The organism is Butyrivibrio sp. M55 (genome assembly GCF_900116865.1).
Lineage (GTDB): Bacteria > Bacillota > Clostridia > Lachnospirales > Lachnospiraceae > Butyrivibrio.
In genome coordinates this window covers 57,672-98,181 of record NZ_FPCD01000012.1, presented here as the reverse complement: position 1 = coordinate 98,181, position 40,510 = coordinate 57,672, and the positions used below count along the sequence as shown (strand labels likewise).

Sequence of the window (40,510 nt, the reverse complement as noted above, 5' to 3'; positions counted from 1 at the left end):
GACATGGCCTGGGCTCTCTCAATAGAGTACTTGGCACCGCAGGAGGGACAGAAACGAGAATGACATCGAAAAGGAACAAACTTAAAATTCCCGCATTTGGGGCAGCCATACATGGCACCTCCAAATGCAGGGTCACCACAGTTGATCATCTTGTCTATGTTTTCCGTGACAGATGACCGTGGATGAAGAGTATATTGAATTTCTTCGTAATGGTCGATGAACAATTCTTGTAATGTATTCCGTTTCATAAAACCATTATGGAAGATTTAAGGCAAAAAACAACCCCAACCCCTCATGAGTGAGGGGCAGGGGAGTTGAAGTGCCACAGGCACTTTTTTATCGTTTTTTCATCGCAAAACAAGCCCGGTCTGTAATATAATATTGATACAAAAACTAATCTAATGTTATTGAAATGAATGACCGATAAGAAGTAATAAGTAATAAATGGAAGCCGTTAAAGGTTATATCAGGAGGATTGCCTATTGACATCTAGAGATATAAGCCTTATTGCAAAGAGAGGGTTGCGGAATGCATCTTTCGATATCAGACGACTTTTGAAAATGAGCTGGAGACACATACTTCGTTTGCTGATCTCCGTGCTTGTTGTTTACATGTGCTTTTTGATTGTAGAAACAGGAAGCGTAACTTCATTTAGAGGTGCGATTCCGGTTTCGTTTTTTAGTGGTGTTTTATTTCTTAATTTTTCTATTTTTGCATTTTTATTGTCTATATTGTATCTATTTGTCGGAAATGACGTCATATGTAGTGTTGTTTCCGTTACAATTTCCTCTATCGTTGCGATTATAAATCATTATGTTATCTTGCTGCACGGAATGCCTCTTACATTCCAGGAGCTTCAGAACTTTGGAACTGCACTCAATGTTATAAGAGGAGCTACGCTTGCACCGGATGAGACTTTCTTTAAGATAATAGGATTATTCTTTTTTGGAATATTTTTGGCACTTGCTTTGTATCTTATTGATGGGAAAAAGAAAGAGGCCTGGGGCGAAGGGCTGTGGAAGAGACTTATCTATGCAATAGTCACTTTTGCGATATTTGATATGGTTGTTCTTTCACCTGTTTCCAAAAAGCCTGAGAGTATTCTGGCATGGTCGTGGCGGGAAGTTTATCCCACATACGGATATGCACTTTGCAACCTTGAGTCATTCCAAAACCTCAGAAACGTTGTAAGCAGGCCTGATAACTATGATGTGGCTGATATTCCCACATTTAATGTCTCGACATGGTATTCGCAGGAGCGGCCTGATATTATCCTTATACTTAATGAGACATTTTATGATTTCGGTGTTGTGACCGATCTTGAGACCGATACGGAGTACATGCCCTATATTTCAGGTATGGATGATGTGAAAAAAGGGTATGTAGTTGTTCCGAACTACGGAGGCGGCACAAATGCCACTGAATATGAGCTTCTCACAGGAAATTCGAATAAGCTCATAAATAACATGGCTCCGTTTAATGTACTTGATATGAATAACAGCCTCAGCATTGTATCAATCCTGAACGAGCTTGAATATGAGACAACGGCAATGCATTCGGAATCGGGTTCCAATTATTCGAGATACAGAGGCTATGAGGAGCTTGGTTTTAACAATGTATATTTTGGGGAAGATTTTCATGACCTTGAATATTACGCAAACAGAGCTTATGCAACGGATAAATCATTGTATGACAATATGATAAAAAAATATGAATCCAACGTTGCAAAACAGGCAGGAGGCGAGAATGTTCCGCAGTTCATGTATCTTTTGACCATTCAGAATCACGGTGGCTGGGATCAGAATCCCGGAAGCGAGGACGTGATTCATTCGCTTAAGGACTATGGAGCATCGACGGATACATTAAATGAATTTTTATCCTGTATTCAGGCTTCGGACAAGGCTTTTTACGATCTTATAAATTATTACAAAAAAGTGGACAGACCGGTGGTTGTCTACATGCTTGGCGATCATTGCCCGTCATTTGCATATGATGTGATGGACAAAGAGATGTCACCGGATATAAAGGAATATAACTTAAGACGTACACCTTTTCTTATGTGGTCTAACGTAGAGATGCAGGAATCATGGACGGACAGCATAGGAACTGTAAGCACAAATTATGTTATTCCGATGCTGTTAAAAGAACTTGATATGCCAAGACCTGCTTATTATCAATATATGACTCAGATAGCAGATAAGTACCCTGTGCTCGGATCGGGCATGAGGTACATGGATGATAAGGGAACCGTACACTTGTATGATGAAGCGCCGATTGATGTTAACGGATATTTCTTTATGGAATATAACAATATCGGCGACAGACAGGGAAATATCCCGGATCTGTTTAGGGTACAGCGATGATTAGAAAAATGACGACAGATGAATATAATAATGTTTCCAAAGTGAATGTCTCTGAAGAAGAGAAGGTTATTCACAAGGGAGAAATGCGCTTTTTTAAGACTGTAGGCATTTGTTTGTATATTCTTTCATTTATTCTGAACATATGGCTGCATGTTATCGTTCTTAAATATGCGCTTGTAAGAGTGGAGGCAATGAGCAGCGTGCTGTTCTGGCTGTTCTATATATGGTCATTTATTGCGTTTACTCATGCGACAGTGTTTGCCGTAGATTTTATCTTTTCGGTTCTTCCGCCGGTTGTTTCGATACTTAACGGAAAGAAAAAGATAAATAACGATGCTTACATGAATACTCTGTGGCTTGATTATGATAAGGACAGCCTTCCCGATGTTACGATTTCAATTCCTGTGTACATGGAGGAGAACGGCGTTATATTCGAGACTGTATACAGAAGTAAGCTTGCGGCAGAAGATTACGAAAAGCAGACGGGAAAAGAGTGTAATGTAATAGTTTCCGATGACGGAATAGGAGTTCTTCTTAAAAATGTTGGTACTATCGAGTCTTTGGAAGAAAAAATCGAAGAATATTCAAGATGCGGAAGCGTTGCGGGATTAGAGGTTGGATCTGACGCATACAGAGTTATAGAAAGAGTGTATTTCTATAGAAAGACAGGTGTGAGTTTTGTTGTCAGACCTCCTTTCAACAGACCCGGAATATTTAAAAAATCATCAAATCTGAATTACACGTTAAGGATAGGTCGCAAAGTTGATGAAGGCAATAAGATAAGTGGTCTTGTCGGTGAAGGTGCAGAGTTTGAAGGCGGACATGCAGAGGGCAATATCCATACGAACTCCATAATACTTCTTATCGACAAGGATTCGGGTCTTCATCCCGAGATAATAAGCGCGATAGTACCTGAATTCACAAGAGATGACAAACTTGCATATGTTCAGTGCGCAACTAAAGCGTCTAACATGGAGGAAAACTATTTTGCAAGGCTCTCGGGAAGACAGGTTAACAATAATAACCATAATGTATTTCCGTGCATGGCACTGAAGGGCATATTTGTCCCGCTTGTAGGACACAATGTGTTTATAAGAAGATCTGCACTTGCAAATCTTGGATATTGGCATGAACACAGAGTTTCGGAAGATTTTGATCTTGCTATAAGACTTTATGCACGTGGCTGGCATGGCAAGTATGCTCAGGTTCAGGGACTTGAATTTACCGAGTATGCTTCCAGAACATATTCAGAAGATGCCATGAAGGAATACAGATATACATACGGCCTTATCGAGATGTTCTTAAGCGGTACCATGGAGTGGGGCAAGACCAGATGGTATGACACTTTTTACATGATCATCTATTTCATAGCAAGGATAAATAATGCTTTGCTTTTGCCGTATATAGTTATCATCACACTGACCGGCATGCTTGATCTCATGTTTTTGGGATATGCCCTTTGCTGCGTGGTATTTATCATTTTGCCGTCGCTTAGAACCATATTGCTGGCAAGAAAGATAAAAAAAGAGTATCTCTTTAGGATATCTGAGAGTTTTATGATGTTCTTTACGTTTTCCGGATGTACATTCCCTGCGGGAGCCGGTGCTGTAAAGTATTTCCTTAACGTAATAACCAAGAAGGAACATGCTTTTCCCGCTACTTCGGTAAGTACGCTGGTTTACTCGTTTAAAGAAGGTCTCAGATTCATTTACAAGTACTTCCTCAAGAATAAAGGCGTTCTTGTTGTATTTGCTTTCTGCGTTGAAAGAATACACCATATACTTCTTTATTCTTCACGTGTCGGAGCGGCAGAGGCTGCCTGCATATCAGAGCTTTTTTTGATAGCATTTGCTCCGTTTTTCATGACACCGCAGTTGTTCCAGCGAAAGAAAGGTGGAATTTTGATTCGAAGGGAGTCCGATAATATGCTTAAATGTTTTAATGCTTCTATTTTCTTCAGAGAGGCAAGAAAATTTGTAGATGAAAATGTTGATAAGCATCTTTTCCTCTATGCTGTCGAGATAGATAATTTCCACGTGCTGAACCTGTGGTACGGACATGACGTGGGAGAAGAATACGCAGACAGGATAGGTGATAAGCTGGCATATATAATCGATAAATACGGTGGCGTTCCCGGACATATTTCCGGCGGAAACTTTATCTGTGTTGTACCGAACGGAGATGCTCTTTTAAATCAGATCCAGACCGAGATGTCGGATTATGTTAAGACAGACCCTAAGTTTATGGGATTTTTCCCGCTTATAAGTGTTTATGAGATAAATGACACAACTCTTGCCATAGAAAAGATGTATGACAGGGCTCTTCTTGCACTTGACGGACTCAGAGGAAAGTTAAAAGAACGCTCGGTTCACTATAATGCGGATATGGACAAGAAGCTTGATGCAGAAGTTAAGATGCTTAGAGATGTTCACAGAGGTATAGACAGCGACGAGTTTACATTCTTTGTTCAGCCCAGATGCGACATAGACACAGGAAAAATCGTTGGTGGCGAGGCACTTGTTCGTTGGAAACACAGAGAGCGCGGATTTGTCAGCCCGGGTGAGTTTATTCCTGTTCTTGAGAAGTCGGGACTTACGCTTATCGTCGACCAGATTATTTGGGAGAAGGTTATTGCATGGCAGGGCAAAAGAATCAAAGACGGAAATGAATGTATTCCGGTATCGATCAATATAACCCGTGCGGATCTTTTTTCCATAGATGTAAAGAAGACACTCGAGGATCTATGCGAAAAGTACAAAGTGCCGTATAAACTTGTAATGATAGAAATTTCGGACAAGACATATAACGACGTTGATAAAGAAATCCTGGCCATGATAGATGAGCTTTCAAAAGCCGGATTCCCGCTTGTAATAGACGGTTTTGGAAGCGGATATTCATCAATGATCATGCTTAAGTCTGTAAAGCCGGATATCATCACTTTTAACCTCAGAGTCTTAAACGATCAGGAGGGACATATATCAAAAGCAGCAGTGATACTTCAAACTGTTGCGAACTGTGTGGATGTTTTGGATGTTCCGCTTGTTGTAAAGACGGTCGAGACGAATGAACATGATGAATGCCTTAAGAAATACGGATGTAAGTATGGTCAGGGATTCTTTTACCATAAACCGATGGAAGTCAGTGAACTTGAGAAACTGATGCGTGTAAGTGAGAATGTGGATTATGGCGGAATAAAGAGTAAGATGGCTGAAACGGTCGATGTTGCACGTGAGTTGGAAATTATAAGTTCGGATAAGAGCTCAAGAGTTACGGGCGTGTTCTTAAAGAAGGATGACGCTATTTCCGTCGAGAAACTGGATGACAGGCTTGGACGGGTTGTTGGTGATTGCAGTGAAGTGTCATGTGAGAACTTTGTCGGAGTTGAAGAAATTTTTGAAGATGCTGAACTTGAACCTGAAAATTATGCGATGGGCATGATCAAGGTAAAAAGTACCGCGGGTAATATGATCCCGTTCCTTATGCGTGCGATCTATATTGCCGAAAATGGCGGAACCAACAAGTATTTCTGTGATTTTACCGATATGAGACGTTATAAGAGGAGAAATGTCGGAGTAGAGTGATAGACAAGCTAAAAAAAGCGCCGATTCGGATCATAGTGTTTATGACTGCCAGTTTATTGCTGGCAGTTATTTGCATTGTCTATTCGGTAAATTATCAGAGCTCATTAGATTTAAGCGAGAAGTACGGTGATGAAAAAGAGCTTGCGATATCGGCTTTAAGATCGGGACTTTCGGATGTGTCAAAAGACCCGGCGGATGGGAAGAAACATTTTTTGCTTGCCTCTTATGATACGGATGATCGCAGTCAAAAAGATATAGCTTACTCGTATGACAATGCTTTATGCGCACTTGCGTTTATGGCGGATGGAGATAAGGAGTCTGCAGCCGCTATTCTTGATGCGTTTGTTTATGCCGCGGTGAATGACAGGGGAGATGTGTGCAGGGTCAGAAATGCTTATGCGGCGGGTGAGATAGTGGGAGATATATGTGGAAGTGTAAGGCTCCCCGGATATTATGACAGCGAGCGCGATATGTGGATCGAGGATCCGTCTCTTGTCGGCAGCAGTAGCGGCAATCTTGCGTGGGTGTCGCTTGCGCTTCTTTGGTATGACAAGTTATACGGTGAAGAAGAGGACACATATTTTTATGTAAAGACTGCGACTGCCCTGATGGATTGGATTCTTGATAATTGCTCCGATGAAAATGCAGGTTTTATCGCGGGTATAAATGGCTGGCCTGAAAATGATATGTCAAAGGCACAGGTGCTCAGTTATAAGTCTCTTGAACATAATGTTGACTGTATGGCGGTTTTTGACGCGCTCTATGAGATAACGGGAGATGAGAGATATAGCGAAGCCGCCCGGAGTTCTGAGGAGTTTATACAGAGTATGTATGATGCGAAAAAAGGATATTATTATACGGGAACATCATCTGACGGTGTGACACCGAGTGTTGAGCCTGTTGTGCTTGATGCGCAGGTTTGGACAGCCCTTGCGCTTGATGATGCCGGAAAGAACAGTAGGCTTCGAAAGAACATCGGTAAGATGAAAACTTCCGATAAAGGATATGCTTTTTGCCTTGAGGAGGCAGCAGGTGGATTTTGGGCAGAAGGAACGGCATTTACGGCGCTTTATTATCTTGAACGTGGCAAGAAAAAAGAGGTTTATGATGCGCTTTCCGCACTTTCCGTGATCCAACGCGATGACGGGAGGATTCCGGCGTGCTCGGGAGATAGTATCAGTACGGGAATGGATCTTTTTAACGGAACGGAGTGGGTTTATGACAACAGTCCGCATATTGCACCTGCAGCCTGGCTTATAATGGCGGTTGACGGCTTTAATCCGTTTGATATTGATCTGACTGATGCGGATAAAGACAGATATGAGAGAGAAAAACTTTCGCATGAGGGTGTGGATGTACTGCGCATGCGGGAGGAACTTTGCAAAGAGCAGTTTATAATTCACGCGGCGGGGCGGTATGTGACAGATGACGGGGAGGAGCTATTTTACACAAACAGTCTTGAAGCGCTTGAGAGGGCATATGATTCGGGGAGTCGGATGATCGAGATTGATTTTCTTTTTACTTCCGATGGATATCCTGTATGTGCGCACAATGCGGATGGCGCGTGGGCGCTTGGATTTTCTTTTGACAAGGCACCGACGCATGAGGAGTTTATGAATGAGAAGGTGCACGGATGCCTTACGCCTCTTGATATATACAGGCTTGCGGATTTTATGCGGAAGCACAGGGATATGTATGTTGTCACGGATATAAAGGGACTTTCGGGCGGAGAGAGCGCAGGTACGAAGCTTACGAAGTGCGAGGCTGTCAGAAAATGCGCGCCCGATCTTATGAACCGATTTATAATCCAGATCTACCATGATGAAGAATATGATGCCGTCAAGAAGTCGGGATTTCCGTATATCATTTATACGTTGTATGCGGCGGATGAGGATGAAAGGAATCCTGAAGCTATAGTTGAAGCTTGTGACAAAATGGATATCGTCGGGCTTACAATGCCGGCTGAATGGGTTAATGATGCGGAATTTGCCGGAAAGATAAGTAAAATAAAAGTGCCGCTTTTTGTTCATACGATCAATGACGAGAAAGAAATGGAGATGTTCAAAAGCCTTGGTGTAAGCGGCTTCTACACTGATGTTGTCAGGTAGTGATGCGCGGAAATCGGATGGATTCGACATTCTTTCAAAAATTTTTTCAAAAAAATAAAAAATGGGTGTTGACGAAAGCCGCATACTTTGCTATTATAAACAAGTCGCCGCGAGAGAAACGACGACGGAATGCGGAAGTGTCGGAATTGGCAGACGAGCAAGACTAAGGATCTTGTGACTGTTTATGTCGTGTGGGTTCAAGTCCCATCTTCCGCACGATAATCAAGGTTGTTTGTGAGTGTTCACAGACAACCTTTTTTCTTTGCATTCACGCGGGTTCTGCTTTATTCACTTTATTAGCGGCTGTATCTTAAAATGCGATGAAATTGTCTTTATTTCATTCCAAAAGTAGTCTGTTTAGTAGTCGGAAAAGAAGGCTAAACAGCTCAAGGACTATCTTGCATGCTTATAGATATAAGATTGTGGTAAGAAATGTGGGTGAATAAATAGCGGTGCATGTAATATTTGTTTTTTATTGATAATTGTGCTACATTTTTGTGGTGATAAATATGCTCTATTTTTTGCGAGTGGCACGCATGTGTTTTACGATAAAGTATGCGCGCCGACGTGTTATACAAAGAGGAGCTTTGCGACTCTTAGTTCTTGTTTTTTCATTTGGCATTCGCCAAAATGATTCAATGATTTTTAGGGATTTATTTTTGATTGAATTGGGCCGGTCATAATGATGTTTTGTTGGGGGCACTGTACAGAAAGTTTGCGTAGAATGTGTACGGTGCTAAAGTGCGAATAGGCACCGCACAGGAAAGTTGAGGAGGATGTGTACGGTGCGAAAATGCGAATAGGCACCGCACAGAAAAGTTGAGGAGGATGTGTACGGTGCTAAAGCGCGAATAGGCACCGCACAGAAAAGTTGAGGAGGATGTGTACGGTGCTAAAGCGCGAATAGGCACCGCACAGAAAAGTTGTGGAGGATGTGTACGGTGCGAAAATGCGAATAGGCACCGCACGGGAAGTTTGAGGAGGATGTGTACGGTGCTAAAGCGAATAGGCACCGCACAGGAAAGTTGTGGAGGAGATATGTACGGTGCTAAAGCCAAAAAAGACAAATAATAAGCTTTACACAGAGATTTGAAAGGAACAAATGTAGCAATGATAGATTACAGAAATGAGTTGATTGGACAATTTAATGAAATTCGAGGGATGATCAACACTCTTGAGAAAAGGAAAACAAGATATAAAGGATTAGATGACGGCAAAATCCTAGTTACATCATGCCGCGGCGTCCCACAATACTATTTTCGCAAGAACGGTGACAAGAAAAGAGAATACATCAAATCTGCGAGGAAAGATATGATACGTCTCCTGATTCAGAGAGATTATGACGAGAAACTTTTGCGTGAATTAAAACCGCTTATGAAGAGGATGGAGGCTTTTATAAAAGGATATGACATTGGAATGATTGACAGAGTTTATAGCGGTCTGTGTCGTGGGAGAAAAGAGATGATTAGTCCTATACGGTCTACGGAAGAAATGAGAATAGAAGAATGGTACAACAGTTTTAATGGTGGAAAGAACTCTGTGGAAGTGGCTGTTGCTCATAAGACAATTAAAGGCGAGACAGTAAGATCCAAATCGGAGAAGATTATTGCGGATTATTTATATAGTATGAAGATACCGTATGTATATGAACCGGAATTTTTGTTGAAAGATAGAAGACATATCTTTCCGGACTTTGCAATATATAGCGTAAGGAAAGATAAAACAATTTACTGGGAACATTTGGGGCTTGTTAATGATCCCGAATATGCGGCCAGGAATCTAAAAAAGCTGATATCATACGAGAAAAGCGGACTTGTACTTGGTGATACATTGCTTATATCTTTAGAAAGCGCAGAAAGTCCACTTGATTTTGAAGCTGTAAAAAAGAAACTTGAATCAGCATTATGAATGAGAATAATTGCATATAGAAAGCATGTAGAGTATCGGGGCGCAGGAAAAGTAATTAGGGATTTGTCTTGCTTATTTTTTGAATGTGAATATTTGGCGAACTTTCCTGCTGAATTGGTTAAAAGATGTTAAGAACATGTTATACTTCTTAGTGGGGTATTAGTGCCCTTGGATTTTTTTAGACATAAGGAGAATTACATGAAAAGACTAAGAATTTTACCCAAGATGCTGATTTTTGCTCTTGTTTTGGCGGCAGTGGCACCTCTTGATGTTCATGCGGGTTCAATTGAAGACAATAAAGCGGCGCTCGCAAAAAGAAGTGACCTTGATGAGACCGGAAAAATGCTTAAGACGAGCAAAACAATTGATGGTATAAAGTATTCGCTTACCATTGATCTTACAAAGTGGGACGGATATACAGATGTTGAACAGTTCGATCATATTGAGAATCTTTTTTATGAGGTATATCCTCAGATGTACAGGAGATTTGGTGATTATAAGAAGGCAACAACAGATGTTACAATAGCAATCGAAGATGAAGGCTATGAAATTGCTTCGGCCAATTCAAAGAAGAACAGGATTCATCTTCATGATAAGTACCTGGACAAGCACTACGATCATTTCGATGTTCTTACTCATGAGCTTGCGCACATTGTACATGGCGGTTTTGTGAGAGATAACCTTGAGTTCCCTAAATATTCGGAAGTATTTGCAGATTATTGCAGATATATCTATGCATACAAAGACGGAAGATACAATGATAAAAACTGGGTTCTTCCCGATGCCAACACACAGAAGACACGTGAAACTTCCGTTAGATTCCTGGTGTGGCTTGATAAGGAAACATCTTCATCCAATCGCGATATAATCCGTGACTTCTTTGAAGTATGCTGCATGTCTGACTTCAAGAAAGAGAAGTGGGGAGAGATGTGGAAGAGCCTCTTCAAGGGTACTAAGTTTGAAGGCAAGACAATAGATGAAGTATGGGAGATATACAAGAAATCTGAGTTTGCATACCTTCCTGCAAAAGCACCCGATAAGGATACAAAATCAGAACTCCTTAAGAAAACTGATGTAAGAAACTTTATCAGAAAGAACAGCTATACATTTAAATAAAAAGAGTATTCCAAGTTACTACCTGAGTTTTCAGGTAGTATTTTTTTTGCTTCGCCGGGGATAAAAAATGTTCCTGGCAGTTAAAAAAATTCCCTAATGCTTAATAAGCATTCAATAGAAAAATGCCGGCAAATCCTTTATCATAGCATTAGAAACATTGATACGGCGCGCCATATGACTTTTATTTGACCGGAGGTAAAAAATGACTATAGGAAAAGTGATACGAAAATACCGCAAAGAATTGGGACTTACACAGGAAGAAATGGCTAAAAGTCTTGGTGTGACTGCGCCGGCTGTCAATAAGTGGGAGAATGAGAATACGCTTCCCGATATCAGTCTGCTTGCTCCGATTGCAAGGCTTCTTGGGATATCGACGGATGAGCTGTTGTCGTTTAAAGATAATCTGACTGATGAAGAGGTTGACGTTTATATAAAAGCATTATGTCAGAAACTGATAGAAGAGCCTTATGAGGAGTTATTTGAATCTGCCAGAAAGAAGATTGAAGAATATCCAAACTGCGAAAAACTTAAACTGAATATTGCGTTAGTGTTGGATGGCGCCAGATATTCAGCTCTGCATCAAAAGAAGTTTAAGAATCTGAAAAGATATGATAAGCACATCTCTGACTGGCTTCATGATCTGACGGAGTCTGAAAACCCGGCAACAAGAACGGCTGCTGCCAAATCGCTCTTTTTTCTGCACTACAGAAAAGAAGACTATGCCAAGGCAGAGGAGCTTTTAAGCTATTTTGATGAGAAGGGGTATGAACGCAGATTTTTCCAAGCTGAGATCCATGAGAAAAACGGAAAAACTGAGGAGGCATTTAAGGCATACGAGGAACTTATGCTTGAAGAAGTCAATCAGATCAAATGCGTATTGAATGCCTTGCAGAGACTCTATAAGGATGCTGGTAACCTTAAAATGGCATATAGAATGGCGGATATAAGCGAAGACGTTGCAAAAAGTTTTGACCTTGGCACTTATCAGGAAGTTATGCAGAAACTTGAGCTTGCGGAATATGAAAAAGATGTTGAGAAGACAGCCTCTATAATGAAACAGCTTTTGGATAATGTTGAAACTATATTGGATATTGGTGATTCTGAGCTGTACGCTCATCTTAGAGTCCCGAAAAAAGAACGTTCGGATAAGTCGGGGCTCATTAAGAATTTTCAATCGCAGTTGATCGGGGAATTTTGTAATGAGGAAATGTTTGCTTATATGCGCGGCAATGAATATTGGGAATCATTACGAAATATACCTGATGTAAAATAACTCAATAAATGTGGTATCATATATAAAACGATTTCAATTTTGTATTTTGTGTATGAATGGTTACTGATCTAAAGCTAGAAATGTGCGTTTCGTAAGAACATGATATGAAAGGGGGATCTATTATATGGAACCGCATGATGTTGGGGGCAATTTGACAGATAGCGCGATGGAAAACATTGCGGAAAACTCAAATTTTGCAAGTACAAATGTGATCGAAGCGGCTGAGAGTGAGAAAGTTTCAGCGTTAGAGAATGCATTGGAAAAAGCGGCATCACAGGATATTACATCCGGCAATACACAAATCTCAAGTAATCTCACAGAGGCATTACTCATCGAGATGCGAGATCTTTCGAAGAAAAGGCTCTTTTTCCAGAAGATTGCAACGGGATGTATGGCAGGACTGCTATTGGTGGTGTTTCTAACATGTATCATCGTTGTGCCGAAGGCGATGACAACGCTTTCGCATATCAACAATGTTTCTGTTAAGGCAGAGAACTCACTTGATGAGATTGATGTCATGACAAAGGGCATAACGAGTGCGACTGATAGCCTTAACGAACTGGTTGCGGGCAATTCCGCATCACTTACCGAGGCGGTTACATCTTTATCTCGGATAGATTTTGACGGGCTTAACAAGGCAATCACCGATCTTCAGGATGCGGCTGGGCCTATGGCAGCTCTTATGAAAAGATTCAGATGATAAGTATTCCGGAAGGGGGATGAACTATAATGGGCATGAATTCTACAGAAGATAAGATAAAAGAGATAGCAAGAGAGTTCTCGAAGGCTACTGAGCCTGTTATAAAAGAAGCTAAGAAAGCGGCAGAGCCTTTTATAAGAGATGTTAAGGAGGTCACAAAGCCTTATACCAAGAAGGCTGAGCCCTACATCAAAGATATCAAAGAGAAGACCGAACCTTATCTTAAAGATATCAAGGACAAGGCGGAGCCTGTTTATTCCGAGGTTAAGACTAAGGCAGAGCCTTATATCAAGGATATTAAGGAAAAAGCGGGAGCGAAGGCTGCCAAATTTACTTGCAAAGAAGAAGTTTTTGTACAGTACAGTCATCATGAGATAAAGACCTCCGATATAATCGAGAGGGCAAAAAAGGATTACATAAGCAAAGGAAATAAGGCCACAAGTATCAAGGAAATCCAGGTTTACATCAAGCCTTCGGACAATGCCGCATATTACGTGGTAAATCATACTGATACGGGTAAGGTCGAGTTTTAAATAATATGGCAATAGAGAAAAAAGATTTTTTTAATTTAATGCACTACGAATATGGCGAGGCGTATTTTGGAAGCTACAAGGGAATGAGGTACAGACTTGCGCGTGAACCGCTTGAAAATGTAAAGTTCGTTCCCGTAGACCAAAGAGAACCCGCGACACTTATGGCGACGGTGTGGCCTGAACCCTACTCATATGCTAAGACTGATAAGAAGCTTATGCTGAGTGAAAATTTTGAAGTGAGCGAAGAAGGCTTTACCAAGGCTGTTGAGTGGATAAACGAGCAGTATGAAGCACGTTTTGCGCTCTATAAATAAAAAAGTAAAAAAATTTAAAATAAAAAAAGGAATTGTGAAACTCACGTCGAATAATAAAGATGTGGGTTTCATTTTTGTAGTTTCCCATAAAAATATTTGCTACTCAAAAAATTCTAATAGAAAGAAGACGAAAATTGAAAATTCGTGAAAAGCTAGAAGAAAGAGAAACACAGATCTTAAGCAAATATGCTACACTCAGCATGAATTCCAAAGGTAGAGAAAAAGCTGAAAAACCGTGTGATATAAGGCCCTGTTTCCAAAGAGACAGGGATAGGATTCTTTATTCCAAATCATTCAGAAGGCTTAAAGATAAGACACAGGTTTTTCTGGCACCTGACGGAGATCATTATAGAACCCGTATGACGCATACTCTTGAAGTATCGCAGAATGCGAGAACTATTTCTAAAGCTCTTATGCTTAACGAAGATCTTACTGAAGCCATAGCACTTGGGCACGATCTTGGACATACGCCGTTTGGGCATGCCGGAGAGAGGGCACTTGATGCCGTTGTTCCGGGAGGTTTCAGACACAATGAGCAGAGCCTTAGAATCGTGGAGAAGCTTGAAAACTACGGACAGGGACTTAACCTCACGAGAGAAGTTAAGGACGGAATCCTTAATCACGAGCTTAATCTTACGCCGTCGACTCTTGAGGGCAAGGTTGTAAGGCTTTCGGATAAGATAGCGTACATGCATCACGATATGGACGATGCGATCCGCGGCGGAATCATGAAAGAGAGTGATGTTCCCAAGGAACTTGCAAAGGTAATCGGCTATACGAACGGAGAGTGGCTTGATACCTTTATACACGATATAATCGCGACAAGCATGGACAAGGACGACATTATGATGTCGGAGGAAGTATATGATGCTTTCCTGAAACTCAGGAAGTTCATGTTTGAAAGAGTATATACCAATCCCGAAGCCAAAGGGCAGGAGGGCAAGGTAGAAGTCATGATAAAGATTCTTTACCATCATTACCTCGACCACGAGGAGAAGCTTCCGGATTATCTGAAAGCTATGATGGCAGCAGGGGAATCCAAAGAGAGAGTTGTCTGCGATTATGTAAGTTCCATGACTGACAGATATGCTGTTTCTGTTTTCGAAGAAGTATATGTCCCCCGTTCATGGACGGTACTATAAAATAAATCAATATATTCAGGAGACCCAAATTGCGCTACTCAGATGAAATAATAGAAGAGGTGCGCTCCCGCAGTGACATTGTGGACGTGATAGGGCAGTATGTCCATTTGCAAAAGAAAGGTGCCAACTATTTCGGACTTTGTCCGTTCCACAACGAGAAATCAGGCTCGTTCTCAGTGTCGCCGCATAAACAGATGTATTACTGCTTTGGATGCGGAGCAGGCGGGAATGTCATCACTTTTTTGATGAAATATGACAATTTAACTTTCCAGGAAGCGATAAAACAGCTTGCCGAGAGAGCCGGTGTGAAACTGCCTGATGAAGACGATTCACCCAGAGCAAAGGCTATGCGCGACAAGCGGCAGATTCTTCTTGATATCAACAAGGAAGCTGCCAAGTACTATTATTATCAGCTTCGGGGAAAGAGCGGCCAAAAGGGCATGGAGTACTTTAAAAACAGGCAGCTTACGGATGAGACCATGCAGCACTTTGGACTTGGCTACGCCAATATCTCAAGCAACGACCTTGTGAAACACTTAAAGAGTCTTGGGTATAACGACAGCCAGATAATTGATGCAGGACTTGCTTCCCATGATGAAAGAATGGGAACTCATGATAAGTTCTGGAACAGAGTAATGTTCCCGATTCAGGACGCATCGCAGAAGGTTATAGGATTCGGCGGGCGTGTTATGGGCGATGGAAAGCCCAAATATCTAAATTCCCCTGAAACACTTATATTTGATAAGAGCAGAAATCTGTTCGGGCTTAACTATGCCAAAAACGCCAGGGCGGGCTACATGATAATCTGCGAGGGTTACATGGATGTCATAGCTATGCACCAGGCGGGATTTAATATGGCTGTAGCATCGCTCGGAACTGCTTTTACAACGGGGCAGGCAATGATACTTAAGCGCTACACCGATGAAGTCATTTTGTCTTATGACAGTGACGAAGCAGGAACCAAAGCTGCGCTTCGCGGAATAGGAATTCTGAGAGAAGCGGGGATTAAGGGTAAAGTGCTTGACCTTCGGCCACACAAAGATCCCGATGAATTCATTAAGAATGAGGGAAAAGAAGCTTTTGAAGAGCGAATACGAAACGCGGAAAACACATTCTTTTTCGAAGTAAGAGTAATGCAGTCGAGATACGATATGTCAGACCCTGAATCAAAGACTGAGTTCCACAGGGCTCTTGCCAAGAAATTGTGTGAGTTTGAAGAAGCTCTCGAGAGAGAGAATTATATAGAGGCCGTTGCGGCTAAGTACAATATAGCCGTTGACGACTTAAGAAGACTTGTTGCTCATTACGCTTCACAGGGCGGGCTCGTAAGACCTGCCGAGAAGCCAAAGAGCGGTATACAGAAAAAGAACCTTCCCGAGGATGGAGCCCGGAAGAACCAAAGACTTCTTCTTACATGGCTTACGGATGAGCCGGCTATTTTCCCCAAGGTAAAGAAGTGGATAGTTCCCGCTGACTTTACCGATGAGCTTTACAGAAATGTTGCTAATGAGCTCTTTGAGGGAATGGAGCACGGTAATTTTTCGCCGGCAGCCATTTTGGATAGATTTACGGATGAGGAGCAACACAGCAAAGTTGCTGAGATGTTCAATACAAATCTGGTTGAGATTGAAACAAAGGATCAAAGGAAAAAAGCGTTTAGAGATATCATCTACGGAGTTAAATCCGCAGGATACGAACGACAGAAGAGAGAACTTAAGCCCGACGATCCCGAGTTTTTGACCAAGACCATACAGGGCAAAAAGAATCTTGAGAAGCTGGCACACGCCGATATCTCGCCCGATGATTAACTACAGGTAATATGCACTGATTCGGAAATACTATAAAACAGAAAAGGAAGAATCATATGGCAAAAAAAGTTACTGGTACTACGGAAAAAGAGACAAAGAAGACACTTGTAAAGAAAGTTGCCGAGAAGCTTTCCGGTAAGAAAGAGGCAGATAAGAAGGAAACGGCAAAAAAGGGAACAGCTAAAAAAGAAACACCCCAAAAGGAAACATCCAAAAAAGAAGCAACAAAGAAAGAAACAACTAAAAAAGAAACAACTAAGAAAGAAACGGCTAAAAAAGTAACATCAAAAAAAGAAACAGAAAAGAAGGAAGAGAAGAAAGTGACAAAGACAACAACAACCAAGAAGCTCTCAGCAAAGGCACCCGCAAAGAAGGAGGATACCTCTGCTAAGAAGGCAGCAGAAACTATGGAAGAAGAGAAGAAGGTAACTAAGAAGACTTCCAAGAAAGAATCTGCTGATGCAACAAAAGAAACAAAGAAGAAGGCCGGAAAGAAGGCTGAAGAAGAAAAGGGCGGAAAGTCGGAAGTTCTCGACGATGCTACAAGAGAGCTCTTTACACAGAAGATAAAAGAAATCCTCGCTCTTGCAAAGAAGAAGAAAAACGTTCTCGAGTATTCGGAGATCAGTGATTTCTTTGCAGAGCTTAGCTTAAATGAAGACCAGATGGACAATGTACTTGAGGTCCTTGAAAATTCCGGAATCGACGTACTAAGAGTATCTGAAAGCGATGATGATGATATTCCAGATGACGATGATATGATGCTCTCCGAAGAAGATGAAGTTGATATGGAGAATATCGACCTCTCTGTTCCCGACGGAATCAGTATTGAAGATCCTGTAAGAATGTACCTTAAGGAAATCGGTAAGGTTCCGCTTCTTACGGCAGATCAGGAGATCAATCTTGCAAAAGAGATGGAAGCAGGACTTGAAGCCGAGAAGGAACTTGCAGAGAACAAGGAGAACGGAACAAAGCTTTCAAAGGCTAAACTTGATGAGATCGAGATGGCTATATACAAAGGAAATGAGGCTAAGAAGCGCCTTGCCGAAGCAAACCTCCGTCTCGTTGTAAGTATTGCGAAGAGATATGTCGGAAGAGGAATGCTTTTCCTTGACCTTATTCAGGAGGGTAACCTCGGACTTATCAAAGCGGTAGAGAAGTTCGATTTCCGTAAGGGATTCAAGTTCTCAACATATGCTACATGGTGGATCAGACAGGCTATCACAAGAGCCATCGCCGATCAGGCAAGAACTATCCGTATTCCTGTACACATGGTTGAGACTATCAACAAGCTCATCCGCGTAAGCCGTCAGCTCCTTCAGGAACTCGGACGTGAGCCTATTCCTGAGGAAGTGGCAAAAGAGATGAACATGCCTGTTGAGAGAGTCAGAGAAATCCTTAAGATCTCACAGGAGCCTGTATCACTCGAGACACCTATCGGTGAAGAGGAAGACAGCCATCTTGGTGATTTCATTCAGGACGACAACGTTCCCGTACCTGCGGATGCAGCTGCATTCACACTTTTGAAGGAACAGCTTGTTGAAGTTCTCGGAACTCTTACAGAGCGTGAGCAGAAGGTTCTTAGACTTCGTTTCGGTCTTGATGACGGAAGAGCAAGAACTCTTGAAGAAGTAGGAAAAGAATTTAACGTAACCCGTGAGCGTATCAGACAGATTGAGGCAAAGGCACTCAGAAAGCTTCGTCATCCGAGCCGCAGCCGCAAGCTCAAGGATTACCTTGATTAATGAATATGACTAAAACTATAAATGACACAAATAATGACGTGGCGCTCAAGATGTCTGTCCGTTTGAAGGAGATAGCGGAGCTTCTTCGCTGTCCCGAAAAGCTCAAAGTGGCAGATGTCGGGTGCGATCACGGATATGTATCTATATACCTTGTTACACATGGCATTGCAAAAGAGTGCATTGCCATGGATGTAAGAAGCGGCCCGCTTTCCGGCGCTAAGGATAATATCGATGAATACGGACTTTCTGACAGCATAAATACGCGTCTTTCCGACGGGGTAAAAGAGCTTAAGCAGGGAGAAGCGGATGCTCTTGTCATTGCCGGCATGGGCGGAAATCTCATGCGAAGGATCCTCGAAGAGGGAAAGCCTAAGGAGCTTGGGATTAAGACGGCTGTTTTGCAGCCGCAGTCAGACATAGCAGACTTTAGGCAGTACCTTAGGGACAGCGGATTTGTGATAACGGATGAGAGAGTTATCGAAGAGGATGGGAAGTTTTATTTTCCTATGAAGGTTTCGCTTGTTATTACAGAAACTTCAGCTTCACACGATGATCCGGGCAGCAGTTTTGAAAGCGCCATCTCACTAATTAAAAAAGTGGCCGAAAATGCAGATAATGAGCAGCTTCTTAGAATATGCAACAGATACGGAGAGTGCAACATTCTTAACAGGGATAAAACTTTGGAGAAATATCTTTTACACGGCAAAAAAGTGTGTGAATCCATATTGAAGAATCTCGATGAGAAGGAGCACTCCGGTAGGATACAGGAGATAACTACCGAACTTTCCGATATAGATACCGCTTTGAAGGTTATGCAGGAGGAACGCGTATGCCTATAATAACTATCAACAATGTTGCTAAAGAGTACAAAAAAGGCACGAAGTTTGAAGATATAGCTAAAGAGTATCAGTCTGAGTGCAAGTACAGGATCGCGGCAGTTCTTTTTAACGGTAAGATAAGAGAACTGATGAAGGAAGTAAAAAAGGACGGAGAGGTTTCTTTCCTTACTTACGGAGATAATATAGGTCATAAGACCATGAGAAGAACCGCAGTTATGATGTTTGTGAAGGCGATAAGGGACGTTGCGGGCAAGGACGAGGCTTCTGCCGCAAAGATTGAATTCCTTATCTCTAACAGCTACTACTGCACACTTCATGGTAAGACTGAAGTTACAGATGAGCTTGTAAAAAAGATATCCGACAGATTTCAGGAGCTCATCGATCAGAAAATTCCGATTACAAAGAGTGTTTATCCGATCGACGATGCCATCGAACTTTTTAAGAAGATGGGCATGGCGGATAAGGTTGCTCTATTGAAATACAGAAGAAGTTCAGAGATCAATATATACAAGCTTGAGGATTTCTATGACTATTTCTATGGTTATATGCTTCCAAATACTTCATATATTGAGAATTATAAGATATCAAGGCGTGATGACGGCATTATGCTGACACTTCCTTCAAGGATGTGCCCGGATAAGCTTATCATGTCAGAGCCCAGAGAGAAGCTTTTTAATACCATGAAGCTTGCAAGCGACTGGGGAAGAATGATGGGAATCGACAATGTCGGTGACCTTAATAATCGCGTTTGCGAGGGCAGGATCAACGAGATGATACTTATTCAGGAATCTCTTCAGGAGAGAAGAATAGGTGAGATCGCGCAGAGAATTCAGGAGCGCAAGGATGTAAAGTTTGTTATGATCGCAGGTCCAAGTTCATCCGGAAAGACGAGTTTTGCAAACAGACTCTCAATTCAGCTTAGAACTTACGGACTTGTTCCGCATCCTATAAGTCTCGACAATTACTTCGTGAACAGAGAACTTACGCCGCTTAACGAGGACGGAAGCTACAACTTCGAGTGTCTCGGAGCTATGGATATAGAGAAGTTTAATGAAGATATGTCGGCTCTTTTGCGCGGAGAAGAAGTTGAACTTCCCGAGTTTAATTTCATTACGGGTAAAAGAGAAATGAACGGCAATTTCCTTAAACTTGGAGAGAACGACATTCTTGTTATCGAGGGTATTCACGGACTTAACGAGAAGATGTCTTATGCGCTTCCTGCAGAGTCCAAGTTTAAGATTTATATTAGTGCGCTCACAACGCTCAGCATCGATTCACACAACAGAATTCCCACAACAGACGGAAGACTGCTTAGAAGAATCGTAAGAGATGCAAGGACAAGGGGCGCTTCGGCAAAGAAGACTATCAGCATGTGGGCGTCTGTTCGTGCAGGTGAAGAGGAGAATATTTTCCCGTTCCAGGAAGAAGCGGATGAAATGTTTAACTCGGCGCAGATATATGAACTTGCGGTAATCAAGCCTTACGCAGAGCCGCTTCTTTTCTCCATAGAAAAGGGAGAGCCTGAGTACTATGAGGCAAAGAGACTTCTTAAGTTCCTTGATTATTTTGTAAGTGTAGACAGCTCAATGCTTCCGAGAAACTCAATATGCAGAGAGTTTGTCGGCGGAAGCTGCTTTAAGGTTTGACGATAATGAAATATTGTAAGGAATATTGGGATGATGTGAGGCTTGTAGCCGGTAACATTCCCGAAATAGACAAACTGTATAACAAGAAAATACTTATCACGGGCGCAACAGGGATGCTCTGTTCACCCGTGGTTGACATTATTTCTCTTTTGAACAGGGAAAAGAATGCGGGCATAGAGCTTACAATCGCAGGAAGAAATGAGCAAAGATGCTGCGACAGATTTAAAGGCGCGCTTGATGACGGCGATTATAAGTTTATTCAATATGATGCAAACAGCGCAGCTAAGCTTGATGTTAAGGCGGACTATATCATTCACGGTGCAAGTAACGCTGACAACAGAAGGTTTTTGAAAGAGCCTGTCGAGACTCTTTTGTCCAATATCATAGGACTTAAGGCACTTCTTGATTTGGCTGCTGAAAATAAAGGCAGCAGGCTTTTGTTCGTATCATCGAGTGAAGTATACGGAAACAGGGAGCGCTTTTCTTATGTAGCGGATGGCGAGATTGCTGAGGATGAGTACGGATATGTGGACATTTTAAGTTCCAGATCATGTTATCCATCGGGAAAGAGGGCGGCTGAGAGTCTGTGTGCAAGCTACATAGACGAGTATGATGTCGATGCTGTTATAGTAAGACCCGGGTACATTTACGGGCCTACGATTTCTAAGACCGACAGCAGGGCGTCTGCGGCATTTACGCTTGATGCGGCTTCGGGAAGAGATATTGTTATGAAGAGCAAGGGCGAGCAGCAGAGGTCGTACTGCTATATGCTTGACTGTGCCTCGGCTCTTTTAAGTGTCTTGGTAAAAGGAGAATGCGGCGAAGCATACAATATCTCAAACAAAGACTCAATCGTTTCCATTAAGGATGTGGCCGAGTGCCTTGCCGAGAAGAGCGGCGTAAAGGTGGTGTTTGAGATACCTTCGGAAGAGGAGAAAAAGAGCTTTAATCCGATGAAAAATTCGGTTCTTGATGCAACAAAGCTTGAGAGCCTTGGGTGGAAAGCTTATTTCGGACTTGAAGAGGGAATAGAGAGAACGCTTAAGTTCTTGTGATGATTATAAAAAGCTCCGCGCAGATGCGGAGCTTTAATTTTATGGAATATCAATATCGCTGACAGGAAGGCATATGCATGATCCGTCGGATTTCTGAAGAAGAATTCCGTGGTAATGTCCTGTGGCGTCGAATAATCCGCTTCCGGACATTCCTTCCTCAACTTCGCACATGCAGTAGATAACGTCGTGACCGATCAATGGATTAAATACTGAGGGAGTATCGACGATTCCCTGTGATGCCGAATTTGTAAGCGTATCTATTATGAATATTTTTTCTTCGCAATCGGGAAGTTCTTTGGAAGGACGCACACTTTGATAAGAAGGTGAGTCTTTTTTCTTTGCGTTTTTTACAAGTGAGTTATCCACTTCGATGAGAGCGATGTCTTTTACATCATCTCTGAATGTTACTGTGCCTTCGCATGTTACGCCGTCGAAGAAAGTGATGTTGCAGTTTTCTATGTCGGCAACGTGTGATGCGGTCAGTATCTTTATCTTTTTACCCGTAATTTCCCAGATGTTACCGCTTCCCATGTAGTCGCCCGATTCAATGCGGACCGACGAGGGGAGAACAGTGTCGTATGCGGTATTTATGTCTGCGTTTTTTACAGGGATCTCTTTTGTCATATAACGTTTCAACGGCTTGTTATCATCGTGAAAAATCCGGATGAGAAGCGGGATTGCAACGATAATTATAAGAACTGCGATCGGTATAAAAAAATTTTTTTTATTTTTTAATTTTTCTTGCAACATTTTCCGTTCCTTCGTTGTGTATAAAGTAAAGCAGCCAAATTATTATAACAAAAAAGCTGCACGGAGGGAAAATTATGAAAAAGACATTTAAAAGAGGTATTAATGGAATTGTGAGCATGGCGCTTGCAACAAGCTTACTTGTAGGATGCGGCGGAGCAAACAGAGCACCTGCGGCAGATGCGGAGAGCCCGTCGTATTCCGACAAGTCAAGCGGATACAATCTTAACTCGGCGGAGCCTGTCGAGGGAATGTGCGAAACTTGTGATGACACGGGATTTGTGGAGTATCCGATCGAAAATAATGAGACATACGAAAAGCCGGATGAGAACGGTGCAACGCTTGTAAGTACCAATCCGCTCTCGACATTTGCGATGGACGTTGACACGGCATCTTATGCAAATGTAAGAAGGATGATCGAAGATGGATACGGAAAAGGCAACATTCCTGCGGAGGCGGTAAGACCTGAGGAGTTTTTGAATTATTTTTCATATGACCTTAATGCACCGAAGAACGGCGATGCATTCGGTATAACAACAGAGATCTCGGATTGCCCTTGGAACAAGGACCACAAGATGATGTTCGTAGGTTTAAAAACGGGAGATATAAATACGGAGAAGCTTCCCAAGAGTAATCTTGTTTTCCTGATCGATGTATCGGGATCTATGCGCTCTGATGACAAGCTTCCGCTTCTTAAAAAGAGCATGAATGAGTTTGTCGACAATTACACGGGCGAGGGCACGGTATCTGTCGTTACATATTCGGGCGAAGAAAAAGTAGTCCTTGAGGGTGAAGAGCTTAAGAACAAGGATAAGATAAAGAGAGCCATTAACAGTCTCAGCGCAAACGGATGCACCAACGGACAGAGCGGAATGGAGAGGGCATATCAGATAGCGGCCGATAACTTCATTGAAGGAGGCGTAAACAGAGTCATTATGGCAACTGACGGTGATCTCAACGTTGGAATATCGGATCCGGATGAACTTGAGAATTTTATAAAAGAGAAAAAAGATACAGGTGTATTTTTATCGGTACTTGGCTTTGGTACAGGCAACTTTAAGGATGCGAGCATGCAGAGGCTTGCTGATTGCGGAAACGGAAACTATTCATATATCGATTCAATGATGGAAGCAAAGAAGGTTCTTGTTGAAGAGATGAGTTCAACTATGGTGACTGTTGCAAAAGATGCAAAGATTCAGGTTGAGTTTAATCCCACAAAGGTAAACAGCTACAGACTTATCGGTTATGAAAACAGACAGCTTGATGCAGCTGATTTTAACGACGATAAGAAGGACGGTGGAGAAGTAGGCGAAGGTCACAGTGTTATCGCGCTTTATGAGATCACTACGGCAGACAGTGATAAAGCGGTTAACTTAAAGTATCAGGAAGGCGATAAAAAGGACTACGGCAATGAGTATGCTACCGTAAACGTAAGATACAAAGAGCCCGAAGGTTCTGAGTCAAAGCTTTCAAGCTACGCCGTATCTGATGCGGACGTTAAAGCTGCGACCGATAACATGAAGTTTGCGCAGATTGTTGCGGAGTTTTCACTTATTCTTTCTGACAGCGATTATAAGGGCGATGCCAGCTATGACCACGTTATAGATACTTATGCAGAGATAAACAACAAAGACGAGTACAAGGATGAGTTCATTCAGCTCGTAAGGATGGTAGCTAAGAGAGCGCTGTAAATGATATAATTATCATGTTACCGCTAATTCTTTTACTTGGTTTCGATATCGGGTGATAGCATGGGAAAAAGCAGGGAGAGAGCGGCAACTCTTTTGGAAAAATACGGTAATGCCATACTTCGAACGGCGTATTCATACCTCCATAATATGGAGGATGCTGAAGATATCTTGCAGGATACGCTTATACAGTATCTTAAATCCGACTCCGAATATAATGATGAGGAGCACGAGAAGGCATGGCTGCTGCGGGTTGCCATTAATCTTAGCAAGAACAAGGTGAAATACAATAAAGTCCGGGAGACCGATGAGCTAATGGACGAACTGGTTTCCGAGGAAAAAGAGGAATTGTCTTTTGTCTGGGAAGCTGTAAAAACCCTTCCTGAGAAGTATGCTGAAGTTATTCATCTGTACTATCAGGAGGGGTATCAAACCGCTGACATTGCGGGAATCTTGAACAAAAAAGAATCTACCGTCAGGTCGGACCTGAAACGGGCGCGAGAGAAGTTAAAAGAAATTTTGAAGGAGGGATATGACTTTGAGTAAATATAATGAGTTAATGCAGAATATAGTCGTTACTGAAGATATGAAAAGCCGAATCCTTCGAAATATCGAGCTCGAGCTTGAAGGAACGGATGTATTTGGCGGAGAAAAAAGAGATAGCAGTAGCGAAAGCGGGAATAGAAACAATCATGGTGATAATGATAGCGATGCTAAGGTGACTTATATAGATGCTGAAAGAGATAAAAGAAATAGTAAAAGGATTGGTGAATCACTGCGCGGAAGATGGGCGACTTATGTGGCCGCTGCGCTTGTTTTTATCCTAAGTGGAATTGTTGTAAAAAGCATTATCGGCGATCCCAGTCACAGCAGCAGTACCGCCGTAATGAGTGAAGACAGCTATAAACCTAAGCCTGCACCTGTAGCAGTGGAAGAGGCGGCAAGCGAGGAACCTGTTGATGCAGCTGAAGCGATTGAGGGTGATGCAAGCGCTGACAGTGCTGTTAAGGCAGTAGGAGAAGCGGAATATAAAGATGAAGCTGCGATTGAAAACGCAGCGAAATTTGAGTATGAGGAGAAAATGACTCTTGTTGCGGAAAATTCGGCTGATAGAAAGCTTTCTGTATTCCATCTTGCGCAGGTAAAGAACACATCGGGAAAAGATGCCGAACTGTCATGTTATACCGAGTGTTATCAGGGGAATGAGAAATTGCAACAGATTTATTCCGGTGAGAATATGACGGGAAAAACAATGGGAATAAAAGAGACTTATGGCTTTATCATAGGATTTGCTTTGAAAAATGAGACGGACGATGTAAGCTTTGTTGTGATTGATAGGAACAGTCCCGACAAGAAAGTGCTTTTTGAAAAAACTTATTCGATGGATGAACTTAAGGCAAATGCTTCAGTTTTGCCTTCGGATTACATCGGGGAAGAGCAGCTTAACGAGTTGTTTGATGAAGGTGTGAAAACCAAATAGTTATAAATAAAAATAGCAATCTTCTGAGAAGATTGCTATTTCTTTTCTCTTTAAGAGTAGGACTGTAAGCCGGGTTATGTCGTGGATGATCATCTATCTAGGACTGTCGTCGCCGACAGCCTCAAGCGACCCACCTGAAAGCGAACCGGGCCGGCTCATGGCTTTCTTTTCGGTCTTGCTTCGGATGAGGTTTACATGGCTACCGGTGTTACCACCGGCACGGTAGTCTCTTACACTGCCTTTCCACCCTTACGGATCAGTGAGGCGGAGACTCCGCCTCATTGCTAACGCGGTATATTTCTGTTGCACTGTCTCGGGAGTTGCCTCCGCCAGACGTTATCTGGCATCCTGCCCTGTGAAGCCCGGACTTTCCTCTCCCATGCCCTTTCGTTTGCATGGCAGCGATCATCTATCCTACTCAGTCCTATATAATACCATAAAATCAATTTTTTACAACAACTTTTGCAATACCAAACTTAAAGCCATATGATAAAATTAGTTAAGCATGAAAGTGCTTACATCAGGTCAAGATTTGCAAGTTTTTTTAACAAAAACGGACAGACACGGAAAATATTTTCAAGTATCATAGCTATAACCAGAAGATTATTTGATACTGCAATCGCAGTGGATTGGAGATGCTATGGAACTTAGAACTGCATGTTCTCCCAGAGATGAGAGGAATTACGATACTTCAAGGCTTAGGGAAGAATTTCTTATTGATGACCTTTTTAAGCCGGATGAGATTAAACTTGTATATAGCCAGATTGATAGGATCATTACCGGATCGGCCGTTCCTGTTAATAAGGAATTGCGCCTTACGGCAGGAGACGAGCTTAGAGCCGAATACTTCCTGCAGCGAAGGGAAATGGGCGTTATCAATATCGGCGGAGCAGGATTGATCGTCATTGACGGCAAGAAGTACGATGTTGATTACAAACAGGGCATGTATATAGGAATGGGAGCAAAAGAGATTTCTTTTGCAAGTAAAGAGGCTTCAAAGCCGGCCAAATTCTATATAAACAGCGCACCTGCACACAAGACTTATCCTACAGTCCTCATAAAGAGAGAGGGCACACCTTCGGATGATGTTGTCATTATAAAAGATGAGAATAAGAAGGAACTTGGAAGCCTTGAACAGTCTAATCACAGAGTCATTAACAAATACATTCTCCCCGGTCAGGTGGAGTCTTGTCAGCTCGAGATGGGTATGACAGAGCTTAAGCCCGGCAGTGTCTGGAACACGATGCCGTGCCACACTCATGACAGGAGAATGGAAGTTTATCTTTACTTTGACATCCCCGAGGATGCGCTTATTATGCATTTTATGGGAGAGCCTATAGAGACAAGGCACATTGTAATGAGGAACGAACAGGCAGTTATAAGTCCCAGCTGGTCCATTCATTCGGGATGCGGAACACAGGCGTACACATTCATTTGGGGTATGGTCGGAGAGAATCAGGATTTCGACGATATGGATGATTGTGATATGGCAGAGCTTAAATGATCGGAGGTATAGATATGCAGGATTTTTTGAAAAATTTTTCACTTGAAGGCAAGGTGGCATGGGTCACCGGCGCTTCATACGGACTTGGCCTTGCTTATGCCGCAGCTTTTGCACAGAGCGGAGCTAAGGTAGTATTTAATGATATAAACCGTGAACTTGTTGACAAGGGATTGGCAGAATATAAAAAACTCGGCATCGAAGCATTCGGTGCGGTTTGTGATGTTACAAAGGAAGATCAGGTAAAGGATTTCGTTGCACAGGTGGAAAAAAATGTCGGAACAATCGACATTCTTGTAAACAACGCCGGCATTATAAAGAGAATCCCCATGATCGATATGACAGTTGAACAGTGGAATCAGGTTATCGATGTTGACCTTACGGGTCCGTTTATCTGTTCCAAGGCAGTTCTTCCTGCTATGATAAAAAAGGGAAGCGGAAAGATCATAAATGCATGTTCAATGATGTCTGAATTCGGACGTGAGACTGTGTCTGCTTATGCGGCAGCAAAGGGCGGACTTAAGATGCTCACAAGAAATATCTGTTCCGAATACGGTCAGTACAATATCCAGTGTAATGCCATAGGCCCCGGATATATTGCAACTCCTCAGACAGCTCCACTCAGAGAGAAACAGCCTGACGGATCGATGCATCCTTTCGACAGATTCATTCGTTCCAAGACACCGGCTCAGAGATGGGGCAAGACAGAAGATCTTATGGGACTAGCAGTGTTCCTTGCTTCGCCTGCATCTGATTTTATTAACGGCCAGGTAATCTACATCGACGGAGGAATTACGGCTTATATCGGTCAGGATCCCGGTAATCTGGATCCATCTAAGATGCAAGACGTGGATTGATGACATATTTTGTTTGAATCCATTAGTTTATAAAGAGAAAGGCGAAAGAAATGGATAAGATTTGTGAAGAACTTTACAAAATTGGTATTGTACCGGTAATCGCGATTGACGATGCTAAGGATGCAGCTCCTCTTGCAGAGGCACTCATTAAGGGTGGACTTCCCGCAGCAGAGGTTACATTCCGTACAGCTGCAGCAGAGGATGCTATTAAGATTATTTCAGAGAAATATCCCGAGATGATCGTTGGTGCAGGAACAGTCCTCAATGCAGAGCAGGCTGATCGCGCAAAGGCAGCAGGAGCTAAGTTCATCGTTAGCCCCGGATTCAACAGATCAAATGTTGAATATATTCAGAGCATCGGTGTACCGGTAGTTCCCGGAACAGCAACACCCGGTGAGGTAGAGCAGGCTATAGAGCTTGGTCTCGATTGCGTAAAATTCTTCCCTGCCGAGCAGAATGGTGGTATTGCCAAGATTAAGGCTATGGCAGCTCCTTATACAAAGATGCACTTCATGCCCACAGGTGGTGTAAACAAGAACAACCTCAATGATTACCTTGGATTCAATAAGGTATTCTGCTGTGGCGGAAGCTGGATGGTTAAGAAGGATCTTATCTCAGCAGGAAAGTTCGATGAGATAGAAGCTATGACAAGAGATGCAGTTAACGCAATGCTCGGATTCACTATGAAGCATATCGGAATCAACGAGTCAGATGCAGCAGCTGCTGAGTCTGTAGCAGATAAGTTCGATTCACTCTTTGGATTTACAAAGAAGGTTGGCAATTCTTCAGTATTTGCCGGCAGCGTGATTGAAGTTATGAAGGCAAAGGGACGCGGAGCAAACGGACACATTGCAATCGGAACAAACAATGTGGACAGAGCTGTTTACCACCTTGGTAAGCAGGGCGTTAAGTTCGATGAGTCATCATTTAGCTATGATGCTGACAACCACCTTAAGGTTGCATATCTTGCTGATGAGTTCGGCGGATTCGCTGTACATTTAGTAAGAAACTAAGCTGAGAGAACTTGCTGAGGTTTTATCAAAGCTGGTTCGAACGTCTTCCGGCGAGCGAAGCGAGAGCGGAAGTTCCATGTTAATATTTAGATAGAGAGGAAAATACTATGTCAAAGAAAGTTGTTACATTTGGTGAGATCATGCTGCGTCTGCAGCCCGATAATTATTTAAGATTTGTTCAGGTTGATCACCTTGAAGCTACATTTGGTGGCGGAGAAGCTAACGTATCTGTTTCTCTTGCAAACTACGGACTTGATTCTGTATATGTTACAAAGCTTCCTAAGCACGAGATCGGTCAGGCTGCCGTTAATTCACTCAGAAAGTATGGCGTTGACACAACAAAGATCGCTAGAGGCGGCGACAGAGTAGGTATCTACTACAACGAGAAGGGTGCTTCACAGAGAGGTTCAAAGTGCATTTATGACCGTGCACATTCTGCAATCGCTGAGGCAGTTCCTGCTGACTTCAACTGGGATGAGATCTTCGAGGGCGCTGAGTGGTTCCACTTCACAGGAATTACTCCCGCTGTAAGTGATTCTCTGGCAGAAATCACACTTGAGGCTGCTAAGAAGGCTAAGGAGCATGGACTTACAGTTTCTTGCGACCTTAACTACAGAGGAAAGCTCTGGAGCAAGGAGAAGGCAGGCAAGGTTATGGCTGAGCTTTGCCAGTATGTTGATGTATGTATCGCTAACGAAGAGGATGCCGATGATGTATTCGGAATCAAGGCTTCTTCAACAGACGTTACTACAGGTAAGCTTAACAGAGAGGGCTACATCGAAGTTGCTCAGAAGCTTACAGAGAGATTTGGATTTAAGAAAGTTGCCATCACACTTCGTGAGTCAATTTCTGCAAATGATAACAACTGGAGCGCAATGCTTTACACAGACGGTCAGGCTTACTTCTCAAAGAAGTATGCACTTCGTATCGTTGACCGTGTAGGTGGCGGAGATTCATTCGGCGGCGGACTTATTTACAGCTGCGTAAACGGATTTGATCCTCAGGCTACAATCGAGTTCGCAGTTGCTGCATCTGCTCTTAAGCACTCAATCGAAGGTGACTTCAACCTTGTTACAGTTGATGAAGTTAACAAGCTTGCAGGCGGAGACGGATCGGGACGTATCCAGAGATAATTTATTTTTTATAAAAATTTTTTAATAACATTAGCACCGTGCATTGTTAAATGTACGGTGTTTTTTGTATAATATATTTGCGAAAGTTTGAAACAAAGTAGATGTGAGGAATCAAATAATGAAATTTGATAAGACGGTCAATACATTCTTGACTCTATTATCAGTATTAATGATATTGATAACAGCTTTTTATGTAGAAAGACTTATTACACATAATAACGTTTCATCTGTGTATACGAGTAAACTTAGTCTTACCGGTGCAAAGCTTTCTGATGATCTTTATGCCAAGGTTTCCAAGACGTTGGTTCAGAAAACTGAAAACGGTTCATTAACCCAATATGAGATTGAGATTGTTAATTCGGGAGATACCGATATAACGAACTGGAATCTCAAGATGGCATATTTTCCGACTGTAAAAGTTATAGATGTACATAATGTTGAAGGTGCACCTGAGGGAGATAGTTATATTTTTTCACCTCTTTATAACAATATGACTATCAAGGCAGGTGAGAGCTGTGAGTTTGGAATGTCTATAGATGCGTCTGTTGATTACGCACCTACAAGTATGGTTATCACAGGATTTAAACTTGATCCTACAGGAAGTACGTTAGGTAATAAGCTCATTTCCGCACTATTTGTTTTGTGGATAGTTTTCTGCGCAAGTTACATGGTTGTAAAGTACAATTCAATCAGCTTCTTGAAGAAACAGAAGAATGATATCAGGATTATTCTTCAGTCTATGAATACGTTCATCAGCTTTATCGATGCCAAGGATCCGTATACAAGGGGCCATTCCAGAAGAGTGGCGATGTACGCCGCCGAGATTTCAAAGAGAATGCACCTTACGGAATCTGAGATACAGAATGTCTACTATGCAGGTCTTTTGCACGACGCAGGTAAGATAAGCGTTCCGGATGCAATTCTCAACAAGCCCGGTAAACTTACAAATGAGGAGAGACAGCTTGTCCAGAATCATACGGTTGCCGGCGGTAACATGCTTAAGCAGCTTTCGTCACTTAAGGGCGTCAGAGAGACAGCTCTTTATCACCATGAGAGATTTGACGGAAAGGGATATCCCGAGGGACTTAAGGGCAGTGAGATTCCTCTTTATGCCAGAATAGTAGGAGTTGCGGATTCTTACGATGCCATGTCCAGTAACCGTGTGTACAGAAGACATCTTAGTAAGGATGAGATCATAGAAGAGATGCAGAAGGGATCCGGAAGTCAGTTCGATCCCGAGATTGTTCCGTACATGGTTGATATGATCAACGATGGTTACGTTAACGTTGTTAAGATGGAGACTGCCGAAGACGAAGGTGGCGACGACAAGCTCCATATCAGTGAAGAGGATATTCCCGGACTTTACATGGGATTATAATATGAAAATCGAAGGGGGAACTGTGCTTGCTTCATAAGGAGAAGGCATTGGGGAGCGGCAGATTCGCACATCTGGATCTGCTTAGACTGATTGCATGTTTTTTGGTTGTTTTTAATCACACGCAAGGGTGTATAAAGCTATATGAATATGATACGGGTGCATTGACGGTTCTTTCGTTTGTGCGCCTGTTTATTGCGATGACGGTAAAGATAAATGTTCCTGTCTTTTACATGATAACGGGAAGTCTGCTTCTTAGCAGAGACAGGGACTACAAAGATATATTTGGCAGGATTTCTAAGATGTTTGCGATACTGTTGGGATTTAGTATCGTTTCGCATTTTTGTTATAAAGGAGAATTCTACATTCCCGGATTTATCAGGAATTTTGCGTCGGCGACGGTTGACGGTGCAGGGCCTTATTGGTATCTGTACGCATATCTGGGGATTCTTTTGATTCTTCCGTTTCTAAGATCCATAGCAGTAAGAATGAACACGAGAGATGTTTTTTATCTGATAGGCGTCAGATTTATTATCGGCGCTGTTATTCCTATGCTGTTTTTGATCGCGAACAGTATAACGGGCAGTAATATGCATATTGCACACGAATTTCAGCCTGCGATAATCATAGTGGATTGCGTCTTTTATCCGCTTATTGGCTATGGGCTCGACAGATGTTTTGATGAAAAAGAAACATTTTATTCCAACAGGATACTTCTTGCAGCTTTGTTTGTGGCAGCGGGTATTCTCGGAGTCGTTGCACTGCTTATATCAGGGAGCGGAGAGTCGTTTGACGGATTTGTTTTCATAATGGTAATATCGGTGTTTGTGTTTGTAAAAAAATCGGTTTTAAAAAGCGGTCACCGCGCAGATGGAGTGATTTCGGCTTTGGGTGCGCTGACGTTTGGAATATATCTTTTGGATCCGGTTATCGGTCCGTTTTTTAAGAAGTTTTTTGATTTTAAAGGTGATTACAAGATGTTTTGGTCTTCAATTGTGTATTGCATTTTTTCAATGACTTTTGGAGGACTGTTGACGTTCATTTTTAAGGTTTTAAAGAAAAGAATTTATTCAAAATAAACGCTTGGAAAAAATGCGGACTGAAAAGTTCGTTTTTTTCCTTGACATACTTCGGCAGTCGGAGTATATTTACTACGACAGGCATAGTATGGATTTAATATCTCAAGAGGAGGTTATAAATGATAGAGATTAGCAGTGATGTCATTAGAGGATACAATGACACGATGATCCTGTTTATATTGATGGAAGAACCATCCTATGGCTATGAAATATCTAAGAAGATAAGAGCTTTGTCTGAAGAAAAGTATATAATCAAGGAAACTACGTTGTATTCTGCATTTACCAGAATGGAGAAAAACGGATATGTAGAGTCCTACAGCCAGAATGCTGATAACGGTAAGAAGAGGACATACTACAAGATAACAGAGAGTGGAAAGAATTATTATCATGAAAAGTGTCTTGAATGGACACTTACCAAAGAAGTAGTGGAGAACTTTATTAGAGGAGACAAGTAATGGAAACGATAAGAAATTATTTGGAATCTATGTTTGCGAATTTGCCCAATACTCCTGAAGTTATGTGTGCGAAGAATGAGCTTCTGAGTATGATGGAGGACAAGTTTACCGAACTTATTTCTGAAGGAAAACCACAGAACGAAGCCGTTGGAATTGTAATCTCGGAATTTGGAAATCTCGAGGAACTTGCCGAATCTCTTGGAATCGAGAGCGTTGTCGGAGGTGCGGAAATCTCTGAGAGACGTCTTTTGACCAATGAAGAAGCAAGAAATTATATTTATGATGCGGCTCAGAGCAGAATGCTCATCGGTCTTGGGGTTATGCTTATTATCTTTTCTCCCATATTCCCTATTATTCTGAATGATATCGGAGCTGCGCTTCTTTTCATCGATGTGAGTGTCGGAGTGGGGCTTATCGTGTGGGCTAACATTCGTATGTCACAGTGGAAGTTCCTTGATAACACGCTTTGTTGCATTGATTATTCTACGGCAGAGTATGTATACACAGCCAAGAAGAACAATATGATGAGTAAGGCTCTTATGCTTACCATAGGAATTATGTTCTGCATTGTGAGCGTAGTTCCCGTTATTATTTTTGAAGGATTGTTTTCTGCAAAGGATTATTATTACGTTATTGTAGGCCCTGCAATGTTGTTTGTTATCGTCGGAATCGGAGTGCTTCTTATCATCGCTTCCGGAGCCAAGGACAGCGCATATGCAAAGCTTCTTTCTCTTAACGGTACAGGAACGGTTGCCGGCAATTACGAAGCCGTTCGCGCTACAAAAGAACCATATACGGATAAAAAGAAAGCGGCAGAGGTGATGTCGGTTTATTGGAGAACGGTCACATGTATATACATAATCTGGAGTTTTATTTCGTTTGACTGGCATATTACATGGATCATATGGCCGCTTGCGGCAGTTTTTAACGGCATTATGAAGTCTCTTTTTAATACCAAGTGGTGATGGAGCGGGAGAAATAAATGAAAAAGATATATTTGATAATATTGGCTGCAATCACTTTTGGTGCGGTGGTTTTTGGCAGTGCCTATCATATGTACGGACTTTTTGGAAATAAGGATAAAACCGATGAAGTTGTAGATGTCAGTTACGACTTTGACAGTTTCAAAAAGATAGATGTTGATGCAGGTCTTGTAGATATGACTGTTACTACCGGCGATAAGTTTTCTGCAAGTTTTTCCGGGTTAAAAGAACTTTTGCCTGAGTTTAAAGCGGACAATGATACTCTTGAGGTTTATCAGCGCAAAACAAATAGTGTAGGTTTTAATATTTTTAAACCAAACAAGAGAAATATGCATGGCGTCGACAATAAGTTGACAATAACGGTGCCTGAAGGTACGGCGCTTGAAGAAATTACGTTTCAATGTGCTCTTGGAGATGCCGATATTTTGGGCGTTTCAGCTAAAAAGATGGATATTGAGTGCGCGATGGGCGACATTGGCATAGAGGATCTTTCTGTTGACAGTATTGACCTGGAAGCCGATATGGGTGATGTGTCCCTTAAGAACGTTGATGTCATAACTATTGACGCAGAGCTTGCAATGGGAAATTTTGAGGCGGATCTTGTAAAAGATATTTCAGAGTATGGTCTGGAACTTGATGTCGCAATGGGAAAATGCAAGGTTGACGGAGAAACTGTATCAAATAAATATACCAAGCCGGGCAGCAATGGAACTATCAATGTTGAGAGTGCTATGGGCGATGTGAATATCAAATAACCGATAATTGAATTGTTTTTGGTTAAAAGAATAATTGAAAGAATGAAACCTCTAAGGTATAATCAATATCGTAGGAATGCTGGGAGGTTAGGCGTTTCCTATAAATTGTATTTTTTTGTGAGGTTTTTATGTCATCTATTATCCAGACAAATCAGGTTTTTAACAATGAGATACCTTTTTGCAGGGTATACAGCATTGATTCCAAGAAAATGCTTGAGGAGCGCTTTCTTGCGCATAGGATATCATATTTCATAGAATGGCAGGACAAGTCTTTTTTGCAGAGATTGTTCGACAGAAAAGGCAACAAGATTGTTTGTACATTCAAGATAAATAAAAATGAGCTTGCGAGAGCGAAAGAGATTTCCGAAGGAATTGATGGAATCAAGTATAAAGACTACGGCGATTTTGATGCTGAGGATCGAATTCGCAGAAGAAGCGAAGCTGTTAAGTCACAGCCCGATCCTATGATATTACCTGCTTTAAAGATTGAAGAAATTTCTGACGACGAATGATAAGTTGAGCATGCAGAATAGGGGAGACATTGTTTCCTCTATTTTTTATTGGATGCGCAGCTCACGGAAGGGAAAATAATTGCTTCGCAATACCGCTCGCGCTAGCATTTCGCGAGCGAAATGCTTTTATATATAGATCACTTATTTTTGGAGATTCTTATGGCTGAGAAAAAGAATGTTTATAAAAAGAATACTGAAAAGGCAAAGACGGCACGTAAACCTTTTAAGGGTGAGGCTTCGAGAAAAAGCGTGGCCGGAAATCCTCAGAAGAGAACGGGAGTTAAAGAAAACGGTAATGACAAGAGTGCTGCCGTAAAAAAGAGCAGATGCCCGTATTTCAAGAAGTGCGGAGCTTGCCAGATGATAGATACACCATATAAGAAACAGCTTAACTTAAAGCACGCGCGTCTTGCAGAGCTTCTTGAGCCGTATACCAAGGTTGAGTCATTTATCGGAATGGAGAAGCCTGAGCATTACAGATGCAAGGTTCATGCGGTGTTCAGTCATGACAGGAAGGGCAATCCCATTTCGGGAATTTACAAAGAGGGAAGCCACGAAGTTGTGCCTGTAGAGAGTTGTCTACTTGAGGATCAAAAGGCAGATGCCATTATTGCTTCTATCAGGGGAATGCTCAGGTCGTTTAAGATAAAGACCTATGATGAAGATAATGGTTTTGGCCTTCTTCGCCATGTGCTTATCAGAATAGGCAGATACAGCGGGGAGATAATGGTTGTTCTTGTTACGGTATCACCTATTTTCCCGTCTAAGAATAACTTTGTTAAGGCGCTCAGAAAAGAGCATCCCGAGATTACGACGATTGTCCTTAACGTAAATGACAAGCAGACAAGCATGATACTCGGTGATAAAGAGAAGCCTCTTTACGGCCCCGGATTTATCTATGATACATGCTGCGGAATGAAGTTTAAGATAAGCCCTAAGTCTTTCTACCAGGTTAATCCTGTTCAGACTGAGCTTTTGTACAAGACTGCAATCGATATGGCTGACTTCTCCGGCGATGAGATTGCACTTGACTGCTACAGCGGCGTTGGCACGATCGGAATAATCGCAAGTCCTCATGTTAAAGAGGTTATAAGTGTTGAGCTCAATGGCGATGCGGTAAAGGATGCCATATTAAATGCCAAGATAAATGAAGTTAAGAATATCACCTTCTACAAAAATGACGCCACCAAATTCATGCAGCAGATGGCTGACTCCGGAGACAAAGCGGATGTTGTATTCATGGATCCGCCGCGTTCAGGCTCAACAATTGAATTTATCAATTCAATGATAAATCTTTCGCCAAAGAAGATTGTCTACATCTCATGTAGTCCTGATTCTCTCGCGCGAGACCTTGAGTTTATCACAAAAGGCGGCTATAAGGTGAAGAAAGCAATCCCTGTAGATATGTTCCCGTTTACAAGGAGCATTGAAACAGTCTGTCTGTTAACGAAATCAAGCTGAAAGCGCGGATTGAGTTTACAGAAGACTGTTGTTCTGGCTCGCGCGAAGCGCGAGAGCAGAACTTCCTTGTGAAGTCTGAAGGACGACGCTGTCCATGCGATAGATGTCCACGAAGCCAAGTCGTAAGACGTAGGCTGAGTGGAGACATCGAACCGCTGAAACAGTCGTTCTCTTAACGAAATCAAGCTGAAAGCGCGGATTGAGTTTACAGAAGACTGTTGTTCCGGCTCGCGCTTAGCGCGAGAGCAGAACTTCCTTGTGAAGTCTGAAGGACGACGCTGTCCATGCGATAGATGTCCACGAAGCCAAGTCGTGGCTAAGTAATGAGTTTATTTTTTATGAAAAGTGATCACTAAAAAATAGTGGTCACTTTTTTGGATTAGGTATATAATGTTTGAAGCGGTTTTTAGTCTGAAAAACTGCTATAAATTCTATTTTCACAATATAGTCAGTGACGTTTAGAGTCTTTTCACTGCTTATATTCCCAACTATTTTGAAATAGGCATTTGCTTTTTGAGGATGATTACTGCTCATATTTACACTGTTTTCATTATGAGCAGAGGTATTTTGCTGTTATCTATAGAAAAAATTGGTAGAGGCACTGCTTATATTTTTTTTTCTTAAATCTAGTCAGAGAGGGATAAAAAATAAAGCGCAAATTTATCTGCTTAGATTCAGGACATTCTTAATCTAGGCATTGCGAGTTAAAAAATCTTCACTGCCTAGGTGGTGAAAAGAGTGTAAAAAAGCAGAGGTTAATCGGCTTATTCAGAAAAGTTGCAGTGCATAGACTATAATCTGGTCATTTGGCTAAACAAAGATAAAAGAAGGAGAAGTAAATGTACGGATTAAAAGAGCTACTAAATAAAGAGGAGGAACGGCTTCTGAGAATAAAGGCTGTAGTTGATAAGCAGCTGGATGATGCCCCGGAGGGGCGACTTAGGATTTCATCGTCGGGGAAGCTTGTTCAATATATGCATTGTACTGATGAAAACAAGAAATCAATATATCAGGGAAACTATATAAAAAAGGAAAAGGCCGAATTTATCAAAGCTCTTGCGCAGAAAGGATATGACAAAAAGGTAAAAAGACTTGTTGATTTGAGACTTAAGCAGATACAAAAAATAAATGCGGATTATGATGATCATGAAATTGAAAAAATATATGCATGCATGAATCCTACGAGAAAGAAATTAGTCAGAGCGTATGAGATTCCATTCGAACAGAGAATATCTGAGTGGAAGGAAATAGAATATAACGGGAAAAGTTTTCCTGAGGATTCACCGGAGATATATACAAGGAAAGGCGAGAGAGTCAGGTCGAAGAGTGAAAAAATAATAGCGGATACATTCTTTGAACGCGGGATAGAATATAAGTATGAGTGTCCGCTTGAGCTAAAAGGATATGGGATCATATTTCCTGACTTTACAGTTATTAGCAGGAGGACCGGAAAAGAAGTGTATTGGGAACATGATGGCCGAATGGATGACCCTCAATATGCAGAAACAGCGGTCAGAAAGATAGATACATATATAAGAAATGGAATAGTGCCGGGAGATAGGCTGATTGTTACATTTGAAACCGGAAACTATGTATTAAGTGACAATACGATAGATGCGATGATAAAAAAATATTTGTAATAACGAATGAGAACAAAAAGCTTCGGTTGGAATGAAACAATACCAAGTAAAAAAGAACTTCTACCGCTATCCTGGGTGGATTGTACAAGATAGCAGATAGAGATAATTAATAAATTGACACTCGAACATCTGTTCGGTATAATAATCGTAGATTCGCTACCATACATTGATTTATGCAACATTGGCTTTGACTTTGGAGGTATGAAAACAGTGGAAATTGAGGAATGTATCAAGGATGCGTTTGAAGACTCTATGCAGTTATTTGTTCAGACAGAAGAATACAAGAAGGAACGTGATGAGATAAATGATATGATCATAACGTTTCGTGCAATGCTGGGAGTAAGCCAGCAACTGCAGTTTAATGAAATTATCGATGCTTTAACCGTTGCAGACGGTAAGCTTGCATCGGAAGCATATTTGCACGGAGTTGTCGAGGGGATAGCACTTCGTGAGAAGATAATCGGATAAATTGAATATATAAAAAGCAGTGTATAGACACGGTTTCGTATACAAATCGTGCCGGATCACTGCTTTCTTTGCTCAAATATATAGTAAATCAATGCTATTTTATTCTTCAGACTCAAGCAGGGCGTTAATGAGCTCGCGCCTTTGCTTGGATGTCATCTTGGATGCATTTTTGGCAATAAGTCTATGAATCATATAATATTCAGATTCGAAATCTCCGCTTTCTGAGGAGTTCCCATTTAACAGATAGTCGGTAGTTGTGTGAAGGGCAGTGGCGATATTGGCTATAACAGGCCCTTTCGGAACGCGGTCTCCCTTTATATAGCGAGACATTGAGACCTCAGTGACGTCGACTTTTTCAGCGAGTTCGCGCTGAGTCATATTAAGCTGAGCAAGTAATTCAGCTATTCTTCCTCCTAATGTGTTATTCATAGGATATCCTCATTTCTAATTTGATATATTATCTTGGATATATGAAAGTGTACTGCCGTTTTCTTTAAGATAAAACACCTTAACCGGCTAATATACATTCTCTTTATTCCTGCACGGAATAATTTCCAAAACTTACCAAAAGTATAATTCAATTCGCACAAAACGTCAAATTGAAATAATTTTTGGTAAGTATCAAACATGTAAAATGCAGTAAAATAGCAGCATTTGATCATTTCATCAGAATTACGACATAAACAAATGGTAAATTAATGTATTGACAACTTACCGAACGTGATATAAGATTAAATCAATCTTAAACGAACGGAGGTGAGAGAAAAATGTCAGAACACACAAATACGTTGTTGTTTGGATTACCACGTGCACCATGTGTGTAAATTTTTTTATCCATCAACTTACCAATTGTATAAGTTATGGTAAAACAAATTAACTTTTGTTCTACAAAAAAATCTACGCACAGGAAAGGAGAATGCTTATGAAGAACTGGCTTAAAGCAGCGGGAATAAGAGCTGTTAAGACGGTGGCACAGACAGCCATTGCCACGATTGGAACTTCGGAGGTTATGGGAGATGTTAATTGGGTGATGGTTGCTAGTGCAGCATCATTGGCAGGAATACTTTCCCTGCTGATGAGTGTTTCCGGAATTCCGGAACTGAAAATTTAAGAAGCGCCAAAATCTGTTAATAAGAACATGCAGTACCTGAGATTTCGAAAGCGAAACGCTCAAATCGGCGCTTACTTCAACAAAAACAATTAAAACAACAAAACAGAAAAGGAGAAAAAAT

35 protein-coding genes, 1 tRNA gene and 1 other RNA gene are annotated in these 40,510 nt (G+C 41.7%); 33 read left to right on the top strand and 4 right to left on the bottom strand.

What is annotated here, in order from left to right; all coding sequences use genetic code 11:
• Nucleotides 1-248, bottom strand: a 248-nt coding sequence (locus tag BM398_RS17615; protein ID WP_175531939.1) for a transposase zinc-binding domain-containing protein, incomplete at its 3' end; no start/stop codon positions are given.
• Nucleotides 249-482: 234 nt separating this feature from the next.
• Here BM398_RS17615 and BM398_RS12695 point away from each other — a divergent pair.
• The 16 genes from BM398_RS12695 (at nucleotide 483) to BM398_RS12620 (ending at nucleotide 22,131) form a co-directional block, all read left to right on the top strand.
• Nucleotides 483-2,363: an LTA synthase family protein gene (locus BM398_RS12695; RefSeq protein WP_092337990.1), complete on the top strand. Its 1,881-nt coding sequence runs from the start codon at nucleotides 483-485 to the stop codon at nucleotides 2,361-2,363.
• Nucleotides 2,360-5,944 (top strand): EAL domain-containing protein, encoded by a 3,585-nt coding sequence (locus tag BM398_RS12690; RefSeq protein WP_092337989.1) that lies wholly within the window; start codon nucleotides 2,360-2,362, stop codon nucleotides 5,942-5,944. Before BM398_RS12695 ends, BM398_RS12690 begins: the two co-directional genes overlap by 4 nt.
• Nucleotides 5,941-8,052 (top strand): glycerophosphodiester phosphodiesterase family protein, encoded by a 2,112-nt coding sequence (locus BM398_RS12685; RefSeq protein ID WP_092337988.1) that lies wholly within the window; start codon nucleotides 5,941-5,943, stop codon nucleotides 8,050-8,052. Before BM398_RS12690 ends, BM398_RS12685 begins: the two co-directional genes overlap by 4 nt.
• A gap of 131 nt (nucleotides 8,053-8,183) precedes the next feature.
• Nucleotides 8,184-8,268, top strand: a tRNA-Leu gene (locus BM398_RS12680).
• Between the two features lie 894 nt (nucleotides 8,269-9,162).
• Complete coding sequence (locus tag BM398_RS12675) at nucleotides 9,163-9,960, top strand: hypothetical protein (RefSeq protein ID WP_139233821.1); 798 nt, start codon at nucleotides 9,163-9,165, stop codon at nucleotides 9,958-9,960.
• A 198-nt stretch (nucleotides 9,961-10,158) separates the two neighbouring features.
• A complete protein-coding gene (locus BM398_RS12670) occupies nucleotides 10,159-11,076 on the top strand; it encodes a hypothetical protein (protein WP_092337986.1) in 918 nt (305 codons plus the stop codon).
• Nucleotides 11,077-11,278: 202 nt separating this feature from the next.
• The gene (locus tag BM398_RS12665; protein WP_092337985.1) at nucleotides 11,279-12,349 is read left to right on the top strand and encodes a helix-turn-helix domain-containing protein; all 1,071 of its coding nucleotides are present in this window, start codon (nucleotides 11,279-11,281) and stop codon (nucleotides 12,347-12,349) included.
• A gap of 124 nt (nucleotides 12,350-12,473) precedes the next feature.
• Nucleotides 12,474-13,049 (top strand): hypothetical protein, encoded by a 576-nt coding sequence (locus tag BM398_RS12660; protein ID WP_092337984.1) that lies wholly within the window; start codon nucleotides 12,474-12,476, stop codon nucleotides 13,047-13,049.
• A gap of 29 nt (nucleotides 13,050-13,078) precedes the next feature.
• Nucleotides 13,079-13,582: a DUF6465 family protein gene (locus tag BM398_RS12655; RefSeq protein WP_092337983.1), complete on the top strand. Its 504-nt coding sequence runs from the start codon at nucleotides 13,079-13,081 to the stop codon at nucleotides 13,580-13,582.
• 5 nt (nucleotides 13,583-13,587) lie between these two features.
• Nucleotides 13,588-13,896: a hypothetical protein gene (locus tag BM398_RS12650; RefSeq protein WP_092337982.1), complete on the top strand. Its 309-nt coding sequence runs from the start codon at nucleotides 13,588-13,590 to the stop codon at nucleotides 13,894-13,896.
• 134 nt (nucleotides 13,897-14,030) lie between these two features.
• A complete protein-coding gene (locus BM398_RS12645) occupies nucleotides 14,031-15,038 on the top strand; it encodes a deoxyguanosinetriphosphate triphosphohydrolase (protein WP_092337981.1) in 1,008 nt (335 codons plus the stop codon).
• Nucleotides 15,039-15,067: 29 nt separating this feature from the next.
• The gene (dnaG, locus tag BM398_RS12640; RefSeq protein ID WP_092337980.1) at nucleotides 15,068-16,846 is read left to right on the top strand and encodes a DNA primase; all 1,779 of its coding nucleotides are present in this window, start codon (nucleotides 15,068-15,070) and stop codon (nucleotides 16,844-16,846) included.
• A 407-nt stretch (nucleotides 16,847-17,253) separates the two neighbouring features.
• Nucleotides 17,254-18,591 (top strand): RNA polymerase sigma factor RpoD, encoded by a 1,338-nt coding sequence (gene rpoD / locus BM398_RS12635; RefSeq protein ID WP_092337993.1) that lies wholly within the window; start codon nucleotides 17,254-17,256, stop codon nucleotides 18,589-18,591.
• Nucleotides 18,591-19,430, top strand: a complete 840-nt coding sequence (locus BM398_RS12630) for a class I SAM-dependent methyltransferase (RefSeq protein WP_092337979.1) — start codon at nucleotides 18,591-18,593, stop codon at nucleotides 19,428-19,430. Before rpoD ends, BM398_RS12630 begins: the two co-directional genes overlap by 1 nt.
• Nucleotides 19,421-21,076, top strand: coding sequence for a nucleoside kinase (locus tag BM398_RS12625; RefSeq protein ID WP_092337978.1), 1,656 nt, complete (start codon nucleotides 19,421-19,423; stop codon nucleotides 21,074-21,076). The genes BM398_RS12630 and BM398_RS12625 overlap by 10 nt, the downstream gene beginning before the upstream one ends.
• Before the next feature lie 5 nt (nucleotides 21,077-21,081).
• The gene (locus tag BM398_RS12620; RefSeq protein WP_092337977.1) at nucleotides 21,082-22,131 is read left to right on the top strand and encodes an NAD-dependent epimerase/dehydratase family protein; all 1,050 of its coding nucleotides are present in this window, start codon (nucleotides 21,082-21,084) and stop codon (nucleotides 22,129-22,131) included.
• Nucleotides 22,132-22,170: 39 nt separating this feature from the next.
• On the opposite strand, the gene BM398_RS12615 is transcribed toward BM398_RS12620, so the two are convergent.
• Nucleotides 22,171-22,755: a S1 family peptidase gene (locus BM398_RS12615; protein WP_175531938.1), complete on the bottom strand. Its 585-nt coding sequence runs from the start codon at nucleotides 22,753-22,755 to the stop codon at nucleotides 22,171-22,173.
• Nucleotides 22,756-22,955: 200 nt separating this feature from the next.
• On the opposite strand from BM398_RS12615, the gene BM398_RS12610 reads away from it, so the two are divergent.
• The 3 genes from BM398_RS12610 to BM398_RS12600 are packed head-to-tail and all read left to right on the top strand — an operon-like array spanning nucleotide 22,956 to nucleotide 26,046.
• Nucleotides 22,956-24,569 (top strand): vWA domain-containing protein, encoded by a 1,614-nt coding sequence (locus BM398_RS12610; RefSeq protein WP_092337975.1) that lies wholly within the window; start codon nucleotides 22,956-22,958, stop codon nucleotides 24,567-24,569.
• Nucleotides 24,570-24,629: 60 nt separating this feature from the next.
• A complete protein-coding gene (locus tag BM398_RS12605; protein WP_026667503.1) occupies nucleotides 24,630-25,112 on the top strand; it encodes an RNA polymerase sigma factor in 483 nt (160 codons plus the stop codon).
• A complete protein-coding gene (locus BM398_RS12600; RefSeq protein ID WP_139233820.1) occupies nucleotides 25,105-26,046 on the top strand; it encodes a hypothetical protein in 942 nt (313 codons plus the stop codon). The genes BM398_RS12605 and BM398_RS12600 overlap by 8 nt, the downstream gene beginning before the upstream one ends.
• Nucleotides 26,047-26,095: 49 nt before the next feature.
• Here the strand turns inward: BM398_RS12600 and rnpB are convergent.
• Nucleotides 26,096-26,467, bottom strand: an RNA gene (gene rnpB, locus BM398_RS12595) — RNase P RNA component class A.
• 219 nt (nucleotides 26,468-26,686) lie between these two features.
• On the opposite strand from rnpB, the gene kduI reads away from it, so the two are divergent.
• The 13 genes from kduI to BM398_RS12530 all read left to right on the top strand — a co-directional run bounded on the left by kduI (nucleotide 26,687) and on the right by BM398_RS12530 (nucleotide 39,278).
• Nucleotides 26,687-27,550, top strand: a complete 864-nt coding sequence (gene kduI, locus BM398_RS12590; protein ID WP_092337973.1) for a 5-dehydro-4-deoxy-D-glucuronate isomerase — start codon at nucleotides 26,687-26,689, stop codon at nucleotides 27,548-27,550.
• Nucleotides 27,551-27,564: 14 nt separating this feature from the next.
• On the top strand, nucleotides 27,565-28,404 hold the full coding sequence (locus tag BM398_RS12585; protein WP_175531937.1) for a gluconate 5-dehydrogenase: 840 nt from the start codon (nucleotides 27,565-27,567) through the stop codon (nucleotides 28,402-28,404).
• A gap of 50 nt (nucleotides 28,405-28,454) precedes the next feature.
• A complete protein-coding gene (locus BM398_RS12580) occupies nucleotides 28,455-29,417 on the top strand; it encodes a bifunctional 4-hydroxy-2-oxoglutarate aldolase/2-dehydro-3-deoxy-phosphogluconate aldolase (RefSeq protein WP_092337972.1) in 963 nt (320 codons plus the stop codon).
• Nucleotides 29,418-29,524: 107 nt separating this feature from the next.
• Entirely contained in the window at nucleotides 29,525-30,550 is a 1,026-nt protein-coding gene (locus BM398_RS12575; protein ID WP_026655307.1) for a sugar kinase, read from the top strand.
• Nucleotides 30,551-30,668: 118 nt separating this feature from the next.
• Entirely contained in the window at nucleotides 30,669-31,928 is a 1,260-nt protein-coding gene (locus tag BM398_RS12570; protein ID WP_051198918.1) for an HD domain-containing phosphohydrolase, read from the top strand.
• Nucleotides 31,929-31,954: 26 nt separating this feature from the next.
• Nucleotides 31,955-33,004 (top strand): acyltransferase, encoded by a 1,050-nt coding sequence (locus BM398_RS12565; RefSeq protein ID WP_175531936.1) that lies wholly within the window; start codon nucleotides 31,955-31,957, stop codon nucleotides 33,002-33,004.
• Between the two features lie 119 nt (nucleotides 33,005-33,123).
• Entirely contained in the window at nucleotides 33,124-33,459 is a 336-nt protein-coding gene (locus BM398_RS12560) for a PadR family transcriptional regulator (protein ID WP_092337970.1), read from the top strand.
• On the top strand, nucleotides 33,459-34,424 hold the full coding sequence (locus tag BM398_RS12555) for a permease prefix domain 1-containing protein (protein ID WP_092337969.1): 966 nt from the start codon (nucleotides 33,459-33,461) through the stop codon (nucleotides 34,422-34,424). The genes BM398_RS12560 and BM398_RS12555 overlap by 1 nt, the downstream gene beginning before the upstream one ends.
• Before the next feature lie 17 nt (nucleotides 34,425-34,441).
• Nucleotides 34,442-35,197: a DUF4097 family beta strand repeat-containing protein gene (locus tag BM398_RS12550; protein WP_092337968.1), complete on the top strand. Its 756-nt coding sequence runs from the start codon at nucleotides 34,442-34,444 to the stop codon at nucleotides 35,195-35,197.
• Nucleotides 35,198-35,325: 128 nt separating this feature from the next.
• A complete protein-coding gene (locus BM398_RS12545) occupies nucleotides 35,326-35,709 on the top strand; it encodes a hypothetical protein (protein ID WP_026655301.1) in 384 nt (127 codons plus the stop codon).
• 159 nt (nucleotides 35,710-35,868) lie between these two features.
• Nucleotides 35,869-37,170, top strand: a complete 1,302-nt coding sequence (gene rlmD, locus BM398_RS12540) for a 23S rRNA (uracil(1939)-C(5))-methyltransferase RlmD (protein ID WP_092337967.1) — start codon at nucleotides 35,869-35,871, stop codon at nucleotides 37,168-37,170.
• An 839-nt stretch (nucleotides 37,171-38,009) separates the two neighbouring features.
• Nucleotides 38,010-38,810 (top strand): hypothetical protein, encoded by an 801-nt coding sequence (locus tag BM398_RS12535; protein ID WP_092337966.1) that lies wholly within the window; start codon nucleotides 38,010-38,012, stop codon nucleotides 38,808-38,810.
• Nucleotides 38,811-39,011: 201 nt separating this feature from the next.
• Nucleotides 39,012-39,278 (top strand): hypothetical protein, encoded by a 267-nt coding sequence (locus BM398_RS12530; RefSeq protein WP_092337965.1) that lies wholly within the window; start codon nucleotides 39,012-39,014, stop codon nucleotides 39,276-39,278.
• A 99-nt stretch (nucleotides 39,279-39,377) separates the two neighbouring features.
• Here BM398_RS12530 and BM398_RS12525 read toward each other — a convergent pair whose 3' ends face one another.
• Nucleotides 39,378-39,707 carry a helix-turn-helix domain-containing protein gene (locus tag BM398_RS12525; protein ID WP_092337964.1) on the bottom strand — a complete coding sequence of 110 codons (330 nt, stop codon included), beginning with the start codon at nucleotides 39,705-39,707 and terminating at the stop codon, nucleotides 39,378-39,380.
• 493 nt (nucleotides 39,708-40,200) lie between these two features.
• Between BM398_RS12525 and BM398_RS12520 the strand changes: the two genes are divergently transcribed.
• Complete coding sequence (locus tag BM398_RS12520; RefSeq protein WP_330390584.1) at nucleotides 40,201-40,389, top strand: holin; 189 nt, start codon at nucleotides 40,201-40,203, stop codon at nucleotides 40,387-40,389.
• Nucleotides 40,390-40,510: the final 121 nt, after the last annotated feature.

Bases quoted from the DNA above. Each gene is read 5' to 3' on its own strand.
- BM398_RS12570 (WP_051198918.1), top strand. From the start codon at position 30,669: ATGAAATTTGATAAGACGGTCAATACATTCTTGACTCTATTATCAGTA.
- BM398_RS12530 (WP_092337965.1), top strand. From the start codon at position 39,012: ATGAAAACAGTGGAAATTGAGGAATGTATCAAGGATGCGTTTGAAGAC.
- kduI (WP_092337973.1), top strand. From the start codon at position 26,687: ATGGAACTTAGAACTGCATGTTCTCCCAGAGATGAGAGGAATTACGAT.
- BM398_RS12535 (WP_092337966.1), top strand. From the start codon at position 38,010: ATGTACGGATTAAAAGAGCTACTAAATAAAGAGGAGGAACGGCTTCTG.
- BM398_RS12550 (WP_092337968.1), top strand. From the start codon at position 34,442: ATGAAAAAGATATATTTGATAATATTGGCTGCAATCACTTTTGGTGCG.
- BM398_RS12555 (WP_092337969.1), top strand. From the start codon at position 33,459: ATGGAAACGATAAGAAATTATTTGGAATCTATGTTTGCGAATTTGCCC.
- BM398_RS12615 (WP_175531938.1), bottom strand. From the start codon at position 22,755: ATGACAAAAGAGATCCCTGTAAAAAACGCAGACATAAATACCGCATAC.
- BM398_RS12655 (WP_092337983.1), top strand. From the start codon at position 13,079: ATGGGCATGAATTCTACAGAAGATAAGATAAAAGAGATAGCAAGAGAG.
- BM398_RS12670 (WP_092337986.1), top strand. From the start codon at position 10,159: ATGAAAAGACTAAGAATTTTACCCAAGATGCTGATTTTTGCTCTTGTT.
- BM398_RS12605 (WP_026667503.1), top strand. From the start codon at position 24,630: ATGGGAAAAAGCAGGGAGAGAGCGGCAACTCTTTTGGAAAAATACGGT.
- BM398_RS12690 (WP_092337989.1), top strand. From the start codon at position 2,360: ATGATTAGAAAAATGACGACAGATGAATATAATAATGTTTCCAAAGTG.
- BM398_RS12650 (WP_092337982.1), top strand. From the start codon at position 13,588: ATGGCAATAGAGAAAAAAGATTTTTTTAATTTAATGCACTACGAATAT.
- BM398_RS12525 (WP_092337964.1), bottom strand. From the start codon at position 39,707: ATGAATAACACATTAGGAGGAAGAATAGCTGAATTACTTGCTCAGCTT.
- rpoD (WP_092337993.1), top strand. From the start codon at position 17,254: ATGGAAGAAGAGAAGAAGGTAACTAAGAAGACTTCCAAGAAAGAATCT.
- BM398_RS12585 (WP_175531937.1), top strand. From the start codon at position 27,565: ATGCAGGATTTTTTGAAAAATTTTTCACTTGAAGGCAAGGTGGCATGG.
- BM398_RS12575 (WP_026655307.1), top strand. From the start codon at position 29,525: ATGTCAAAGAAAGTTGTTACATTTGGTGAGATCATGCTGCGTCTGCAG.
- rlmD (WP_092337967.1), top strand. From the start codon at position 35,869: ATGGCTGAGAAAAAGAATGTTTATAAAAAGAATACTGAAAAGGCAAAG.
- BM398_RS12660 (WP_092337984.1), top strand. From the start codon at position 12,474: ATGGAACCGCATGATGTTGGGGGCAATTTGACAGATAGCGCGATGGAA.
- BM398_RS12560 (WP_092337970.1), top strand. From the start codon at position 33,124: ATGATAGAGATTAGCAGTGATGTCATTAGAGGATACAATGACACGATG.
- BM398_RS12520 (WP_330390584.1), top strand. From the start codon at position 40,201: ATGAAGAACTGGCTTAAAGCAGCGGGAATAAGAGCTGTTAAGACGGTG.
- BM398_RS12665 (WP_092337985.1), top strand. From the start codon at position 11,279: ATGACTATAGGAAAAGTGATACGAAAATACCGCAAAGAATTGGGACTT.
- BM398_RS12610 (WP_092337975.1), top strand. From the start codon at position 22,956: ATGAAAAAGACATTTAAAAGAGGTATTAATGGAATTGTGAGCATGGCG.
- BM398_RS12545 (WP_026655301.1), top strand. From the start codon at position 35,326: ATGTCATCTATTATCCAGACAAATCAGGTTTTTAACAATGAGATACCT.
- BM398_RS12675 (WP_139233821.1), top strand. From the start codon at position 9,163: ATGATAGATTACAGAAATGAGTTGATTGGACAATTTAATGAAATTCGA.
- BM398_RS12625 (WP_092337978.1), top strand. From the start codon at position 19,421: ATGCCTATAATAACTATCAACAATGTTGCTAAAGAGTACAAAAAAGGC.
- BM398_RS12620 (WP_092337977.1), top strand. From the start codon at position 21,082: ATGAAATATTGTAAGGAATATTGGGATGATGTGAGGCTTGTAGCCGGT.
- BM398_RS12580 (WP_092337972.1), top strand. From the start codon at position 28,455: ATGGATAAGATTTGTGAAGAACTTTACAAAATTGGTATTGTACCGGTA.
- BM398_RS12630 (WP_092337979.1), top strand. From the start codon at position 18,591: ATGAATATGACTAAAACTATAAATGACACAAATAATGACGTGGCGCTC.